52 protein-coding genes, 2 tRNA genes and 1 other RNA gene (1 of these 55 running past the window's edge) are annotated in these 57,223 nt (G+C 72.4%); 42 read left to right on the forward strand and 13 right to left on the reverse strand.

The window, feature by feature from the left end; translation table 11 throughout:
* The first annotated feature begins 166 nt into the window (after window positions 1-166).
* From IFT45_RS04315 to IFT45_RS04325, 3 genes are read left to right on the forward strand one after another with little or no spacing between them, the layout of a single operon-like run.
* Entirely contained in the window at window positions 167-616 is a 450-nt protein-coding gene (locus IFT45_RS04315; protein WP_056053010.1) for a MaoC family dehydratase N-terminal domain-containing protein, read from the forward strand.
* Window positions 613-1,044 carry a MaoC/PaaZ C-terminal domain-containing protein gene (locus tag IFT45_RS04320; protein WP_056053015.1) on the forward strand — a complete coding sequence of 144 codons (432 nt, stop codon included), beginning with the start codon at window positions 613-615 and terminating at the stop codon, window positions 1,042-1,044. The genes IFT45_RS04315 and IFT45_RS04320 overlap by 4 nt, the downstream gene beginning before the upstream one ends.
* On the forward strand, window positions 1,041-2,132 hold the full coding sequence (locus tag IFT45_RS04325) for a UDP-N-acetylmuramate dehydrogenase (RefSeq protein ID WP_371810873.1): 1,092 nt from the start codon (window positions 1,041-1,043) through the stop codon (window positions 2,130-2,132). Before IFT45_RS04320 ends, IFT45_RS04325 begins: the two co-directional genes overlap by 4 nt.
* Before the next feature lie 61 nt (window positions 2,133-2,193).
* Here the strand turns inward: IFT45_RS04325 and IFT45_RS04330 are convergent, their stop codons facing one another.
* The gene (locus IFT45_RS04330) at window positions 2,194-3,396 is read right to left on the reverse strand and encodes a pyridoxal phosphate-dependent aminotransferase (RefSeq protein WP_185231782.1); all 1,203 of its coding nucleotides are present in this window, start codon (window positions 3,394-3,396) and stop codon (window positions 2,194-2,196) included.
* A 156-nt stretch (window positions 3,397-3,552) separates the two neighbouring features.
* Between IFT45_RS04330 and IFT45_RS04335 the strand changes: the two genes are divergently transcribed.
* The 6 genes from IFT45_RS04335 (at window position 3,553) to IFT45_RS04360 (ending at window position 7,293) form a co-directional block, all read left to right on the forward strand.
* Window positions 3,553-3,625 (forward strand) — tRNA-Trp (locus IFT45_RS04335).
* 136 nt (window positions 3,626-3,761) lie between these two features.
* Window positions 3,762-4,043 (forward strand): preprotein translocase subunit SecE, encoded by a 282-nt coding sequence (gene secE / locus IFT45_RS04340; protein ID WP_056053021.1) that lies wholly within the window; start codon window positions 3,762-3,764, stop codon window positions 4,041-4,043.
* Window positions 4,044-4,129: 86 nt separating this feature from the next.
* Entirely contained in the window at window positions 4,130-5,218 is a 1,089-nt protein-coding gene (nusG, locus tag IFT45_RS04345) for a transcription termination/antitermination protein NusG (RefSeq protein ID WP_056053024.1), read from the forward strand.
* Between the two features lie 181 nt (window positions 5,219-5,399).
* A complete protein-coding gene (gene rplK / locus IFT45_RS04350; protein WP_056053026.1) occupies window positions 5,400-5,831 on the forward strand; it encodes a 50S ribosomal protein L11 in 432 nt (143 codons plus the stop codon).
* Window positions 5,832-5,931: 100 nt separating this feature from the next.
* Window positions 5,932-6,621: a 50S ribosomal protein L1 gene (rplA, locus tag IFT45_RS04355; RefSeq protein WP_043592944.1), complete on the forward strand. Its 690-nt coding sequence runs from the start codon at window positions 5,932-5,934 to the stop codon at window positions 6,619-6,621.
* A 135-nt stretch (window positions 6,622-6,756) separates the two neighbouring features.
* The gene (locus IFT45_RS04360; RefSeq protein WP_192126892.1) at window positions 6,757-7,293 is read left to right on the forward strand and encodes an N-acetyltransferase; all 537 of its coding nucleotides are present in this window, start codon (window positions 6,757-6,759) and stop codon (window positions 7,291-7,293) included.
* 32 nt (window positions 7,294-7,325) lie between these two features.
* Here IFT45_RS04360 and IFT45_RS04365 read toward each other — a convergent pair whose 3' ends face one another.
* The 3 genes from IFT45_RS04365 to IFT45_RS04375 form a co-directional block, all read right to left on the reverse strand.
* Window positions 7,326-8,291: an NADP-dependent oxidoreductase gene (locus IFT45_RS04365; protein WP_056053033.1), complete on the reverse strand. Its 966-nt coding sequence runs from the start codon at window positions 8,289-8,291 to the stop codon at window positions 7,326-7,328.
* 157 nt (window positions 8,292-8,448) lie between these two features.
* Window positions 8,449-9,153, reverse strand: a complete 705-nt coding sequence (locus tag IFT45_RS04370; protein WP_235491144.1) for a YqaJ viral recombinase family protein — start codon at window positions 9,151-9,153, stop codon at window positions 8,449-8,451.
* An 88-nt stretch (window positions 9,154-9,241) separates the two neighbouring features.
* A complete protein-coding gene (locus IFT45_RS04375; protein WP_185231784.1) occupies window positions 9,242-10,432 on the reverse strand; it encodes an ROK family transcriptional regulator in 1,191 nt (396 codons plus the stop codon).
* Between the two features lie 174 nt (window positions 10,433-10,606).
* On the opposite strand from IFT45_RS04375, the gene IFT45_RS04380 reads away from it, so the two are divergent.
* The 12 genes from IFT45_RS04380 (at window position 10,607) to rplL (ending at window position 22,995) form a co-directional block, all read left to right on the forward strand.
* Window positions 10,607-11,344 carry a sugar phosphate isomerase/epimerase gene (locus IFT45_RS04380; protein ID WP_255465284.1) on the forward strand — a complete coding sequence of 246 codons (738 nt, stop codon included), beginning with the start codon at window positions 10,607-10,609 and terminating at the stop codon, window positions 11,342-11,344.
* Window positions 11,341-12,495, forward strand: a complete 1,155-nt coding sequence (locus IFT45_RS04385; protein WP_056053041.1) for a Gfo/Idh/MocA family protein — start codon at window positions 11,341-11,343, stop codon at window positions 12,493-12,495. The genes IFT45_RS04380 and IFT45_RS04385 overlap by 4 nt, the downstream gene beginning before the upstream one ends.
* A 181-nt stretch (window positions 12,496-12,676) precedes the next feature.
* Window positions 12,677-14,008 carry an extracellular solute-binding protein gene (locus IFT45_RS04390; RefSeq protein WP_192126901.1) on the forward strand — a complete coding sequence of 444 codons (1,332 nt, stop codon included), beginning with the start codon at window positions 12,677-12,679 and terminating at the stop codon, window positions 14,006-14,008.
* A gap of 77 nt (window positions 14,009-14,085) precedes the next feature.
* Window positions 14,086-15,084: a carbohydrate ABC transporter permease gene (locus tag IFT45_RS04395; RefSeq protein ID WP_082514255.1), complete on the forward strand. Its 999-nt coding sequence runs from the start codon at window positions 14,086-14,088 to the stop codon at window positions 15,082-15,084.
* Window positions 15,077-15,916: a carbohydrate ABC transporter permease gene (locus tag IFT45_RS04400; protein WP_192126903.1), complete on the forward strand. Its 840-nt coding sequence runs from the start codon at window positions 15,077-15,079 to the stop codon at window positions 15,914-15,916. Before IFT45_RS04395 ends, IFT45_RS04400 begins: the two co-directional genes overlap by 8 nt.
* A gap of 59 nt (window positions 15,917-15,975) precedes the next feature.
* Window positions 15,976-17,082 carry a Gfo/Idh/MocA family protein gene (locus IFT45_RS04405; RefSeq protein WP_371810897.1) on the forward strand — a complete coding sequence of 369 codons (1,107 nt, stop codon included), beginning with the start codon at window positions 15,976-15,978 and terminating at the stop codon, window positions 17,080-17,082.
* A gap of 154 nt (window positions 17,083-17,236) precedes the next feature.
* Window positions 17,237-18,250, forward strand: a complete 1,014-nt coding sequence (locus IFT45_RS04410) for a sugar phosphate isomerase/epimerase (protein WP_056053051.1) — start codon at window positions 17,237-17,239, stop codon at window positions 18,248-18,250.
* Window positions 18,251-18,265: 15 nt separating this feature from the next.
* Window positions 18,266-19,231 (forward strand): PD40 domain-containing protein, encoded by a 966-nt coding sequence (locus tag IFT45_RS04415; RefSeq protein WP_192126904.1) that lies wholly within the window; start codon window positions 18,266-18,268, stop codon window positions 19,229-19,231.
* Window positions 19,232-19,376: 145 nt separating this feature from the next.
* Entirely contained in the window at window positions 19,377-20,135 is a 759-nt protein-coding gene (locus IFT45_RS04420; RefSeq protein WP_235491201.1) for a response regulator transcription factor, read from the forward strand.
* The gene (locus tag IFT45_RS04425) at window positions 20,132-21,790 is read left to right on the forward strand and encodes a sensor histidine kinase (protein ID WP_371810874.1); all 1,659 of its coding nucleotides are present in this window, start codon (window positions 20,132-20,134) and stop codon (window positions 21,788-21,790) included. The genes IFT45_RS04420 and IFT45_RS04425 overlap by 4 nt, the downstream gene beginning before the upstream one ends.
* Window positions 21,791-22,044: 254 nt before the next feature.
* The gene (gene rplJ / locus IFT45_RS04430) at window positions 22,045-22,560 is read left to right on the forward strand and encodes a 50S ribosomal protein L10 (RefSeq protein WP_056053061.1); all 516 of its coding nucleotides are present in this window, start codon (window positions 22,045-22,047) and stop codon (window positions 22,558-22,560) included.
* Window positions 22,561-22,611: 51 nt separating this feature from the next.
* Window positions 22,612-22,995 (forward strand): 50S ribosomal protein L7/L12, encoded by a 384-nt coding sequence (gene rplL, locus IFT45_RS04435; RefSeq protein ID WP_056053063.1) that lies wholly within the window; start codon window positions 22,612-22,614, stop codon window positions 22,993-22,995.
* Window positions 22,996-23,130: 135 nt separating this feature from the next.
* Here rplL and IFT45_RS04440 read toward each other — a convergent pair whose 3' ends face one another.
* Together IFT45_RS04440 and IFT45_RS17735 are read right to left on the reverse strand one after the other, a co-directional pair.
* On the reverse strand, window positions 23,131-24,582 hold the full coding sequence (locus IFT45_RS04440) for an amino acid permease (protein ID WP_192126906.1): 1,452 nt from the start codon (window positions 24,580-24,582) through the stop codon (window positions 23,131-23,133).
* Window positions 24,583-24,673: 91 nt separating this feature from the next.
* Window positions 24,674-26,272, reverse strand: a complete 1,599-nt coding sequence (locus IFT45_RS17735) for a LuxR C-terminal-related transcriptional regulator (RefSeq protein WP_056053068.1) — start codon at window positions 26,270-26,272, stop codon at window positions 24,674-24,676.
* Between the two features lie 228 nt (window positions 26,273-26,500).
* Between IFT45_RS17735 and IFT45_RS04450 the strand changes: the two genes are divergently transcribed.
* The gene (locus tag IFT45_RS04450; protein ID WP_056053070.1) at window positions 26,501-28,423 is read left to right on the forward strand and encodes an ABC transporter ATP-binding protein; all 1,923 of its coding nucleotides are present in this window, start codon (window positions 26,501-26,503) and stop codon (window positions 28,421-28,423) included.
* Here IFT45_RS04450 and IFT45_RS16990 read toward each other — a convergent pair.
* Complete coding sequence (locus tag IFT45_RS16990; protein ID WP_371810875.1) at window positions 28,420-29,160, reverse strand: DUF305 domain-containing protein; 741 nt, start codon at window positions 29,158-29,160, stop codon at window positions 28,420-28,422. The genes IFT45_RS04450 and IFT45_RS16990 overlap by 4 nt on opposite strands.
* A complete protein-coding gene (locus IFT45_RS04460; protein WP_056053075.1) occupies window positions 29,157-29,819 on the reverse strand; it encodes a DUF3105 domain-containing protein in 663 nt (220 codons plus the stop codon). The genes IFT45_RS16990 and IFT45_RS04460 overlap by 4 nt, the downstream gene beginning before the upstream one ends.
* A 397-nt stretch (window positions 29,820-30,216) precedes the next feature.
* On the opposite strand from IFT45_RS04460, the gene IFT45_RS04465 reads away from it, so the two are divergent.
* The 8 genes from IFT45_RS04465 (at window position 30,217) to IFT45_RS04500 (ending at window position 40,582) form a co-directional block, all read left to right on the forward strand.
* On the forward strand, window positions 30,217-31,581 hold the full coding sequence (locus IFT45_RS04465; protein ID WP_185231797.1) for a cystathionine beta-synthase: 1,365 nt from the start codon (window positions 30,217-30,219) through the stop codon (window positions 31,579-31,581).
* A 76-nt stretch (window positions 31,582-31,657) separates the two neighbouring features.
* Window positions 31,658-32,836: a cystathionine gamma-synthase gene (locus IFT45_RS04470; RefSeq protein ID WP_192045388.1), complete on the forward strand. Its 1,179-nt coding sequence runs from the start codon at window positions 31,658-31,660 to the stop codon at window positions 32,834-32,836.
* Between the two features lie 29 nt (window positions 32,837-32,865).
* A complete protein-coding gene (locus IFT45_RS04475; RefSeq protein WP_192126908.1) occupies window positions 32,866-34,251 on the forward strand; it encodes an MFS transporter in 1,386 nt (461 codons plus the stop codon).
* Window positions 34,252-34,363: 112 nt separating this feature from the next.
* Window positions 34,364-35,383: a LacI family DNA-binding transcriptional regulator gene (locus IFT45_RS04480; protein WP_255465289.1), complete on the forward strand. Its 1,020-nt coding sequence runs from the start codon at window positions 34,364-34,366 to the stop codon at window positions 35,381-35,383.
* A gap of 407 nt (window positions 35,384-35,790) precedes the next feature.
* Entirely contained in the window at window positions 35,791-37,314 is a 1,524-nt protein-coding gene (gene mmsA / locus IFT45_RS04485) for a multiple monosaccharide ABC transporter ATP-binding protein (RefSeq protein ID WP_056055678.1), read from the forward strand.
* The gene (gene mmsB, locus IFT45_RS04490) at window positions 37,311-38,684 is read left to right on the forward strand and encodes a multiple monosaccharide ABC transporter permease (protein ID WP_082514259.1); all 1,374 of its coding nucleotides are present in this window, start codon (window positions 37,311-37,313) and stop codon (window positions 38,682-38,684) included. Before mmsA ends, mmsB begins: the two co-directional genes overlap by 4 nt.
* A 107-nt stretch (window positions 38,685-38,791) precedes the next feature.
* The gene (locus tag IFT45_RS04495; RefSeq protein ID WP_167258530.1) at window positions 38,792-39,889 is read left to right on the forward strand and encodes a sugar-binding protein; all 1,098 of its coding nucleotides are present in this window, start codon (window positions 38,792-38,794) and stop codon (window positions 39,887-39,889) included.
* 99 nt (window positions 39,890-39,988) lie between these two features.
* Window positions 39,989-40,582: an MOSC domain-containing protein gene (locus IFT45_RS04500; RefSeq protein WP_371810876.1), complete on the forward strand. Its 594-nt coding sequence runs from the start codon at window positions 39,989-39,991 to the stop codon at window positions 40,580-40,582.
* A gap of 82 nt (window positions 40,583-40,664) precedes the next feature.
* Here IFT45_RS04500 and IFT45_RS04505 read toward each other — a convergent pair whose 3' ends face one another.
* A complete protein-coding gene (locus IFT45_RS04505; protein WP_056053096.1) occupies window positions 40,665-41,234 on the reverse strand; it encodes a TetR/AcrR family transcriptional regulator in 570 nt (189 codons plus the stop codon).
* 265 nt (window positions 41,235-41,499) lie between these two features.
* Between IFT45_RS04505 and IFT45_RS04510 the strand changes: the two genes are divergently transcribed.
* The 3 genes from IFT45_RS04510 to IFT45_RS04520 are packed head-to-tail and all read left to right on the forward strand — an operon-like array spanning window position 41,500 to window position 45,353.
* Window positions 41,500-42,729 (forward strand): multidrug effflux MFS transporter, encoded by a 1,230-nt coding sequence (locus IFT45_RS04510; protein WP_056053098.1) that lies wholly within the window; start codon window positions 41,500-41,502, stop codon window positions 42,727-42,729.
* Between the two features lie 27 nt (window positions 42,730-42,756).
* Complete coding sequence (locus IFT45_RS04515) at window positions 42,757-43,485, forward strand: phosphatase PAP2 family protein (RefSeq protein WP_192126911.1); 729 nt, start codon at window positions 42,757-42,759, stop codon at window positions 43,483-43,485.
* Window positions 43,482-45,353: a helicase HerA-like domain-containing protein gene (locus IFT45_RS04520; protein ID WP_192126913.1), complete on the forward strand. Its 1,872-nt coding sequence runs from the start codon at window positions 43,482-43,484 to the stop codon at window positions 45,351-45,353. Before IFT45_RS04515 ends, IFT45_RS04520 begins: the two co-directional genes overlap by 4 nt.
* A 16-nt stretch (window positions 45,354-45,369) precedes the next feature.
* On the opposite strand, the gene IFT45_RS04525 is transcribed toward IFT45_RS04520, so the two are convergent.
* Window positions 45,370-45,996: a hypothetical protein gene (locus IFT45_RS04525; RefSeq protein WP_056053109.1), complete on the reverse strand. Its 627-nt coding sequence runs from the start codon at window positions 45,994-45,996 to the stop codon at window positions 45,370-45,372.
* 205 nt (window positions 45,997-46,201) lie between these two features.
* Window positions 46,202-46,573 carry an RNA-binding S4 domain-containing protein gene (locus tag IFT45_RS04530; protein ID WP_167258540.1) on the reverse strand — a complete coding sequence of 124 codons (372 nt, stop codon included), beginning with the start codon at window positions 46,571-46,573 and terminating at the stop codon, window positions 46,202-46,204.
* A 102-nt stretch (window positions 46,574-46,675) separates the two neighbouring features.
* Between IFT45_RS04530 and IFT45_RS04535 the strand changes: the two genes are divergently transcribed.
* Window positions 46,676-46,760, forward strand: a tRNA-Ser gene (locus IFT45_RS04535).
* A gap of 182 nt (window positions 46,761-46,942) precedes the next feature.
* Here the strand turns inward: IFT45_RS04535 and IFT45_RS04540 are convergent.
* The gene (locus tag IFT45_RS04540) at window positions 46,943-47,458 is read right to left on the reverse strand and encodes a GNAT family N-acetyltransferase (protein WP_056053116.1); all 516 of its coding nucleotides are present in this window, start codon (window positions 47,456-47,458) and stop codon (window positions 46,943-46,945) included.
* A gap of 64 nt (window positions 47,459-47,522) precedes the next feature.
* Here IFT45_RS04540 and IFT45_RS04545 point away from each other — a divergent pair, with 64 nt between their 5' ends.
* From IFT45_RS04545 to IFT45_RS04570, 6 genes are all read left to right on the forward strand, one after another.
* Window positions 47,523-47,741 (forward strand): hypothetical protein, encoded by a 219-nt coding sequence (locus tag IFT45_RS04545; protein WP_056053120.1) that lies wholly within the window; start codon window positions 47,523-47,525, stop codon window positions 47,739-47,741.
* A gap of 91 nt (window positions 47,742-47,832) precedes the next feature.
* Window positions 47,833-49,269 carry an amino acid permease gene (locus IFT45_RS04550; protein ID WP_192126915.1) on the forward strand — a complete coding sequence of 479 codons (1,437 nt, stop codon included), beginning with the start codon at window positions 47,833-47,835 and terminating at the stop codon, window positions 49,267-49,269.
* Between the two features lie 190 nt (window positions 49,270-49,459).
* Window positions 49,460-50,068 (forward strand): hypothetical protein, encoded by a 609-nt coding sequence (locus IFT45_RS04555; RefSeq protein ID WP_192126917.1) that lies wholly within the window; start codon window positions 49,460-49,462, stop codon window positions 50,066-50,068.
* Window positions 50,069-50,079: 11 nt separating this feature from the next.
* The gene (locus tag IFT45_RS04560; protein WP_192126918.1) at window positions 50,080-50,949 is read left to right on the forward strand and encodes a DUF3037 domain-containing protein; all 870 of its coding nucleotides are present in this window, start codon (window positions 50,080-50,082) and stop codon (window positions 50,947-50,949) included.
* Window positions 50,950-51,051: 102 nt separating this feature from the next.
* Entirely contained in the window at window positions 51,052-53,250 is a 2,199-nt protein-coding gene (gene pta, locus IFT45_RS04565; RefSeq protein WP_192126920.1) for a phosphate acetyltransferase, read from the forward strand.
* Window positions 53,247-54,440, forward strand: coding sequence for an acetate kinase (locus tag IFT45_RS04570; protein ID WP_167258546.1), 1,194 nt, complete (start codon window positions 53,247-53,249; stop codon window positions 54,438-54,440). The genes pta and IFT45_RS04570 overlap by 4 nt, the downstream gene beginning before the upstream one ends.
* Window positions 54,441-54,545: 105 nt before the next feature.
* Here the strand turns inward: IFT45_RS04570 and IFT45_RS04575 are convergent, their stop codons facing one another.
* Entirely contained in the window at window positions 54,546-55,226 is a 681-nt protein-coding gene (locus tag IFT45_RS04575) for an SDR family oxidoreductase (RefSeq protein WP_192126922.1), read from the reverse strand.
* 54 nt (window positions 55,227-55,280) lie between these two features.
* Here IFT45_RS04575 and ffs point away from each other — a divergent pair.
* Window positions 55,281-55,377, forward strand: an RNA gene (gene ffs, locus IFT45_RS04580) — signal recognition particle sRNA small type.
* Window positions 55,378-55,978: 601 nt separating this feature from the next.
* Window positions 55,979-57,223, forward strand: partial view of a hypothetical protein gene (locus IFT45_RS04585; protein ID WP_192126924.1) — the beginning only. Its footprint extends 9,777 nt past the window's final position; only the first 1,245 of its 11,022 coding nucleotides appear in the window; it begins with the start codon at window positions 55,979-55,981; its stop codon lies off the right edge, out of view.

Genomic DNA, 57,223 nt, shown 5'->3' on the forward strand with positions numbered 1-57,223 from the left:
GATCGACGGGCGTGATGTCGGGATCGATGTTGGCGTCGCTCATGGGGAGAACGTACGCCGCCCCTCCGACAAAAGACCTGCGCCCTCCTGGGACGAAAGGCCTCCGCCCTCCCTGGACGAAGGGCCTCCGCCCGTCCCCGACGTCGCCCCTGGCTAGACTCGACGGGTGCCAGTGAACCCCGAGCTCCGAGGGCGGGTCTTCCCGTCCGCTCCGCCGTACCTCGTCGGCCGCGAGAAGGTGCGCGAGTTCGCGCGTGCCACCGCGTCCACGAGCCCGCTCTCGCTCGACGTCGAGGCGGCCCGCGCCGCCGGGCACGCCGACCTCGTGGCCCCGCCGACCTTCCCCGTCGTCGTGCAGGAGGCCACGCTCGCGCAGCTGCTGGCCGAGCCGGGCGCCGGCATCGACTTCTCCCGCGTGGTGCACGGCGAGCAGCGCTTCAGCTACTCGCGTCCGGTCGTCGCCGGCGACGAGCTCACGGCCACCCTCACGGTGACCGGCGTGAAGACCCTCGGCGGCAACGCGATGGTCACGGCCTCCTCCGAGATGGTCGACCAGACGGGCGCGCACGTCGTGACCGCCGTCTCCACCCTCGTCGTGCGCGGGGACGACGCGTGAGCGCCCTCGAGGTCGGCCTCGTCGTCGCCGAGAAGTCCTACGCGGTCTCGCGCGACTCCCTCGTCCGCTACGCCGGCGCCTCCGGCGACTTCAACCCCATCCACTACCGCGACGACGTCGCGGAGTCGGTCGGGCTGCCGGGCGTGCTCGCCCACGGCATGCTGACGATGGGCACCGCCGTCCAGCCCGTCGTCGAGTGGCTCGACGGCGCGGGCGACGACGCCGGCGTGCTGGGCTGGGTCAGCGACTACCAGGTGCGCTTCACGCGACCCGTCGTCGTCGACCCCGCCGACGGGGCGGAGATCACCGTCACGGCCACGGTCGGCGCGCTGGACGCCGAGGCCGGCACCGCGCGCATCGACCTCCGGGTGTCGTCCGCGGGCCAGACCGTGCTCGGCAAGGCCCAGGTCGTGGTGACGCTGGCGTGACCGCCCTCGCCGACCTGACCACGATGCGCGTCGGCGGCGAGCCGACCCGGCTCGTCGAGGCCGCCACGACCGACGAGCTGGTCGAGCTCGCCCGGGAGGTCACGGCCGACGGCGACGACTGGTTCGTGCTCGGCGGCGGCTCGAACACCCTGGCCGCCGACGAGGGCTTCGACGGCACCGTGCTCCGGGTCGCCACCCGAGGAGTCGAGCGCCTCGACGACGTCGACGGCCGCGTGCGCCTCCGCGTCGCGGCGGGCGAGCCGTGGGAGGACCTCGTCGCCCACACCGTCGACCAGGGCTGGTCGGGCTTCGAGGCCCTCAGCGGCATCCCGGGCTCGACGGGCGCCTCGCCGATCCAGAACATCGGGGCCTACGGCCAGGAGGTCGCCCAGACGCTCGTCTCGGTCGACTTCCTCGACGCCGAGACGGGCGAGTTCGTCCGCGTCCCGGCCGCGAACCTGGGGCTCGGCTACCGCACGAGCGTGTTCAAGCGCGGCCGACGCGGCGTCGTGACCGCGGTCGAGTTCGCCCTCGTCGACGACGGCGGCACCAGCGCCCAGGTCTCGTACCCGCAGCTGGCGACCGCGCTCGGCGTGGGGCTGGGCGACCGGGTGCCGGTCGCCGACGTGCGGGCGAGCGTGCTGGCCCTCCGCGCCTCCAAGGGCATGGTGCTCGACCCCGCCGACGCCGACGCGACCTCGTGCGGGTCGTTCTTCACGAACCCGATCGTTCCGCGTCAGGTCGCCGCGGCGCTGCCGTCGGCGGCGCCGCGCTGGCCCGTCGACCCGGAGCCGGAGGCGCAGGTCGTCCCCCTGGGCGACGCGCCCGCACCGCCGCCCCCTCCGTCGTCGGGCCTGGTGAAGCTCAGCGCCGCCTGGCTGATCGAGCAGGCCGGGATCGGCCGGGGGTTCCGGCTGCCGGGCTCCGGCGCGGCGATCTCGTCGAAGCACACGCTCGCCCTGACGAACCGGGGGAGCGCCACCGCGGCGGACGTCGCCGAGCTGGCGCGCTTCGTGCAGCAGCGCGTCTCGGCCGAGTTCGGGGTCGTGCTGCACCCCGAGCCCGTGCTGCTCGGCCTCTCGCTCTAGGTCGGCCCGGCCGAGACCTGCCCGGAGCAGGCCGACCCGGTGGGCCCCGGCCCCGGCCGACCTAGGAGAACAGGCGCTGGAGGCGCTGGACGCCCTCGAGGAGCTGGTCGTCGCCGAGGGCGTACGACAGGCGGAGGTAGCCGCTCGGGCCGAAGGCCTCGCCGGGCACCGTGGCCACGTCGGCGTGCTCGAGGATGAGGTCGGCGAGCTCGAGCGACGTCGTCGGGGTGCTGCCGGCCCACTCGCGGCCGAGGAGGCCCCGCACGTCGGGGTAGACGTAGAAGGCGCCCTGCGGCGTCGGGGTGACGATCCCGTCGACGGCGTTCAGCTCGCGGACGATCACGGCCCGGCGGGCGTCGAAGGCGAGGCGCATGGCCTCGACGTCGTCCTGCGGGCCCGTCAGGGCCGCGAGGGCAGCGCGCTGGGAGACGTTGGAGACGTTGGAGGTCAGGTGCGACTGGAGGTTCGACGCCCCGGCGATCACGTCGGCGGGCCCGACCATCCAGCCCACCCGCCAGCCGGTCATGGCGTAGGTCTTCGCGACGCCGTTGACGAGGATCGTCTGGTCGGCGACCTCGGGCACGGCGGCGGTGATCGAGACGGCCTCGACGCCGTCGTAGGTGAGGTCCTGGTAGATCTCGTCGCTGATGACCCAGACGCCGGCCTCGACGGCCCAGCGGCCGATGGCGGCCACCTCGTCGGGCGTGTACACCGACCCGGTGGGGTTGGAGGGGGAGCAGAACAGCAGGACCTTCGTCCGGCTCGTCCGCGCGGCCTCGAGCTGGTCGACCGTGACCTTGTACTGCTGGTCGGCGCCGGCGAAGACCTCGACGGTGACGCCGCCCGCGAGCTTCACGGCCTCGGGGTACGTCGTCCAGTACGGCGAGGGGAGGAGGACCTCGTCGCCCTCGTCGAGGAGCGCGGCGAAGGCCTGGTAGACGGCCTGCTTGCCGCCGTTGGTGACGACGACCTGGCTCGCCGTGACCGCCGTGCCGCTGTCGCGGAGGGTCTTCTCGACGATCGCCTCACGCAGCTCGGGGAGGCCGGCCCCGGCGGTGTAGCGGTGGTTGCGCGGGTCACGGGCGGCCGCGACCGCCGCCTCGACGATGTGGTCGGGGGTCGGGAAGTTGGGCTCGCCCGGGCCGTAGCTGATGATCGGCCGGCCCTCGGCCAGCAGGGCCTTGGCCTTGGCGTCGACCGCGAGCGTCGCGGACGGGGCGATGGAGGCGATGCGGGACGAGAGGCGGCGCGCTGGCGTGGTCACGGGGGTCAGCCTAGCTGCGGCGGCCCCGGAGGCGGCAGGGCCTCCGCCCGTCGGCTTTGCACCGCGGTCGGGGTTCGCCTACACTTGCCGAGGCGCCGACGAGCGCGGAGTTCCTGCGCGCCTCACGGTGTCGCCGGGCCCTGATCGTCAGCCCGAAGGGCGGTGGCTCAATTGGTAGAGCAGCGGTCTCCAAAACCGCAGGTTGCAGGTTCGAGTCCTGTCCGCCCTGCAGCCCGGCCGGGTCGTCGCGACCGACACTAGTCATAGCGGCGGCCCGGGACACCGGACGACCGTCCGGTCCCCGGACGACTGTCCGTCCATCGGACACCAGGCCCCGCGGGCCGAGCTCGGAAGGTACCCAGACAGTGGCGAGAAAAGACCTCGACGTCCCCAGTGAGGACGTCGTCGAGAAGGCGAAGAACGACGTCGCCGTCCGGCGCAGCCCCTTCGCGCGCATCGCGCTGTTCATCCGTCAGGTGATCGGTGAGCTGAAGAAGGTCGTCACCCCGACCCGCAGAGAACTCCTGAGCTACACGGGCGTCGTGCTCGTCTTCGTCGTCATCATGATGGCCCTGGTCACCGGCCTGGACTCCCTCTTCGGCCTCGCCGTCGGGTACGTCTTCGGCAACGGCCCGACCGGCAGCTGACACGACACCGCGCGGTCCCCTCGACCGCGCCGCGCGACCGCCGCGGCGGTCGCCAGCCCGACACCCCACGAACGGAAGAAGAACCCTTGCCTGAGAACGAGCGCGACGACATCGACCTGGCCCCCGCCGCCGAGCAGTCCTCGGAGGTCGGCGAGACCCAGGAGGGCGACGTCCTCGACGTCGACACCGACGGCGACGCGGGCTCGGCGGAGGAGAGCGCGATCTCGATCGTCGACGAGGGCGACGAGGGCACCGACGACTCGGGCGACCTCGACGAGCTGCTCGACACCCTGGCCGAGGCGTCCGACCCCGAGGCCGACGCCGTCGTCGACGACGCGCTCGACATCGACGACGCCGCCGAGGCGGAGGCCGCCGTCGAGGCGACCGACGACGAGGCCGACAGCGAGGCGGAGGAGCTGGCCGCCGAGGGCGACGCCAGCGGCGCGGACGCCGTCATCGCCGAGGCCGAGCAGTCCGTCCAGGACGCCGACGCCGAGGCCGCCTTCGACGACGTCGCCGTCGACGTCGAGTCGGAGGAGGTCGACGACGAGGCCGAGGTCGACCCGTACGAGGCGTTCCGCTACGACCTGCGCGGCAAGCCCGGCAAGTGGTACGTCATCCACAGCTACGCGGGCTTCGAGCGCCGCGTGAAGCAGAACATCGAGAACCGCATGGTCTCCATGACCATGGAGGACTACATCTACCAGGTCGAGGTCCCGATGGAGGACGTCGTCGAGATCAAGAACGGGCAGCGCAAGCTGGTCACCCGCGTGCGGATCCCCGGCTACGTGCTCGTCCGTATGGACCTCAACGAGGACTCCTGGTCGGTCGTCCGCCACACCCCCGGCGTCACCGGCTTCGTGGGCAACGCCCACAACCCGACGCCCCTCCGCTTCGAGGAGGCCTTCAACATGCTGAAGAGCCTCGTCCAGGTGCAGGAGGCGGCCCCGACCGCGAAGGGCGGCGCCAAGGGCAAGCAGACCCAGCGCGTCATCCCCGCCGAGGTCGACTTCGAGATCGGCGAGACGATCACGATCAAGGAGGGCTCGTTCGCGGGCCTCCCCGGCACGATCAACGAGATCAAGCCCGAGAGCGGCAAGCTCACCGTGCTCGTCTCGCTCTTCGAGCGCGAGACCCCGGTCGAGCTCAGCTTCGACCAGGTCACCAAGCTCTAGCACCACGTCGCCCGTCGGGGGTGTGATCCACGCCCTCGTCCAGTACGCTGTGTCGAGTGCCGGCCTCGTCCGCACCTCCCCCCCCCAGTCTTGACACCTCACCGGAGTCCGTCCCCACGGGCCACCGGGAGAGCCAGCGGCAGCCGCCGTCGGCTCGAACCCCAGAAGAAGGAAAAGAACAATGGCACCGAAAAAGAAGGTCACGGGTCTGATCAAGCTTCAGATCAACGCCGGCGCCGCGAACCCCGCCCCGCCCATCGGCCCGGCCCTGGGTCAGCACGGCGTGAACATCATGGAGTTCTGCAAGGCCTACAACGCCGCGACCGAGTCGCAGCGCGGCAACGTCGTGCCGGTCGAGATCACGGTCTACGAAGACCGCTCGTTCACGTTCGTCCTGAAGACCCCGCCCGCCGCCGAGCTCATCAAGAAGGCTGCCGGCGTCGCCAAGGGCTCCTCGACCCCGCACACCGCCAAGGTCGGCACGCTGACCATGGAGCAGGTCCGCGAGATCGCCACGACGAAGCAGGCCGACCTGAACGCCAACGACATCGACGCCGCGGCGAAGATCATCGCCGGCACCGCCCGCTCCATGGGCATCACGGTCGACGCCTAAGCAGCACCCCTCCGTGCAGGCGACCCGCCTGCACGACCCAGACACCAGTGGGAGAGCCGGCCAGGCTCGCTACCACGTCCCCAGTACGAAGAGGTCCAACATGGCTCAGAAGTCCAAGGCGTACCGCGCCGCTGCCGAGAAGATCGAGGCAGGCAAGTTCTACAGCACCAGCGAGGCCGTCGCGGTCGCCCGCGAGACCGGCTCGAAGAAGTTCGACTCGACCGTCGAGGTCGCGCTCAAGCTCGGCGTCGACCCCCGCAAGGCGGACCAGATGGTGCGCGGCACCGTCATCCTCCCGCACGGCACGGGCAAGACCGCCCGCGTCATCGTCTTCGCGACGGGTGCCGCCGCTGAGGCCGCCATCGCGGCCGGTGCCGACGAGGTCGGCGGCGACGAGCTCATCGAGAAGGTTGCCGGCGGCTACACGTCGTTCGACTCGGCCGTCTCGACGCCCGAGCTCATGGGCAAGGTCGGCCGTCTCGGAAAGGTGCTCGGCCCCCGCGGCCTCATGCCCAACCCGAAGACCGGCACCGTGACCCCGAACGTCGCGCAGGCCGTCAACGACATCAAGGGCGGAAAGATCGAGTTCCGTGTCGACAAGCACAGCAACGTGCACTTCGTCATCGGCAAGGCCGGCTTCTCGGAAGAGCAGCTGAACACCAACCTCGACGCCGCCCTCGAAGAGGTCGTCCGTCTCAAGCCGTCCTCCTCCAAGGGCCGCTACATCACCAAGGGCACGCTGTCGACGACCTTCGGTCCCGGCATCCCCCTCGACATCAACGTCTTCTAGGTCTCACCGACCCAGAGCGCAGCGTCGACCGAAGGCCGTCCCACTCTCGAGTGGGGCGGCCTTCGTCGTGCCCGTCGACATGTTCTGGGGCATGCCTGGTCAGGGCAGGAGGCGCGGGTGCGGCACCATGGGCAGATGACCGTCATCGTCCGCCCCGCCATGCCCGCCGACTCCGCCCTTCTCGCCGAGGTGGCGGCGGTGACCTTCCCCCTGGCCTGCCCGCCCGGCTCGTCGTTGACGGATATCGCGCGCGTCGTGACGACGACCCTGTCGGAGGACGCCTTCTCGCGGTACCTCGCGGACGACTCCCGAACGGTGCTGCTGGCCGTGGACCCGGCCACGACGGGCGCCCTGGGCTACAGCATGCTCGTGGCGGGCGACCCCCCCGACGCCGACGTCGCCGCGGCCGTGTCGTCCCGGCCGACGGTGGAGCTGAGCAAGTTCTACGTCATGCCCCAGGGGCACGGGACGGGCGCGGCGTCGACCCTGATGGCTGCGACCCTCGACGCGGCCGGCGCGACGGGCGCCTCCTCGGTGTGGCTCGGCGTCAACCAGCAGAACGACCGTGCGCTGCGCTTCTACGCCAAGCACGGCCTGGAGCGCGTCGGCACCCGCACCTTCGCCCTCGGCGACGACCCGCAGGCCGACTTCGTGCTTGAGCGTCGCCTCTAGGCTCCCGCGCATCGGCCCCGCCTGACGAGACGTCACTCGTCGGCGACGCGGAGGACGAGCTTGCCGCGCGTGTGGCAGCGCTCCAGCCGGGTGTGGGCGTCGGCCGCCTCGTCGAGGTCGTAGACGTCGTCGACGTAGACGCGCAGGTCGCCCGAGTCGAGCAGCCGGGCGATGACCGAGAGGGTCGCGGCGTCGGGGCTCACGGCGAAGCCGGTGGTCCGGACGCCGGCGGCCTCGGCCGCGACGGAGGCCCCGGCGAAGGAGGCGGTGGGGGCGTGCACGACGACGCCGCCGGGCCGCAGCACGCGCAGGCTGGCCTCGGCCACCGCGACGTCGTCCACGAGGGTGACCACGACGTCGACGTCGCGCACCGTCCGCTCGAGGTCGACGGCGTCGTAGTCGACGACCTCGGCGGCCCCGAGCTCGCGGAGCCAGCCCGCGTTCCGCTGCGAGCCGGTCGCGACGACGTGCGCCCCGAAGTAGGCGGCGATCTGGACGGCGAAGTGGCCCACGCCCCCGGCCCCCGCGTGCACGAGGATGCGCTGGCCCTCGTGGGCCTTGGCGACGTCGACCACCATGCCCCAGGCGGTGAGGGCGGCCAGCGGCACGCCCGCGGCCTCGACGTGCGAGAGCGTCGCGGGCTTCCGCGCGACGGACGACGACGGCACGCTGACGTACTCGGCGTAGCTGCCGCCGGCGCGGGGGAAGGGCGCCATGCCGTAGACGGCGTCGCCCACGTGGAGCGCGTGCGCCGCGTACGGCACCTCGACGACGACGCCGCTGAAGTCGTGCCCGAGCACGGCCGGGAACACCGGGACGCCGGCGCTGTCGCCCAGGCCGGCCCGCGCCTCCGCGTCCACCCGGTTGACCCCGGCGGCGAGCACCCGCACCAGCACCTCCGAGCCGACCCGCGTCGGCACGGGCACCTCCGCCGCGACGAGCTGCTCAGGCCCGCCCGTCCGCTCGATGACCATGGCCCGCATCGTCGTGTGCGTCATCGCACCCTCCCTGTCGTCGCGGAGCGCTCGGTGACGAGCAGGCTCCCTGCACGACCCATCAGACAGGGCGGATGGGTCGGTCGTGTTTCGGCCGCGTCACGGGGGCGGAAAACCTCGCCGCGGTCGAGGGGGAGGGCAGCGGGTCAGCGCGAGCGGATCAGCGCAGCGGGTCGTAGGGCGGCGGCTCGTAGGCCCGCACGCCCGGGGCGAACGGGTCGACGGGCGCCTGGCGCGCCAGGGTGTCGAGCACGGTGTCGGCGAGGCCCACGAGGCGGTGGATCTCGTCGTCGTCACGGTCGACCCACCGGCACATCGGCACGGCGTCGAGCGGCACGAAGTCGACGTGCTGCTCCCAGACGACGAGCGTGCGCTCCGCCCCGAGCACGTACTGCTGCCAGAACACCTGGCGGAGGTACGAGCGGGGGATGCTCGTCCACGCCTTCTTCGTCGTCTTGATCTCGCAGAGCTCCACCGCGCCGTCGGCCCGGACGGCCACGCCGTCGGGGGTGGCGAGGTGGCGCGGCCGGTCGGCGGCGTGGAAGAGCTTCGAGCTCGGGGCGATGCGGTGCTCCGCGAGCACCCAGCGCGCGATCTCGGGCTCCCGGGCCCGGCCGTGGTCGGTGTAGGCGTTGCCGCCGAAGCCGTTGCCGTAGAGCTTGTCGAGCACCACGGCCTGCACGGCCCGGGGGCTCGAGAGCCGCGCGACGTCGGTCGCGGTGATGCCCCGGCTCCGGGCCCGGAGCCACGCGATCCGGTCGCTCGAGTCGGCGAGCACGCGCTGCTCGTGGGCGGGCCGTGCCGGAGGCGCGGGCGGGGTCGGTTCGTCGTCCCACAGGGAGAGCATGGGCTGGACGATCGACATGCCTCCATGCTCTCACCGGAGAGGCGGCGGGCGCGACACCGCGCCTCCTCGTGTCTCGACGTCGTGCGACGCCGGCGGGGCCACCGGCCTAGACGGCGGCGGCCAGCTCGTCGATGGCGGCGGGGGAGAGCGCGTGGTGGATGGCGAGCATGCTCGCCCCGATGATCGCGGCGCGGTCGCCGGCCCGCGACTGCACGATGCTGAGGTGCTCGGTGGCGAGGGGCATCGAGCGCGAGTAGACGACCTCGCGGACCCCGGCGATGAGGTGCTCGCCGGCCTGGGCCATCGAGCCGCCGATGGCGATCACCGACGGGTTGATGAGGTTGACGCACGCCGTCAGCACCTCGCCGAGGTCGCGCCCGGCCTGGCGGACGGCCATGATCGCGTCGAGGTCGCCGGCGCGCACGAGGTCGATGACCTCCTTGCCGCCCGGCACGTCGCGGCCGGTGCGGCGCAGCGAGGCGGCGATGGCGGGGCCGGAGGCGACGGCCTCCAGGCAGCCGACGTTGCCGCAGTGGCAGGGGATGCCCGCGCCGCGGGGGATCTGCACGTGGCCGATGTCGCCGGCGATGCCCTGGGCGCCCCGCTGCAGGCGCCCGCTCGAGATGATGCCCGAGCCGATGCCCGTGGCGACCTTGACGAAGAGGAAGTGGTCGGTGCCGGCGAAGGCGTGGCTCCGCTCGCCGAGGGCCATGATGTTGACGTCGTTGTCGACGAGCACGGGCACGTCGAGGTGGCGCCGCACCCAGCCGGGCACGTCGAACCCGTCCCAGCCGGGCATGATCGGCGGGTTGACCGGGCGGCCGGTGCTGAACTGCACGGGGCCGGGCAGGCCGATGCCGACGCCGATCAGGTCGTCGCGGCTCCGGCCGAGGTCGGCGAGCAGGGCGTCCGCCTCGGCGACCATCGTCGTCAGCACGGCCTCCGGCCCGTCGGCGATGGCGAGCTCGACGTGGCGGCTGAGCAGCACCTCGCCCATCAGGTCGGTGAGGGCCGTCGTGAGGTGCCCGGCGCCGAAGTCGGCGCCCAGCACGACGCGGGCCGACGGGATCATCGCGACGCGCGACGGCGGGCGACCGCCGGTCGAGACGGCGTCGGCGAAGGGGCCGACGAGACCGAGGGCGCTCAGCGCGTCGAGCCGGAGCCCGACCGTCGACCGGGCGAGACCGGTCATGGCCGCGAGCTCGGCCCGGGTGCGAGGCCTGCCGTCGCGCAGCAGCTGGAAGAGCTCGCTGGCTCCCGTGCTGCCGAGGGCGGACGGCCGCGTCGTGTCGGACATGAAGGCAGTAAAGCACAGGCCCCGACGACGTTCGAGACAAGGGTGGCGATGATTCGTCGACTTTTGCTTGCGCTCCGACAGAAGTGGTCCTATCGTCGGTCTCGATCAGCGGTGATCGACCCCCGTCGGGGGGTGGACCACCCGCATCCACCTACTCGAAGAGGAGTCTCCCAGGTGACATCACCGATCTCGGTCCAGCTCTACACGGTGCGGGACGCCATCGCGGCCGACCTGCCCGGCACCCTCCGCCGCCTCGCCGACATCGGCTTCACGCAGGTCGAGCCCTGGGGCTTCGTCGAGCGCGTCGACGAGTACGCCGAGGCGCTGCCGGCGGCCGGGCTGACCGCGCCGAGCGCCCACGCCAAGCTCGTCGGCCAGGACCTCGAGCCGATCTTCGCCGCGGCCGTCCGCCTCGGCGTCGGCACGGTCATCGACCCGCACGTCGACGAGACCCGGTGGATCACCCGCGAGGACGTCGAGTCGGTCGCCGCCGACCTGGGGCGCATCGCCGAGCAGGCCGCCGAGCACGGGCTCACGGTCGGCTACCACAACCACGCCTTCGAGCTGGAGAACACCATCGACGGCACCCCCGCCCTCGAGGTCCTCGCCGCGGCCCTGCCCCCGACCGTCGTGCTCGAGATCGACACCTACTGGGTCGAGGTCGGCGGCGTCGGCGCGGCCGAGCTCCTCGCCCGCCTGGGCGACCAGGTCCAGTTCCTCCACGTGAAGGACGGCCCCCTGACGAAGGACGACTCCGAGCAGGTCGCCGTCGGCCGCGGCAGCATGCCCGTCCGCGACATCCTGCGCGCGGCGCCGCAGGCCCTCGCCGTCGTCGAGCTCGACGACCACGCGGGCGACGTCTTCACCGCCCTCACCGACAGCTTCGAGTACCTCCAGGGAGTCCGCGCATGACCGACACCACCACGGCCGACCGGGCCACCGCCTCCTCGTCCGGAGCCCCGCGCACGGGGCCGGTCGGCGTCGGCGTCGTCGGCGCCGGCGTGATCAGCGACCAGTACCTCGGCAACCTCACGCAGTTCCCCGACCTCCGGGTGCTGTTCATCGCCGACATCGACGAGGAGCGCGCCGCGGCCCAGGCCGAGAAGTGGGGCGTGCCCGGCAGCGGCTCGGTCGCCGAGCTGCTCGCCCACGACGACGTCGAGATCGTCGTCAACCTGACCATCCCGGCCGCCCACGTCGAGGTCGCCCTCGCCGCGGTCGCCGCCGGCAAGCACGTCTGGGGCGAGAAGCCCTACGCGCTCGACCGCGAGAGCGGGCAGCGACTGCTCGCGGCCGCCCAGGAGGCGGGGGTCCGGGTGGCCGTCGCCCCCGACACCTTCCTCGGCGCGGGCCTGCAGACGGCGCTCCGCGTCGTGCGCCAGGGCGACATCGGCGCCCCGCTGACCGGACTCGCGCTCTTCCAGGTGCCCGGCCCCGAGTCGTGGCACCCGAGCCCGGAGTTCCTCTTCGCGCACGGCGCCGGCCCGATGTTCGACGTCGGCCCGTACTACCTCACGACCCTCGTGCAGGTCTTCGGCCCCGTGGCGAAGGTCACCGCGACGTCGTCGAAGGCCCGCGAGACCCGCGTCATCGGCTCGGGCCCGAAGGCCGGAACGGAGTTCCCGGTGGAGGTGCCGACGCACGTCAGCGCCCTGCTCCAGTTCGAGAGCGGCGCCAGCGCGCAGGCCGTCTTCAGCTTCGACTCGAAGCTCGCCCGCGCCGGCTTCGTCGAGATCGCCGGGACGGAGGGCACCGCGGTGTTCCCCGACCCGAACATGTTCGACGGCGACACGCTGGTGCACACGGGCGGCGACGAGCCGACCGTCGTGCCGGCGTCGGGGTCGACCTTCACCCGGGGCACCGGCGTCGCCGAGCTCGCCCAGGCCATCCGCGGCGGCCGTCGCGAGCGGGTGCCCGGCGAGCTCGCGTTCCACGTGCTCGACGTCATGGTCTCGCTCGCCGAGTCGGCGGAGCGCGACGAGAGCGTCGTCGTGGCGTCGTCGCTCGAGCCGACGCCCGAGCTGCCCGAGGACTGGGACCCGTCGGTCGCCACCCTCAGCTAGTCGTCGACGGGCCGGCGTCGACGACGAGGCCGGCCCGTCGCGGGGGCACCCGCCCCCACCCCTCACCAGCCCACCACCGAGACAGCACCACCCGCAGCACAGCACCACCGCACCACCCCGAACACAGCACTTCCCCCACTCGATGAAGAGACCTCTCGAAGAAGAGACACCAGGAGAAGACATGAACACGAAGAAGTTCCGCTGGGTCGCCGCCCTCGCCGTCGGCGTCGTGGCAGCCGGGTCGATGACCGCCTGCTCCGCCGACGGCGGCAGCGACGGCGGCGACGAGACCATCACGTACTGGGCCAGCAACCAGGCACCGACCGTCGAGCGCGACGCCGAGGTGCTTCAGGAGTCGATCGACCGGTACACGGAGGAGACCGGGGTGAAGGTCGACCTCGAGGTCATCCCGTGGTCCGACCTCTACAACCGCATCCTCACCGCCGTCTCGAGCGGCGAGGGCCCCGACGTGCTCAACATCGGCAACACCTGGGCGGTGTCGCTGCAGTCCAGCGGCGCGTTCGTGCCCTGGGAGGGTGACGCCCTCGAGGCCATCGGCGGCCAGGACCGCTTCGTGCAGTCCAGCTTCGCGACCGGCGGTGCCGAGGGCCAGGCCCCGACCTCCGTGCCGCTCTACGGCCTCGCGTACTCGCTGTACTACAACACGGCCATGTTCGAGGCCGCCGGCATCACCGAGCCGCCCGCCACCTGGGACGAGTTCGTGGAGGACGCCAAGAAGCTGACGATCGACACCGACGGCGACGGGCAGATCGACCAGTGGGGCGTCACGATGGCGGGCTCGAGCATCTCGAACAACGCCCACCAGGCGTTCGTCCGCGGCCTGCAGAACGGCGGCGAGCTGTACAACGAGGACGGCGAGCCCGACTTCGGCAACGACGGCGTCGTCGCCGGCGTCAAGGAGTGGGTCGACCTGATGGCCGTCGACAAGGTCGTCTCGCCCTCCGACGCGGAGAGCGTCAACGGCTCCGACATGGCGGCGACCTTCGCCGACGGCCAGGCCGCGATGTTCTTCGACCAGGCCCCGACCGACAACCTCAAGAGCCGTGACTTCACCGACTACGCGGCCGCTCCGGTGCCGATGGAGTCCGCCGACGCCACCGGCCTCGAGGGCACGCAGAGCCACGTCGCCGGCATCAACATCAGCGTCTTCGAGAACAGCGGCAACAAGGACGCCGCGATCGACTTCGTGAAGCACCTGACGAGCGACGACGAGCAGAAGTACCTCAACGAGTCGTTCGGCGCACTGCCCGTCGTCACGGCGGCGTACGACGACCCGGCGTTCCAGTCGGAGGCCATCAAGCTGAAGCAGGTCACGCTCGCCGACCACGCCCAGCCGATGCCCCTCTACCCCTCTGAAGGACAGATGGAGACCCTCGTCGGCACGGCGATCAAGGACCTCCTCGCGTCTGCAGCCCAGGGCGAGTCGGTCAGCGAGGACGACGTCGAGTCGGCCCTCGAGGACGCGGCCAGCCAGATGAGCTCGGGTCAGTAGCCCGTCCCACCGCCGCGCGCCGGGGCGGCCGGTCACCACGACCGGCCGCCCCGGCACCCGCACCCGAGAGGACCCTCATGACCGTCAACCTGCTGCCGCCCGCCCCCGCCGAGGAGGCGACCCCGCCCGACCGACACCAGGCGGCGCCCCTCCAGCCCGCCCAGAAGCGCAAGGCGCACCGCTCGCCGCTCGCGTACTTCCTGGTCGCGCCCGCCGCCCTCGCCGAGCTGCTCGTCCACATCATCCCGATGGTGCTGGGCGTCTGGATCGCGTTCATCACGCTCAACCAGCTCAGCATCGCCAACTGGGTCAACGCGCCCTTCGTCGGCCTCCGCAACTTCGTCACGGCCCTCGACCCGAGCTCGCCGATCGCCGGCCAGCTCTACGGGGCCCTCGGCCGCACCCTGCTCTTCACCGTCATCGTCGTGGCCATCGCCTGGAGCATGGGCATGCTGGGAGCAGTGCTGCTCACCAGCTCGTTCAAGGGCCGCGGGATCCTCCGCACGCTCTTCCTCGTGCCCTACGCCCTGCCGTCCTACGTCGGGACGATCGCGTGGGCCTTCATGTTCAACCAGCGCGACGGGGCCATCAACCGGTTCCTGGTCGACGACCTGGGCATCCTCCAGGACCGCCCCTTCTGGCTGCTCGGCGGCAACTCGTTCTGGGCGATCGTCATCGTCACGGCCTGGCAGTTCTGGCCGTTCGCCTTCCTGATGCTCCTCGCCGCGCTGCAGAACATCCCGGGCGACGTCTACGAGGCCGCGAGCCTCGACGGCGCGAGCCTCTGGAAGCAGTTCACGCAGATCACGCTGCCCATGGTGAAGCCGGCCAACGCCGTGCTGCTGCTCATCATGAGCCTCTGGATCTTCAACCAGTTCAACGTGCCCTACGTGCTCTTCGGCCCGGCGTCGCCCGAGCAGGCGACGCTCATCTCGCCGCTGATCTACCAGCAGAGCTTCAACAACTGGAACTTCGGCCTCGGCGGCGCCATGAGCGTGATGCTCCTGATCGTCCTGCTGATCGCGTCGGCGTTCTACATCCGCATGGTTCTCCCGAAGGGACAGCACGATGATTGAGACCCGTGGCTTCAAGATCTTCCGGTTCTTCGGGCTGGCCTTCCTGTCGCTCGTCGTGGTCGTGCCGCTGTACGTGGTGCTGACGACGTCGATCAAGCCGCTCGCCGACGTCCAGGGGCTCTTCACCTGGATCCCGACGCGGGTCACGCTCGAGCCGTACGTGCAGATCTGGCAGACCGTGCCGCTGGCGTCGTACTTCAAGAACAGCCTCATCGTCACGGTCTCGGCGACGGTGCTCTCGGTGTCGATGGCGGTGCTGGCGGCCTACTCGCTGGCTCGCCTGCGCTTCCGCGGGCAGCGGAGCTTCAGCCTCGTGGTGCTGTCGACGCAGATGTTCCCCGGCATCCTGTTCCTGCTGCCGCTCTTCCTCATCTTCGTGCAGATCCAGCGCACGGTCGGGGTGCAGCTCACGGGCAGCTACCTCGGGCTGATCATCACCTACATGACGTTCAGCCTGCCGTTCTCGATCTGGATGCTGACGGGCTACTTCGCCTCCATCCCGAAGGAGCTCGAGGAGGCGTCGATGATCGACGGGACGGGCCGCCTCGGTGCGCTCTTCCGCGTCATCATCCCCGTCGCGAAGCCCGGCATCATCGCCGTCGCCGTCTACGCCTTCATCACGGCGTGGGGCGAGGTCCTCTTCGCCTCGGTGCTGACCAGCAAGGACACGCGGACCCTGTCGATCGGCCTCCGGGCGTACGCGTCGCAGCAGGACGTCTACTGGAACCAGCTGATGGCCGCGTCGGTGGTCGTCTCGCTGCCCGTGCTGATCGGCTTCATGCTCGTGCAGAAGCACCTGATCACGGGGCTCTCCTCGGGCGCGGTCAAGTGACCCGGCCGGGAGGCGCCGCCCCGGTCGTCACGGTCGGGGCGGCCCGCCCCGCCCCCGCCGTGGAGGCCGGAGGCGCCTCCCGGCCCGGGCGCGTCCGCGTCGGCATCGTGGGCGGCGGCTTCATGGCGCGCGTCCACGCCGCCGCCGCCCGCACCGCCGGCGCCGAGGTCGTGGCCCTCGCGTCGTCGACCCCGGAGAGCGCCGCCCGCGCGGCGGCCTCGCTCCGCGTCGCCCGGGCGCACGCGTCGGTCGCCGACCTCGTCGACGACCCCGCCGTCGACGTCGTGCACGTCTGCTCGCCGAACGCCAGCCACGCCCCGGTCGCGCTCGCCGCGCTCCGGGCCGGCAAGCACGTCGTCTGCGAGAAGCCCCTCGCGACGACGAGTCAGGAGGGGGAGGCGCTGGTCGCCGCCGCCTCCGCCGCGGGCCGCGTCGCCGCGGTGCCCTTCGTCTACCGCTACCACCCGATGGTCCGGGAGGCGCGGGCCCGCATCGCCCGGGGAGACACCGGCCGGGTGCTCAGCGTCCGGGGGAGCTACCTGCAGGACTGGCTGCTCGAGAGCGACGACGTCGACTGGCGCGTCGACTCGGCCGCCGGGGGCCCGTCGCGGGCCTTCGCCGACATCGGCAGCCACCTCGTCGACCTCCTCGAGTTCGTGCTCGGCGACGCCGGCCGCCTCGTGCGCCTGTCGTCGACGACCACGACCGTGCACCGCGAACGCGGCGGCAGGCCCGTCGACACCGAGGACGAGGCCGCCGTCGTCTTCGAGACCGTCGGGGGAGCCATCGGCACCCTCTTCGTGTCGCAGGTCGCGCCGGGGCGCAAGAACCGCCTCCTCATCGACGTCGCGGGCACGGTCGAGAGCCTCGAGTTCTCGCAGGAGGAGCCCGAGACATTGTGGGTCGGCCGGCGGCGCGGCACCGAGGTGCTGGCCCGCGACGCGGCGGCCCTGTCGCCCGACGCCGCGCGCCTGTCGATCGTGCCGGCGGGCCACCCGCTCGGCTACGTGGACGCCTTCGCGGCGTTCGTCGCGGACGTCTACGACGCGGTCGACGGCGGCGCGCCCGAGGGGCTGCCGACCTTCGACGACGGCCTCCGGGCGATCCGCGTCACCGAGGGCGTCCTGGCCGCCGCGGCCGGGCGTCGCTGGGTCGACGTGCCCTGACGGGGCCCCGCCCCCTGCCATGCTGGCGGGGACGCCGGGTCGGCACCCCCGCCTCCGCCCGCCCTGCACGACCCCGCCTCCGCACCACCCGCACCACCCGCACCACCCGCACCGCCGCACCGCCGCACCGCCCGCCCCGCCCGGAGAGGACCCCATGAGCGAGAGCTCCCGCCCCGTCACCCTGTTCACCGGCCAGTGGGCCGACCTGCCCCTCGAGGAGGTCGCGGCGCTCGCCGCGGGCTGGGGCTACGACGGCCTCGAGATCGCGGCCTCGGGCGACCACCTCGACCTCGAGCGGGCCGACCAGGACGACGCCTACCTCCGCTCGCGCCTCGACGTGCTCGACCGCCACGGCCTGCGCGTGTGGGCGATCTCGAACCACCTCACGGGCCAGGCGGTCTGCGACGACCCGATCGACTTCCGCCACCAGGCGATCCTGCGGCCGTCGACCTGGGGCGACGGCGACCCGGAGGGCGTGCGGCAGCGCGCCGCGGAGGACATGAAGCGGGCGGCCCGCGTCGCCCGCAAGATGGGCGTCGACACCGTCGTCGGCTTCACCGGGTCGGCGATCTGGCCGTACGTCGCGATGTTCCCGCCCGTGCCCGCCAGCGTCATCGACGCCGGCTACGAGGACTTCGCCACGCGCTGGAACCCCATCCTCGACGTGTTCGACGCCGAGGGGGTGCGGTTCGCGCACGAGGTGCACCCGAGCGAGATCGCCTACGACCACTGGACGAGCGTGCGCACGCTCGAGGCCATCGAGCACCGCGAGGCGTTCGGCTTCAACTGGGACCCGTCGCACATGCTCTGGCAGGGCGTCGACGTCGTCGGCTTCATCACCGACTTCGCGTCGCGGATCTACCACGTGGACTGCAAGGACACGCGCGTGCGCCCCGCGTCGGGCCGCTCGGGCGTGCTCGGCTCCCACCTGCCGTGGGGCGACCCGCGCCGCGGCTGGGACTTCGTGTCGACCGGGCACGGCGACGTGCACTGGGAGGACGCCTTCCGCGCCCTCGACGCCGTCGGCTACGACGGCCCCATCTCGATCGAGTGGGAGGACGCCGGCATGGACCGCCTGCACGGCGCCCCGGAGGCCCTGGCCCACGTGCGCTCGCTGCTCTGGCCACGGCCCGCCGCCTCCTTCGACTCCGCGTTCTCGAACCAGTAGCAGGGAGACCGACCCGTGCCCCGACTCCTCCTCCCCGGCCAGACCAGCCGCCTCCTCGTCGTCGACGCCGTCACCGGCGAGGCCGAGGTCGCCTTCCGCAGCGGGCGCGTGCTCGTCGAGGCCCCGAACTGGAGCCCCGACGGCCGCTGGCTCGTCGTCAACGGCGACGGCCTGCTCTGGCGCCTGCCGGCCGACGCCCGCGACGCCGACGAGACCGACCTCGTGCCCGTGCCGCTCGGCGACGTGCCCGAGATCAACAACGACCACGTGATCGCGCCCGACCAGCGGACCGTCGTGGTGAGCGCGCGCGACGGGCACCTGTACGAGGTGCCGTGGGACGGGGTGGAGCCGGGCGGGAGCGCCCGTCGGGTGACGCGCGACCACCCTCCGGGCCGGAACCACAAGAACTACCTGCACGGCGTCTCGCCCGACGGCACGCAGCTCAGCGTGGTCGTCGGCGCCCTGCCGGCGCCGGTCGACGACCCGGACGGCGAGGAGGCGCGGGCCGGCTGGCGGACGGACGTCGCCCTGGTCTCCGTGGCCGACGGCACCGCGACCGCCGTCACCGCCGACGAGCACCCCGACGACGGCCCCGAGTTCTCGCCCGACGGCCGGTGGCTGTGGTGGAACTCGGAGCGCGCCTCCGGCGGCGTCGCCGGGCACGCCCAGCTGTTCCGGGCCGCGGCCGACGGCGGCGACCTCGTGCAGGTGACCGACGACGAGCGGGTGAACTGGTTCCCCCACCCCTCGCCGGACGGCCGCACGCTGCTCTGGCTGGCGTACGAGCCGGGCACCACCGGGCACCCGGCCGACCGCGACGTGGAGCTGCGGACGATGCCGCTCGGCGACGACGGGCTGCCCGTGCCGGGCTCCGAGCCGCGCACCCTGCGGGCACTGCAGGGCGGCCAGGGCACGGTCAACGTGCCGTGCTGGGCGCCAGACTCGCGGCGCTTCGCCTGCGCGGACTACCCGCGGGGGTGAGCGGAGGGGCCACGACCGTGGGCCACGCGTCGGTGCATCCCGGACGCGACCCCGGTGCGACCCCGGTGGGCCGCCGATGAGAGCCCTGTGAGGAGTGCACGGCTCACGCATGGCGCCACCACAGCCGCCTCATAGGAATCCCTCGATACTGGGGAAGGTGACCACTTCGACCCCCGCCACCGCAGCCGCCCCGAGACTCACCCGGGCCGACGGATCGCCCCTCCGCGTCCTCGTCGTCGACGACGAGGCCAGCCTCACCGACCTGCTCTCGATGGCGCTCCGCTACGAGGGGTACGACGTGAAGGCGGCCGCCGACGGCCAGGGCGCGCTCGCCCTCGCCCGCGAGTTCCAGCCCGACGCCATCGTGCTCGACTGGATGCTGCCCGACATCGACGGCATCCAGGTGCTCGGCCGGCTCCGTCAGGGCGGCGACGACACCCCCATCCTCTTCCTCACGGCGAAGGACAGCGTCGAGGACCGCGTCTCGGGCCTCACCGCGGGCGGCGACGACTACGTCACGAAGCCCTTCTCCCTCGAGGAGGTCGTCGCCCGGCTGCGCGGCCTGATCCGCCGATCCGCCTCCGCGATCAGCGAGCACGGCGACTCGCGGATCGTCGTGGGCGACCTCGTCCTCGACGAGGAGAGCTACGAGGTGTCGCGCGCCGGCCGCGAGGTCGAGCTCACCGCCACCGAGTTCGAGCTGCTGCGCTTCCTGATGCGCAACCCGCGTCGCGTGCTGAGCAAGGCGCAGATCCTCGACCGGGTCTGGAGCTACGACTTCGGCGGCAAGTCGAGCGTCGTCGAGATCTACATCTCGTACCTGCGCAAGAAGATCGACGCGGGCGAGGAGCCCATGATCCACACCGTGCGCGGCGTCGGCTACGTCATCAAGCCCACGTCGTGAGCGACGCGCTGCCCGCCCGGGTCGGCGGGCGGCTACGGGGGGCCCTCGGCCGGGTCCCCGCCCCCGGGGCCCCGCTGACGCTCCGCAACCGGCTGATCCTGAGCATCGTCGCGCTCGTCGTTCTGCTCACGGTCGTGATCGGCGCGGTGAGCGTGGTGGCGCTGCGCGGGTCGCTGATGAACCAGCTCGACGCCGACCTGTCGCAGGCCGTGCAGCGTGCGGTCGCCGGGTCGGGCCCGGGCACGGGCGGCCGCCCGACGGTCTCGCCCGACTACGAGGACCTCAGTGGGCCCCGTCAGGCTCCCGGCACCTTCACCGCCCTCCTCCAGGGCGACAGCGTCGTCCAGGTGCACATCGACGACGACGGCCAGGTCACCACGCAGACGAGCACCTCCGACGACACGGCGGTGCAGCGCGTGGCGCAGTCGGCCGTGCCGGTCACCGCCGACCTCGGCGGCGACCTCGGCAGCTACCGCCTGCAGGCCGTGCCCGTGCAGATCCGGACGAGCTCCGCCTCCGTCAGCACGGTCGTCGCGGCGACCCTGGTGGTGGGCCTGCCGACCGACACCGTGTCGCGCACGGTCACCAGCCTCGTCACGATCATCGCCCTGGTCACGCTCGTCGGGCTCGCCCTCGCGGTCGTCATCGCCTACGGCGTCGTCCGGTACGCCCTCCGCCCGCTCGAGCGGATGACCGACACGGCCCTCCGCGTCGCCGAGCTGCCGCTCGACCGCGGCGAGGTCGCCCTCGCCGAGCGCGTCGCCGAGCCCGACGCCGACGTCCGCACCGAGGTCGGCCGTGTCGGCGCGGCCTTCAACCGCATGCTCGGCCACGTGGCCGGAGCGCTGGAGGCGCGTCAGCAGAGCGAGAACAAGGTGCGGCAGTTCGTCGCCGACGCCTCGCACGAGCTCCGCACCCCGCTCGCGTCGGTGCGCGGCTACGCCGAGCTCACCCGACGCATGGGCACCGACCTGCCGCCGGACGTCGTCTACGCGATGGGCCGGATCGAGTCGGAGGCCGTCCGCATGACCTCGCTCGTCGAGGACCTCCTCCTGCTCGCACGCCTCGACGAGGGCCGCGACCTGGTGGTCGGCGACGTCGACCTGACCCGCGTCGTGCTCGACGCCGTCAACGACGCCCACGTCGCCAGCGACTCGCACCCCGTCGACGTCGACCTGCCCGACCGGCCGGTCGTCGTGCCGGGCGACGCCATGCGCCTCCACCAGATCGTCGCGAACCTGCTGACCAACGCCCGCACCCACACCCCCGACGGCACGAGGGTGCACGTCGCGCTCGGCGTCGACCCGTCGGGCAGCCAGGCGCTCGTCACGGTGGCCGACGAGGGCCCCGGCATCGAGCCGAGCGTGCTGCCGGTGCTCTTCGAGCGGTTCGCGCGCGCCGACAGCTCGCGGTCGCGCACGGCCGGGTCGACCGGGCTCGGCCTCGCCATCGTCGAGGCGGTCGTGCACGCCCACGGCGGGCACGTCTCGGTCGAGAGCAGCCCCGCGGGCGCCGTCTTCACGGTGCGCCTGCCGCTCGAGGGGCCGGCGGAGCCCGACGCGGCGGCGACGTCGCGGGCGGCGGGGCCGATGACCGGGTCCGCGCCGGGGCAGGGGCAGGGGCAGGGCGAGGAGGCCCGACTTGCGCGAGCGTGAGTCGTGCGTCTACTCTGTACCCAGCCCAAGACCGCCGGTTGTCATCGCCTGCGCTCAGCCTCGCTGAGACAGACGGAGACCGAAGGTTCTCGAGAGAGAGCGACCAGCGCAGGTGTGTGAAGTCGTTCCTCTTCTCGAAGAGACTCAGCTCCGTGCGCCCGCGCCGGAGCTTTTTTCTTTGCCCCGGCACCGATCTCGGTGTCGTGGGCCTCGAGGTCCCGGGGGCTGCCGGCACACCCACGTTTAGGAGAGCCATGGCGAACAAGGAAGCATCGGTCGCCGAGCTCACGGAGAACTTCCGTGACTCGACCGCCGTCCTGCTCACCGAGTACCGCGGTCTCACTGTCGCTGAGCTCAAGGAGCTCCGCAAGTCCATCAGTGCAGACGCGACGTACGCCGTGGTGAAGAACACGCTCAGCAAGATCGCGGCCAACAACGCCGGAATCAGCTCGTTCGACGACGAACTCGTCGGGCCTTCTGCGATCGCCTTCGTGCACGGTGACCCTGTCACCGTCGCCAAGAGCCTGCGTGACTTCGCCAAGGCACACCCCGCTCTGATCGTGAAGAACGGTTACTTCGACGGTAACCCTCTCTCGGCAGACGAGGTCAACAAGCTCGCCGATCTCGAGTCGCGGGAGGTGCTGCTGGGCAAGCTGGCCGGCGCCTTCAAGGCTTCGCTCTTCGGTGCTGCTTACCTGTTCCAGGCTCCGCTCTCGCAGGCCGTCCGCACGGTCGAGGCGCTGCGCGCGAAGCAGGACGCCGACAGCTAACAGCTGTCGTCGCAACCACCACCACTTCAAGAACACAACAAGGAGAACACCATGGCGAAGCTCACGCAGGACGAACTGATCGAGGCCTTCAAGGAGCTCACGCTCATCGAGCTCAGCGAGTTCGTGAAGAAGTTCGAAGAGGTCTTCGAGGTCACCGCTGCGGCCCCCGTCGCCGCCGCCGGTGCCGCCGGCCCCGCCGCCGCTGCCGAAGAGGTCGAGGAGAAGGACTCCTTCGACGTCGTCCTCGACTCGGTCGGCGACAAGAAGATCCAGGTCATCAAGGAGGTCCGCGCGCTCACGAGCCTCGGCCTCGGCGAGGCCAAGGCCGTCGTCGACGGTGCGCCCAGCACCGTCCTCGAGGGCGCCAACAAGGAGACCGCCGAGAAGGCGAAGGCTCAGCTCGAGGCTGCCGGCGCCACCGTCACCCTCAAGTAGTCGGCGGGGCCCACGGCCCCACCGCTCCTGCACCACAGCAGAAGGCGTCGCCCCTCGGGGCGGCGCCTTCCGCCGTTCCCGGGGGCGACTGCGACGGCACCCGGGGCCGTCTCGCGGGCCGGGCAGCCGGGAGGGCTAGGAGGCGCGGCCCACGACGGAGTGCCGACGCCCGTACCCGAGGTACACCGCGGTGCCCACGACCATCCAGAGCGCGAAGGCCACCCAGGTGATCCAGCCGAGCGTCACCATGAGCAGCACGCACGCGGCGAACCCGAGCACCGGCACGACCGGGTACAGCGGCACGCGGAACGTGCGGTCGAGCTCGGGCCGGTTGCGCCGCAGCCAGACGACCGACACGTTGACCAGCGCGAACGCGAAGAGCGTGCCGATGCTCGTGGCGTCGGCCAGCGCGCCGAGCGGCACGAGGGCCGCGGTGAGGGCGACCGCCCCGCCGACGATCAGCGTGCCCGCCACGGGCGTGCGCGTGCGCGGCGAGACGCGGCCCAGCACGCGCGGCACGAGTCCGTCACGGGCCATGGCCACGAAGATGCGGGTCTGGCCGTAGAGCACCGTCAGCACGACGCTGGCGATGGCGGCCACGGCCGTCACGGCGAACAGGAAGGCCACCCACGGCTGGCCCGTGATGTCGGCCACGATCGTCACGAGGGTCGCCTCGCCGTCGGTGAACTCCGTCCACGGCCGTGCGCCGATCGCCGCGACCGCCACGAGCACGTAGAGCACGGTGATGATCACGATCGAGGCGATGATGGCCCGGGGCAGGTCGCGCCGGGCGTCACGGGCCTCCTCGCCCGCCGTCGAGGCCGCGTCGAAGCCGATGTAGGAGAAGAACAGGCGGGAGGCGGCGGCCGAGACCCCCGCCGCGCCCATCGGGGCCAGGGGCTCGAAGTTGCCCGAGCGGAACGCCGAGAAGGCCACGACGACGAAGAAGACCAGCAGCCCGACCTTGACGACGACGAGGACGGTGTTGACCCAGGCCCCCTCGCGGGCGCCGGGCAGCAGCACGACGGTGGCGAGCAGCACGAGCACGGCCGCGGGCAGGTTGAGCAGGCCGCCGGCCCCGGGCGGGTCGGCGAGGGCGGCCGGCAGGGCGAGGCCGACCACGTCGAGTGCCTCGTTCACGTACTGGCCGGCCCCGACGGCCACCGCGGCGACCGACACCGCGTACTCGAGCACGAGGCACCAGCCGCAGACCCAGGCCAGGCCCTCACCGAGCGTCGCGTAGGCGTAGCTGTAGCTCGACCCGGAGACGGGCACGCTGCCGGCCATCTCGGCGTACGAGAGGGCGGAGAGCAGCGCCGCGACGCCGGCGAGCACGAAGGCCATCCAGACGGCGGGGCCGGCCAGGGGCACGGCGGTGCCGAGCACCACGAGGATCCCCGTGCCGAGCGTCGCGCCGATGCTGATCGCGGTCAGGTGCCAGACGCCGAGGGTGCGTCGGAGCGCCGGCTGGCCCGAGGCCTCCTGGTCGTCGGCGAACGACTCCAGGGGCTTCCGGCGGCGCAGCTGGACGCCCAGCGAGGGGCGGACGGAGGGCGCGGGGGAGGAGGGGGCGACGTCGTCAGGCACCCGCGAGAGGTTACCGCACGGCCGGCCCGCGACTCCCGCGCCCGGTCACGGCCCGGCCGGTCCCGCTCGGGCCGACCCGCGCCTCCCGCGGTCAGTCCGCCTCGACGTCCAGCCCGAGCTGTCGGACCCGTGCCATCGCCTCCCGGCGCGACGTGGCCTGCAGCTTGCGGTAGATGCTCCGCACGTGGCTCTTCACCGTGTTGACGGAGATGTAGAGCTGGTTGCCGATCTGGCCGAGGGTCTGGCCGGTGGCCAGGTGCCGGACGATCACGAGCTCGCGGTCGCTGAGCGGCTCGGCCAGCTCGTCGACCGCGTCGCCCGTGGCGCCGCGCAGGCGGTCGAGGGCCCCCTGGATGACGTCGGGCTGGTCGCGCTGCGCCGCCCGCGACGCGAGGTGGTCGAGCGTCTGCACGGGCAGGGTCGCGAACGGCCAGAGCGAGCCCATGCGCGCGACGGAGAGCAGGGCGCGGTCGAAGGCGATGTCGGCCCGGCCGCCGTCGCCGGTCAGCGCGTGCGCCGCCGCGGCGATGGCGTGCACGTGGCCCATCGTCCGCTCGGTGTGCAGGTCGCCGAGGGCGAGACAGCCCTCGAGGGCGTCGAGCGCCGCCTCGGGCTCGCCCGCCTGGAGGTGCACGAGGGCCAGCACGCGGCTCGGGCAGAGCACGTGGCGGTCGCTCGGCGCGAGCGGGGCGGCGAGGCGACGGGCCTCCTGCGGCTGGCCGAGCGCGCGCATCGTCTCGGCGCGCAGGGCGGCCACGGACGACGGCACGACGGGGTGGCCCGTGAAGCCCTGGGTCAGGCGCGTGATCCGCCCGAGGTGGTCGAGCAGCTCGATGTACCGCTGCTCGACGAGGCAGACGTGGGCCTCGGCGAGCCAGCCCAGCGCCTCCCAGTCGCTCCCGCGCGACGACTCGCGCACGGCGGCGACGATCTGCTCGACCTCCGCGAGGGGCCGGTCGCGCTCGAGGGCCACGTGCAGCCGGGTGATCTGCGCGAGCGCGCCGAACGAGCTGACCAGGAGGTCGGTCCCGGCGGCGAGCTGCTCCGCGTGGGCGACGTGCTCGTCGGCGACGGCGAAGTCGCCGAGCAGCATCGCGACGTAGGCGAGGGCGGAGAGGCACTCGACGCGCTCGGCGGTGCTCAGGTGCTCCTCGCCGAGGCCGGCGGCGAGGCCCAGGGCGAAGAGGGCCTGGTCGTACTCGCCGTAGTGGACGCGGATCAGCCCGAGCTGGAGGCTGAACGAGGCGCTGAGGCCGATGCGGGCGCTGATCGCCTGCGCGAGGTCGGTCTCGATCATCGTGCGGGCGATCTCGAGGTGCTCGTGCGCGACGACGAAGTTGCCGAGGGTGCGCAGCGTGGCCGCGAGGTGGACGTGGTAGCCCGCCCGGACGTCGAGGCCCAGGGTCGGGTCGGCGTCGATGGCCTTGGCCACGCCGCGGAACCACGGCAGCGCGGCGCTGGCCGAGCGCGAGCCGACGGAGCGGTGGCTGGCCGCGAGGGCGAGCAGGATGCGCGGCCGGGAGCGCCACTCCTCCTCGGGGAAGGAGCGCACGGCCTCGCGGAGGCGGGCGCCCTGCACGGGCGCGATGCGGCTCCAGCCGTCCTCGATGGCATCGAGGGACGCCCGGTGGTCGGTGAGCTGCAGCTCAGCGCTCGGGGGTGCGACGGACGTGTCGTCAGGCGTGTTCACGGGTCCTACCTCTGCCACATCGGGTAGTTCTCCGTCGGGTACGGAGAATGCGGCCACGGGGTGCGGTGAACCACCCCGGAGCCCATCCTAAACTGAGTGTTCTTCCTGGTCACTGCGAAAACGTCGGCCGACCCGAACTGGGGTGGGCAGAAAGGTCGTTCGTCGGCGTGGCGAGGCCCCGGGAGGCGGTGGTCCGGCGGTGTCGTCGGCACGGCGTACCGTGACGGCATGAGCAGGACGAACTCGGTCGCCGCGGGCGGCGTCCGCGGCGGCGGCCGCATCTCGAGCGGCGACGCGCAGGCGCAGAAGGCCGCGAACGCCGCGGCGCCGCGCATCCCCGACCTCTTCCGGCGCATCCGGGGCCTGTTCGACCCGTACCGCCGGGCCCTCGTCGTCACGGTCGTCCTCGTGCTCATCGGGGCCGCGATCAGCGTGCTGCCCCCGCTGCTGACGAAGCAGGCGTTCGACCTCGGGCTCTTCCCCGCGGGCGGCCCCGACGTCCCCGTGCTGCTGGAGCTCGTGGGCGCCATGGTGCTGCTCTGGGTGCTGAGCGCCGGCATCGGCGTGTGGCAGACCTGGCTCACCGCGACGGTCGGCAACCAGGTGATGGGAGCCCTCCGCATCCGGCTCTTCGGGCACCTTCAGCGGATGGAGCTGGCGTTCTTCACGCGCACGAAGACGGGCGTCATCCAGTCCCGGCTGCAGAACGACGTCGGCGGCGTGGCCAACGTCCTCAGCAACACGATCTCGAGCGTGCTCGGCAACACCGTCACGGTGATCGCGGCGTTCGTCTCGATGCTCGTGCTGAGCTGGCAGATGACGGTCGTGACCGTCATCCTCCTGCCGCTCCTCGTCGTCGCCCAGCGTCGGGTGGGCCAGGTGCGCGCGCGGATCGCCACGAAGACGCAGGAGTCCCTCTCCGACATGACCGCCATCACGCAGGAGGCGCTCAGCGTCAGCGGCATCCTGCTCGCGAAGAGCTTCAACCAGCAGCAGGCCGAGGTCGAGCGCTACTCGGCCGAGAACCGCACCCAGATCGGCCTCCAGGTGCGGCAGCAGATGAGCGGCCAGTGGTTCTTCGCCGTGGTCCAGATCTTCCTGTCGGTCATCCCCGCGCTGATCTACCTGGTGGCCGCCTGGCTCATCCTCCGCGACGTGCCCGTGACCGCCGGCACGATCGTCGCCTTCACCACCGTGCAGGCGCGCCTGACCTTCCCGCTGATGGGGCTGCTCCGCGTGGCCCTCGACCTCCAGACCTCGGGGGCGCTCTTCGCCCGCATCTTCGAGTACCTCGACCTGCAGCCGGCCATCACCGAGACGGGCACGCCGCGGCGCGTCGACCGCTCGGCCCTCGGCCGCGTCGAGTTCGACGACGTCGTGTTCAGCTACCCCGACGCCGAGCCGGGCCAGAAGACCCTCCGCGGGGTCAGCTTCGACATCGAGCCGGGGCAGTTCGCGGCCTTCGTCGGGCCGAGCGGGGCGGGCAAGACGACGGTGTCGTACCTCATCCCGCGGTTCTACGAGGCGTCGTCGGGGGCGGTGCGCTTCGCGGGCACCGACGTGCGCGAGCTCGACCAGGAGGACCTCGTGGCGAACATCGGCATCGTCAGCCAGGAGACGTACCTCTTCCACGCGACGATCGGCGACAACCTCCGCTACGCCCGCCCCGACGCCACCGACGAGCAGCTCGTCGCGGCCGCGCGGCAGGCGAACATCCACGAGACGATCGTGTCGTTCCCCGAGGGCTACGACACGGTCGTGGGCGAGCGCGGCTACCGCCTCTCCGGCGGCGAGAAGCAGCGCATCGCCATCGCGCGCGTCCTCCTCAAGGACCCGGCCGTGCTGGTGCTCGACGAGGCGACGAGCGCGCTCGACACGGTGAGCGAGCGCGTGGTGCAGCAGGCGCTCGACGCCGCCGCCCGGGGTCGCACGACGATCGCCATCGCCCACCGGCTCTCCACCGTGCGCGCGGCGGACGTCATTTTCGTCGTGGCGGCCGGCGAGGTCGTCGAGCGCGGCACGCACGACGAGCTGGTGCAGCGAGGCGGGGTCTACGCCGACCTCTACGGCCAGCAGGTCGCCTCGGTCGAGGCAGGGGCGGGCTCCGTCCCCGCCGGCGCAGCCGGGGGCGCGGCGGCGGGGGAGGCCTAGGCGCGCGCTGCGAGCATCTGCTCCATCGCGTCGATGTCGCTCTCCTGGGTCATGATCATGCCCCGGGCGAAGTCGCCGACCTGACGGTCGTCGCTCCGGGCCAGCACGGCCTCGGCCATCTTGATGCCGCCCCGGTGGTGGGCGATCATCAGGGTCAGGAAGAGGCGCTCGGCGTCGACGCCGTCGGCCGCGCGCAGCTCGGCCATCTGCTCGGGGGTCGCGAGGCCGGGCATGGGGTCGCCCGGGGTGTGCGACGGCGCCGACGACCCGTCGGTCGGCGCTGCGCCGGCCGTGTGGTCGTGGTCGCCGTAGCTGCCGTCGAGGGTGGGCCGGGTCATCCACGTCATCGTGGGCTCCGTCGGCGCCTGCGAGTCGCCCCAGAGCTCGAGCCACGCGTACATCTGCCCGGCCTGCTGCGACTGCGCGGTCGCGATGTCGTAGGCGATGGTCCGCACGTCGTCCGCGTCGCTCCGGTCACGGACGGCCATGGCCATCTCGACCGCCTGCTCGTGGTGCACCTGCATGTCGCGCGAGAAGCCCGCCTCCACGCTGCGCTCGCCGGGCACGACCGGCGCCGGGGCGCTCAGGCGGCCGACGGCGACGCCGGCCACGAGCACGATCGCGAGGGCGAGCACCGCCGCGACCACGAGACGGAGCCGACGGGCCCCGGAGTCGCGGGGCGCGCCTCCCTGACCGGTCGCGTCGGAGCGCGTGGTGCCGTCGCCCGCGTCGGTCACGAGACCCGGCCGGGCCCGTCGACGCCTCCGCTGCACGCGGCACCGGGCTCGGGGGCGGCGCTGGACTTCCAGTACTTGGTGACGAAGTCGGCGACGGCCGGGTCGGCCGGGTCGTCGAAGGCGAGCTGGGCGCCCCAGGCGCTCACGTACATCGGGCTGTCCATGCCCTCGTACGGCGAGACCACGGAGTAGGTCGAGGGCGCCAGGTCGGTGACGGCGGCGATCTGGTCGTCCGTCACCTGTGCCGGGTCGTAGGTGAACCAGATCGCGCCGTGCTCCAGGTCGTGCACCGCGTTCTCGTTCGGCACCTGCTCGGTGTAGACGCCGCAGTTCATCCAGACGCCCGCGTGGTCGCCGCCGGCCGGCGGGGTCATCTCGTAGTCGACGGAGCCCGTGACGTGGTTCGCCGTCAGGTCGTCCCAGGTCTGCACGCCGGCGACGGTGATGTCGTCCGGGTCTTGCCGGGGCTGGCCGCTCGTCACGACGAAGGTGACGAGCAGGGCGACGGCCGCGGCGCCCGCGACGGCCGCGATCGAGATGCCCACGACCCGGTTGCGCTTCTGGACGGCCTGCTGGCGCTTCAGCGCCGCGACCTTCTCCTGGCGGCGGGCGTCGCGCTGCTGCTTGACGCTGGGCTTGTTCTTGTCGGTGCTGGCCACGGTGCTGGTCCTCTGCGATGGGGGATCGGTGGTCGGGGGCGGTCCTCGTCGTGCGACGCCGGACGAGCTCGCCGCTCCGGCGCACGCTCGTCTCCGCGAGACCAGTCTGCGTGACGGAGGCCGGGAGCACGAGGGCCCCGGCGCGGCCGGGGCCGCGGACGGTCGTGGATGCGTCACCGACATTCTCCCCAGGCCCGTCTGGGAAGAGCGTCCACAGGGCGCGTGTCGGCGAGGCCCGTCCCCGCCGCCCGTCGTCCACCGTCACACGTCGGAGGGCCGCCGGTAGACTCGGGGGGCGGGTGAACCTCCCGCCCCCGACCCTCACCACAGGCCCCGCCCCGTGCGGCGGCCACCGATCCGCGAGCCCCACGACGGCGGCGGAGAACCCGGAGACGCCGTGAAGTACGCCGAGACCGTCCTCGACCTGGTGGGCGACACCCCGCTCGTCAAGCTGAACAAGGTGACCGAGGGCATCACGGCCACGGTGCTGGTCAAGGTCGAGTACCTCAACCCGGGCGGCTCCTCGAAGGACAGGATCGCGACGCGCATCGTCGACGCTGCCGAGCGCGACGGCCTGCTGAAGCCCGGCGGCACGATCGTCGAGCCGACGAGCGGCAACACCGGCGTCGGCCTCGCCCTCGTGGCGCAGCAGCGCGGCTACCGCTGCGTGTTCGTGCTGCCCGACAAGGTCGGCGACGACAAGCGCAACGTGCTCAAGGCCTACGGCGCCGAGATCGTCGTGACGCCGACGGCCGTCGAGCCCACCAGCCCCGAGTCGTACTACAGCGTCTCCGACCGGCTCGTCCGCGAGATCCCCGGTGCCTTCAAGCCGAACCAGTACGCCAACCCGGCCGGGCCGCAGAGCCACTACGAGACGACGGGCCCCGAGATCTGGCGCGACACCGAGGGGCGCGTGACCCACTTCGTCGCCGGCGTGGGCACGGGCGGCACCATCAGCGGAACCGGCCGGTACCTGAAAGAGGTCAGCGGCGGCGCCGTCCAGATCATCGGCGCCGACCCTGAGGGCAGCGTCTACAGCGGCGGGACGGGCCGGCCGTACCTCGTGGAGGGCGTCGGCGAGGACTTCTGGCCCTCGGCCTACGACCCCAGCGTCGTCGACCGGATCATCGCCGCCTCCGACGCCCGCTCGTTCGAGCTCACGCGTCGGCTGGCCCGCGAGGAGGGCCTGCTCGTCGGCGGTTCGTCGGGCCTCGCCGTGGCGGCGGCCCTCGACGTCGCCCGCGACCTCGGACCCGACGACGTCGTCGTCGTGCTGCTGCCCGACGGCGGCCGCGGCTACCTCGGCAAGATCTTCAACGACTCCTGGATGCGCGCCTACGGCTTCAGCGAGAGCGTCGACGGGCGCACCGTGCGCGACGTCCTCGCCGCGAAGGAGAGCGAGCTGCCCGACCTGGTGCACGCGCACCCCACCGACACCGTCCGCGACGTGGTCGGCATCATGTCGCGCTGGGGCGTCTCGCAGATGCCCGTCCTCACGGCCGAGCCTCCCGTCGTCATCGGCGAGGTCGTCGGCGCCGTCGAGGAGAAGGCGCTGCTCGAGCACGTCTTCACCGGGGCGGTCAGCATGGACGACACGCTCGACGGCGTCGTCGGGGCCGCCCTGCCGCTGATCGGCGTCAACGAGTCGCTGGCCGGGCTCCGGGCGTCGCTCGAGACCGCCGACGCCCTGCTCGTCACCGACGACGGCGCCCCCGTGGGCGTCGTCACCCGCCACGACGTGCTGGCCTTCCTCTCCGCGTAGGCCGCCGGCCCGGCCCGCCCCGGGCTCCGGCACCCCGCTCCCTCACCGACCTCCTGCTCACCCCGAAAGGCGCCCCATGAGCGACACCAGCTACGACCTCGGCTCCGCCGGCTTCTCCACCCGGGCAATCCACGCCGGCCAGCCCTTCGACCCCAGCACCGGCGCGGTCGTGCCGCCCATCTACCAGTCGTCGACCTTCGTGCAGGACGGCATCGGCGGGTTCCGCGGCGGCTACGAGTACGCGCGGTCGGCGAACCCGACCCGCGACTCCCTGCAGGAGCTCCTGGCCGCCCTCGAGGGCGGCACCGCGGCCTTCAGCTTCGCCTCCGGTCTGGCGGCCGAGGACGCGCTGCTCCGGTCGGTGCTGAAGCCCGGGTCGCGCATCGTGATGGGCAACGACGTCTACGGCGGGACCCACCGCCTGGTGAACCGGGTCTGGACCCCGTGGGGCGTCACGCTCGAGACGGCCGAGATGACCGACCTCGACGCCGTGCGCGCCGCCGTCCGCCCCGGCGAGACGGCCGTGCTCTGGGTCGAGACCCCCAGCAACCCGCTGATGAAGATCAGCGACATCGCGGCCCTCGCCGAGATCGGCCACGCGGCCGGCGCGCTCGTGGTGGTCGACAACACCTTCGCCTCGCCCTACCTCCAGCAGCCCCTCGCGCTGGGCGCCGACGTGGTCGTGCACTCGACGACGAAGTACATCGGCGGGCACTCCGACGTGGTCGGCGGTGCGCTCGTCGTGAAGGACGAGGCCCTGGCCGAGGCGATCGGCTTCATCCAGTTCGGGGCCGGCGCGGTCTCGGCGCCGATGGAGGCGTGGCTCACGGTGCGCGGCATCAAGACCCTCGGCGTGCGCGTCGACCGCCACTCGTCGAACGGGCTGGCCCTCGCCCAGGCCCTCGAGGCGCACCCGGCGATCGACCGCGTCTACTACCCGGGCCTCGAGTCGCACCCCGGCCACGAGCTGGCGGCCCGCCAGATGACGGCCTTCGGCGGCATGATCTCGGTGTCGCTCGCCGCGGGCCCCGCGGCGGCCCGTCGCTTCGCGGAGTCGACGGAGCTCTTCCAGCTCGCCGAGTCGCTCGGCGGCGTCGAGTCGCTCATCGGCTACCCGACCGAGATGACCCACGCCTCCGTGCGCGGCACCGAGCTCGAGGTCCCCGACACCGTGGTGCGCCTCTCGGTCGGCATCGAGGACGTCGCCGACCTGCTCGCCGACGTCGAGCAGGCGCTCGACCGCAGCGCCTCCTGAGCACCGCGGCACCGGCCTAGGCTGGCCGCATGAGCACCGTCGCCCCCTCCGCCGAGCGCGAGGGCGGCGTCCTCTCGCGGCGGTACCTGCTGGCGACCCTCGGCATGGTGGCGCTGATCGGCATCGCGGCCTTCGAGTCGCTGGCGGTCACGACGGTGATGCCGGTCATCGCCCGCGAGCTCGACGGCGAGCAGCTGTACTCGCTCGCCTTCGCCGCCCCGTTGGCGACGGGAGTGGTCGGCATGGTGGTGGCCGGCAACTGGGCCGACCGCAGCGGGCCCCGGGTGGTGATCGTCGCCTCCGTGCTGGCCTTCGGGGTCGGCCTGGCGATCGTCGGCACGGCGCCCGACATGGTCGTGCTGCTCGCCGGGCGGCTCGTCCAGGGGCTGGGCTCGGGCGCCGTCATCGTCGGCCTCTACGTGATGGTCTCGCGGCTCTACCCGCCGGCGCTCCACCCGTCGATCTTCGCGGGGTTCGCCGCGGCCTGGGTCGTGCCCGGGCTCGTCGGGCCGGTCGTCGCGGGCACCGTGGCGGAGACCGTCGGCTGGCACTGGGTGTTCCTCGGCGCGCTCGTGCTCGCGGTGCCCGCCTTCCTCATGATCCTGCCGAGCCTCCGTCGGGTCGGCCCGCCGGTCGTCGCCCCGGGAGAGCCCCGCGTCGCGTGGAGCGTCGGCCGCATCGCGTGGTCGGGGGGAGCGGCGCTCGCCGTGCTGGCGCTCAACCTCCTCAGCGAGCTGCCCCTGGGGGCGGCCGCCGCGGTGGTCGTCGTGGCGGTCGTCGTGCTCGGCGTCGCGCTGCGGCCGCTGCTGCCCCGGGGCACGCTCCGGGCGGCCCCGGGCGTCCCCACCCTCGTGCTCCTCCGCGGCCTCGTGGGCGCCGCCTTCCTCGGCAGCGACGTCTACCTGCCCTACATGCTCTCGTCCGAGTACGGCTTCTCCGCCTCCGCATCGGGCATCACCCTGACGCTCGGCGCCGTGGCCTGGGCCGGCGCGAGCTGGGCGCAGGGGCGCCTGGGCGCCCGGGTGCCGCAGCTGCTCGGCATCCGGATCGGCGTCGCGCTGGTCGTGGTCGGGGTGCTCTCGGCCGTGGCCTCGCCGCTCCTGCACCTCACGCCCGCCGTGGTCATCGTCGGGTGGTCGCTCGCGGGGGCGGGCATGGGGTTCATGTACCCCCGCTTCTCGGTCCTCGTGCTGCGGGGCTCGGGCGACGACGAGAAGGGCTTCAACAGCTCGGCGCTCACGATCGCCGACTCGTCGGGCTCCGCCGTGGCGCTCGCCGTCACCGGGGCGGCGTTCGTGCAGCTCGGCGGGGCCGCCGAGCCGATCGCGTTCGTGGCGTGCTTCGCCGTCGCGCTCGCGGTGGCCCTGCTCGCCTTCGCGGTGACCGGGCGGGCCGTGCCGCGCGACGTGACCTGACCGGCCGCGGGCACCGCGCCTCCCCGGCCCGCGGTCGTCGTCGTCGGAGCAGCGCTGCATAATGGTCTCCGCGCGATGTGTACGGTCACATCGCCATCAGCGATGGAGCGACGTGAAACCTGAGGTCGACAAGGTGCGCGCTCCCAACATCCGCGACGTCGCGGCACTGGCGGGGGTCTCGTACCAGACCGTCTCGAGGGTGCTGAACGACAGCCCGAGCATCCGGCCGGCCACGCGGCAGCGCGTCCTCGACGTCATCGAGCAGATCGGCTACCGCCCGAACCAGGCGGCCAGGGCCCTCGTCACGAGCCGCTCCCGGGCGATCGGCGTCCTCACGCTGCAGAACGTCCACTTCGGCCCGCAGACCATGGTGAACGCCATCGAGCTCGAGGCGCGCGCGGCCGGCTACCGGCTCAGCATCGCGAGCACGACGCGCGCCGACGACGACGTCCGGGCCAGCGTCGACCTGCTGACCAACCAGGCGGTGGAGGCGATCATCGTCATCGCCCCCCAGCGCAAGTTCTTCGACGTGCTCGACCAGCTCGACCTCGGCGTGCCGATCGTCGCCCTCGACAGCACGCGCCGCACCACGGCCCACAGCCTCTCGGTCGACCAGCACGCCGGGGCCCGCCTGGCCACCCGGCACCTCATCGACCTCGGCCACAAGCACATCGTCCACGTCGCCGGCCCGCAGGACTGGATCGAGGCCGACGAGCGCATGCAGGGGTTCCTCTACGAGATGGGCGAGGCCGAGCTCTCGATCGAGCCGCCCATCCTCGGTGACCTCACCGCCGACTTCGGCTACCTCGCGGGCAAGGAGCTGCTGCGCCGCCGTGACTTCACGGCGGTCTTCTCGGCGAACGACCTCATGGCCGTCGGGCTGCTGCACGCGTTCCGCGAGGCCAGCGTCGACGTGCCGCGGGAGGTCAGCGTCGTGGGCTTCGACGACTCCCCGACGGCGGCGCACCTCTGGCCGCCGCTGACGACCGTGCGGCAGGACTTCGAGCTGATCGGGCGACGGGCCGTCGAGCTCGTCGTCTCCGAGCTCGAGGGCGGCACGGTCGTCGACCGCACGCTGGTCGCGCCCGAGCTGATCGTGCGCGGCTCCACGGCCCGCCCGTGGTTCCTCTGAGGGCACCGCGTCGACGCTCCGCCCCGACCGCCGACCTCGCCCGCCCGTGGCGGTCGTGACAGCGTTGTCGGCCGACGGTGACGGACCGGGGGGAGTCGCGCCCCGCCTCCCTCGGACCGGCGCGGATAACGGAACGGCAACGGCATTTGACAGCGGCCATGAGCGGGTCTAGCTTTGCTCCAGTCGCGGTGTGAACGGTCACATCCGGTGTCACAGGAGCCAGGTCGTCCGACCTGGTCGTCAGGCCCGGACAGCGACGAGTCAGGACGAGCCCGCCGCACCCGAGAGGGGCGGTCGGCCGACGAAGAGGTCGAACGTGGAGGTCAGTGTGCCCAGTGCACCGAACACGATGAGCGGGATCCCCGGGGGTGCCGGCCGTGGCCGTTGACTCTCCCGTCATCCTCGAGATGCGCTCCATCACCAAGGAGTTCCCGGGCGTCAAAGCGCTCGACGACGTGTCGATGCAGGTGCGTGCCGGTGAGGTCCACGCGATCTGCGGCGAGAACGGCGCCGGCAAGTCGACGCTGATGAAGGTGCTGTCGGGCGTCTACCCGTACGGCAGCTACAGCGGCGACATCGTCTACCAGGGCGACGTCATGCGCTTCCGCGACATCCGCTCCAGCGAGTCGCAGGGCATCGTCATCATCCACCAGGAGCTGGCGCTCATCCCCGAGCTCTCGATCACCGAGAACATCTTCCTCGGCAACGAGCCGACGAAGTTCGGCGGAGCCATCGACTGGCGCGCGGCGAAGACCCGTGCCGTCGACCTGCTGGCCCGCGTGGGCCTCGGCGACGACCCCGACACGGCGATCAAGAACCTCGGCGTCGGCAAGCAGCAGCTCGTCGAGATCGCCAAGGCGCTGAACAAGAACGTGAAGCTGCTCATCCTCGACGAGCCCACCGCGGCGCTCAACGAGGCCGACTCGCAGCACCTGCTCGACCTGATCCGCGGGCTCAAGGGCCGCGGCATCTCGTCGATCATGATCAGCCACAAGCTCAACGAGATCGAGGCGATCGCCGACTCGATCACGATCATCCGCGACGGCAAGACGATCGAGACGCTCGACGTCAAGGCCGACGGCGTCAACGAGGACCGCATCATCCGCGGCATGGTCGGCCGCAACCTCGCGAGCCGCTTCCCCGACCGCACCCCGAAGATCGGCGAGGTCTTCTTCGAGGTCAAGGACTGGTGGGTCCGCCACCCGCAGACCGCCGAGCGCTTCGTGTGCAAGGGCTCGAACATCTCCGTGCGCCGCGGCGAGATCGTCGGCCTGGCGGGCCTCATGGGCGCCGGTCGCACCGAGCTCGCGATGAGCATCTTCGGCCGCTCGTACGGCCAGTTCGTCTCCGGCCAGATCATCAAGGACGGCGAGACGGTCCAGATCAAGAACGTCTCCGACGCCATCGACAACGGCCTCGCCTACGTCTCGGAGGACCGCAAGGTGCTCGGGCTGAACCTGCTCGACGACATCAAGCGCTCCACGGTCGCCGCGAAGCTCTCCAAGATCTCGAAGGCCTCCGTCGTCAACACGTACGAGGAGCACTCGATCGCGGAGGAGTACCGCAAGAGCCTGCGCGTCAAGACGCCCACGGTCGACGAGGGCGTGGCCAAGCTCTCCGGCGGCAACCAGCAGAAGGTCGTGCTGGCGAAGTGGATGTTCACCGACCCCGACCTGCTCATCCTCGACGAGCCGACCCGCGGCATCGACGTGGGCGCGAAGTTCGAGATCTACAACATCATCAACCAGCTCGCGGCACAGGGGAAGGGCGTCATCGTCATCTCCTCCGAGCTGCCCGAGCTGCTGGGGCTCTCCGACCGGATCTACACGATCTTCGAGGGCACCGTCACCAACGAGATGGACGCGTCCGAGGCCGATGCCGAGACGCTCATGAGAAGCATGACTTCGAAGAAGAGGGAGAACGCCGCATGAGTGGCATCAAAGACCTGAAGAAGGTGTTCGGCGGCAACCAGTCGAACGCTCGCCAGTTCGGCATGATCGCGACGCTCGTCGTGGCCATCCTGATCTTCCAGTTCCTCACCGGCGGGCTCACGCTCGACCCGACCAACCTGATCGCCCTGGTCAGCCAGTACTCGTACATCCTCATCCTCGCCATCGGCATGGTGATGGTCATCGTGGCCGGCCACATCGACCTCTCGGTCGGCTCGGTCGCCGCCTTCAGCGGCATCATGGTCGCCACGTCGATGACGAGCTGGAACTTCCCGTGGCCCGTCGCCATCGTGTTCGGCCTCGTCGTCGGCGCCGTGATCGGCGCCTGGCAGGGCTTCTGGGTCGCCTACGTCGGCGTGCCCGCGTTCATCGTGACCCTGGCCGGCATGCTCCTCTTCCGCGGTGCGAACCAGTTCGTCGGCAACGCCGACACGCTGCCCGTCCCCGAGGGCTTCACCGTCATCGGCGCCGGGTACCTGCCCGAGTTCGGCCCGAACACGGGCTACAACAACGCCACGCTGCTGCTCGGCCTGGTGCTCGCGCTCGTCGTGGTCTACCGCGAGTTCCGCCTCCGCCGCGTCCAGCGCGCCATGGGCTCCGAGATGGCGCCCCTCTGGGTCAGCGTCCTCAAGCTCGTCGTGCTCGTCGGCATCATCGCCTACGCCGCGACCCTCTTCGGCGGCGGCCGCGTCGGCACCTCCTTCCCGATCTCGGGCATCATCCTCGGCGTGCTCGTCCTGGTCTACGGCTTCGTGACGCAGAACACGATCTTCGGCCGCCACATCTACGCGGTCGGCGGCAACTCGCACGCCGCCGAGCTCTCCGGCGTCAAGGCGAAGCGCATCAACTTCTTCGTCATGATGAACATGTCGGTGCTCGCTTCGCTGGCCGGCATGATCTACGTCGCCCGGGCCGGTGCCTCCGGCCCCCAGGACGGCCTGAACTGGGAGCTCGACGCGATCGCCTCGGTCTTCATCGGCGGCGCCGCCGTCGCCGGCGGCATCGGCACCGTGACCGGCTCGATCGTCGGTGGCTTCGTCATCGCCGTCCTGAACAACGGCCTCCAGCTCATGGGCGTCGGCTCCGACAAGGTGCAGATGATCAAGGGCCTCGTGCTGCTGATCGCCGTGGCCGTCGACGTCTACAACAAGAGCCAGGGCCGCCCGTCGATCACGGGCTTCCTCACCCGGGGCCTCCGCCGCGACAAGAACGGCGTCGCCGCTCCCGCCGACGGCGCCCTGGCGAGCAACCAGTCCGGCGTCGGCACGAGCCCGGAGAGCACCACGCCGGCCCTGCAGCCGAACGGCGACCTGAGCGACGTGCAGCGCCCGAAGGCCTCGACCCCCAACTAGACCCACCCGCGGGCCGACCACCGACGGTCGGCTCCGCCTCCCCGGGCGGTCGTCACCACGACCGCCCCCGCACCACCAAGTGATCCCTACGAGAAAGTAGACACAGCATGCGCAAAATCGCGCTGGCGACCATGGCGGTCGCCGCAGCAACGACGCTGATCCTGAGCGGCTGCTCCAACTCCGCCCGCACCGACGCCGGTTCCGGCGACGCGGCGTCCGGCTTCGAGCAGGGCTCGACCATCGGCGTGGCGCTGCCCGCGAAGACCAGCGAGAACTGGGTCCTCGCCGGCGACCTCTTCACCGAGGGCCTCACCGAGGCGGGCTTCAAGCCCGACGTGCAGTACGCGGCCGCCTCCGGCACCGTCGCGAACCAGCAGGAGGAGATCCAGTCCATGGTCACCAAGGGCGCGAAGGTGATCATCATCGGCGCGGCCGACGGTGCCCAGCTCGGCACCCAGGTCAAGGCCGCCCACGACGCCGGCGCCGTGGTCATCGCCTACGACCGCCTCATCCTCAACACCGAAGACGTCGACTACTACGTCGCGTACGACAACTTCAAGGTCGGCGAGCTCCAGGGCCAGGCCCTGCTCGACGGCATGGCCGCCAAGAAGGCGGAGGGCCCGTACAACGTCGAGCTCTTCTCCGGCTCGTCCGACGACGCCAACTCGAAGGTCTTCTTCGACGGCGCCATGAGCGTCCTGCAGCCGAAGATCGACGACGGCACCGTCGTCGTCGCCTCGGGCCAGACCGACATCAAGCAGACCGCGACCGACGGCTGGAAGGCCGAGAACGCCCAGCGTCGCATGGACTCGCTGCTCACCAGCACCTACGGCTCCACCGAGCTCGACGGCGTCCTGAGCCCCAACGACACCCTCGCCCGCGCCATCATCACCTCGGTGAAGCAGGCCGGCAAGACGGTCCCCGTCGTCACGGGTCAGGACTCCGAGGTCGAGTCGGTCAAGTCGATCATGGCCGGCGAGCAGTACAGCACCATCAACAAGGACACGCGCAACCTGGTCAAGCAGGCCATCGCGATGGTCTCCTCGCTGTCCGAGGGCGACACCGCCGAGACGAACGACGACGAGTCGTACGACAACGGCAGCAAGATCGTCCCGGCCTACCTCCTGCCCCCGCAGATCGTCACGAAGGACAACGCGGCCGAGGCCTACGCCAACGACCCGACCCTCGAGCCGCTGACGAAGTAGTCCCACCCGCAGCACAGCAGCACAGCAGCACAGCAGCGAGAGCCGATCGCCCCTCCGGGCGGTCGGCTCTCGTCGTCCCGGCCCCGGTACGGTGGTGCCGTGACCGGAGGCGCAGGGCAGGGCGGAGGCCCCGAGGAGGCGCGGGGCGGCGAGGCCGGCCCGCCCCGGTCGGTGCCCGTCACGGTCGAGCTGCTGCTCGCGTCGCCCCGCTCCCGCTACGTGGGGCGGCCCGCCGACGGCGCGGAGCCCGCCCTCGGGCCGGAGACGCCGAGCTCCGTCGAGGTCCGGGCCGGGCTGGGCATCGTCGGCGACCGCTACTTCGGCCGGGCCGCCCACCGCGGCGCTCAGGTGACCGTGTTCGCGGCGGAGTCCCTCGAGACGGTGGCGCGCCTCCTCGGGGTCGACGGGCCGCTCGACGCGGCGGCCACCCGGCGGAACGTCGTGCTGCGCGGCCTCGACGTCGACGCGCTGCGCGGCACGACGTTCAGCGTCGACTCGGGGGAGGGGCCGGTTCTGCTGCGCGCGACCCGCGCGGCGAACCCGTGCGCGTGGATGGACCACGAGCTCGCGCCGGGCGCCTTCCGCGCGATGCGGGGCCGCGGGGGCGTGCGCTGCGAGCCGCTCAGCGACGGCGTGCTGCGGCTCGGCCCGGCCGTCGTGAAGCTCGGGCTCGCCGACGACACGGGTCGGTGACGGCCCGGCTCAGCGACGGCTCGGCTCAGCGACGCCGGGCTCCGCGCTGACCCGCAGCGACGGAGCGTCGGTCAGCTCGGGGTCACTGCCACCAGCTGGGCACCATCGCCACGATGGTGTCGAGCAGGGTCTTGCGGCTGGTGCGCTTGCCGCCGAGCCAGGCCTCGACCGCGCCGACCAGGGCGTGGGCGAAGAACCCGGCCGCGATGTGCACCGAGAGGCCCTCGGGCAGGGCGCCCTCGGGCAGGCGCGAGATGTGCTGCAGCGACGAGGTCTCGAAGTGGCCGGCGAGGGCCTGGTGGATCGACGCGTCGAGGGGGTCGGGCAGCGCGAGGCGGTACATCTCGCGGTAGCGCACGACGTGGTCGACGACCTTCTCGACCCCGCGGCGGGTGATCTCCGCGCCGTCGGCGTCGGGCGCGGCGTCGCGGGCCGCGGCGTCGGCCGCCCGGATCGCGTCGAGCTCGGGGGTGATCACCGCGGTCAGCAGCGCGCCGGGGGAGGTGGCGTGGCTGTAGAACGTCGCCCGGTTGATGCCGGCGGCGCGGGTGACGTCGGCCACGGTGATGGTCGACACGGGCTGCTTCGACGCGAGGTCGACGATGGCCGTGTGCAGGGCCTTCGTGGTCTGCACGATGCGGGCGTCCACCATGGTGACCTCCAGTCGGTACGGGTGCTGGGGCCGAGCTTAGGGGGTCGCCGACGGTCGTCGCGCTAGCCGACATCGGGTGTCGGTCAGGGCTGTCGGAGCCCGCCCGCTCGCCGGTAGTCTCGACGAGGCGGCCCCGCGTCGACGGGCCGACCGCCGCCTCCCCCTCCCTCCTCACCGCCGGGAGCCCACGCCGTCCGCTCGAAACGATTCGAGCCCGGCGGGCCCGGCCGCCCGTCCCCTCCCTCCTCGACCACGAAGGCACCGCGTGACCACCGTCCTCCACCCCGGCGACGCCCTGACCCGCCGTCAGCGTCTCGTCTACGTGATCGTGCTCGGCGCGCTGACCGCGCTCGGCCCGTTCACCATCGACCTCTACCTGCCGGCGTTCCCGGCGCTCGAGGACGACCTGGGGGTGTCGACCGGGCTCGTCCAGCTCACTCTGACCGCGACGACGATCGGCTTCGGCGTCGGGCAGCTGCTCGTCGGCCCGTGGAGCGACAAGGTGGGCCGGCGGGCGCCGCTCATCGCCGCGACCGCCCTGCACGTGCTGGCGAGCATCGGCGCCGCCGCCGCGCCCGACATCGTCTGGCTCGGCGTCTTCCGGGTGCTGCAGGGCATGGGCGCCGCGGCCGGCGGCGTCGTCGCCCTCGCCATGGTGCGCGACCTGTTCGGCGGCCTGCCGCTCGTCCGGATGCTCTCGCGCCTCGCGCTCGTCAACGGCCTCGCGCCCATCCTGGCGCCGGTCATCGGCTCGCAGCTGCTCGCCTTCACGAGCTGGCGCGGCGTCTTCGTCTTCCTCGTCGCGTACGGCGCCCTCGTCATCGTCGCGGCGATGTTCCTCATCGTCGAGACCCTGCCGAAGGAGCGCCGCCACGAGCCCGGGCACTCGAGCCTCGGCCAGCGCTACCGGGTGCTCTTCGGCGACCGGGTCTTCGTCGGCGTCGCCCTGATCGGCGCGATGGTCTTCTCCGGGCTCTTCACCTACCTCTCGGCGTCGTCGTTCCTCTTCCAGGAGGTCTACGGCCTCGACGCGCAGCAGTACGGCTACCTCTTCGCCGTGAACTCGCTCGGCATCGTCGCGGGCGTCCAGATCAGCTCGCGCCTGGCACGGCGGTACGGTCCGCAGTGGATCCTCGCGGCGGCCACCGCCGTCCTGCTCGTCAGCGCGACCACCATCGTCGTGCTCGACTCGTTGCAGGTGGGCCTCCTCGGCATCCTCGTGCCGCTCTGGTTCTTCATCGCGGCCTGCGGGTTCACCTTCCCCCAGGTGCAGGTGCTCGGCCTGGCGAACCACGGCAAGGAGGCCGGCACGGCCGCCTCCCTCCTCGGCGCCCTCAACTTCGGCCTCGCGGGGCTCATCTCCCCGGTCGTCGGGTTCCTCGGCATCGGCTCCGCCGTGCCGATGGGCAGCGTGATGATCTGCACCTCCGTGGTGGCGATCGCCGCGCTGTGGCTGCTGGTGCGCCCTCGGACGGTGCCGGCCCTCGGGCACTGACCCGCGACTCCCCGGTACGTTCTGGGGATGACGACCGACCCGCTCTCGCCGAAGCCGCCGACCCCCGCCGAGGAACGGGTCGCCCGCCGCGTGCAGCGCCGGTGGTGGGTGGTGAGCGCCCTCGGCGCCATCGGGGTCGTGCTGCTGCTCGGCGTCGTCATCACGGCCCGGGCCGGCAGCCTCGGCATCGACGAGGAGTTCATGGGCGAGCTCGTCGAGCACCGCAGCCCGTTCTGGCAGGCGCCGGCTCTCGTCTTCAACGTGATCGGCGCCGGCGTGATCGGCGTCTTCGTCGTGCCGCTCGGGGTGGCGGCCGTGCTGCTGCTCCGGCGCCGGCCGTGGGCGGCCCTGTACTGGATCGCGTCGTGCGCCCTCAGCGCGGGCGTCGTGCAGGTGATCAAGCACACCTTCGGGCGGGCGCGGCCGGAGGAGATCCTCGTGGTGAGCGACTACGGCTCGTTCCCGTCGGGGCACACCGCCAACGCCGCGACGCTCGCCGTCGTGCTCGGGGTGATCCTGCGCCGCGCGTGGGTCTGGATCGCCGGCGTCGTCTACACCGTGGCGATGCTGCTGAGCCGCACGTACCTCGGGGCGCACTGGCTCACCGACACGGTCGGCGGCCTGCTGATCGGTGCAGGCGTGGCGGTCGTGCTCTGGGCGCCGGTGGCGCATCGGCTGCTCGCCGAGCAGGAGCGCGTGCGGGGCCTCGGCTGGGCCTGGCAGCACCGCGACGAGCGTGCCGCGGTGACCTCGTGAGCGACGAGCTGGCCCGGGCCCGCGCGGAGGCCGAGGCCGCGGAGGCCGTCGCCGCCGCCGCCCGCGCCGCGGCGGACGCCGCCGTGGCCCGCGCCCGCGTGCTGGCGCTCGAGGCGGAGGCGGCCGGCAGCGCGGGGTCCGACGGCCCGCCCGCCCTGCCCGCCCCGGCCGCCCCGGCCAGCCCGGACAGCCCGGCCGTCCCGCCCGCCCCGCCCGCCGACGTGCAGGCCCCGGCGGCGGGCCCGCTCAGCGAGGCCGCCGTCGACGAGGTCCGCCGCGGCTACGCGTCGACCGGCCCCGTGCTCGAGATCGGCGCCCTCGTCAACGGCGAGGCCCGGCCCGACGTGCCCGTGCGGGTGCCCGTCGGCATGCTGACGCGGCACGGCCTCGTGGCCGGAGCCACCGGCACCGGCAAGACGCGCACGCTGCAGGTGCTCGCCGAGCAGCTCTCGGCCGCGGGCGTCCCGGTGTTCGCCGCCGACGTGAAGGGCGACCTCTCCGGCATCGCCCGCCCCGGCGCCCCGAGCGACGCGCTCCTCGACCGGACGCGGGGCATCGGGCAGGACTGGTCGCCCGAGGCCGCCCCGACCGAGTTCTTCGCGCTCGGCGGCGTCGGCACGGGCGTGCCCGTGCGGGCCACCGTCAGCGGCTTCGGGCCCCTCCTGCTCAGCAAGGTGCTCGGCCTCAACGACACGCAGGAGTCGAGCCTCGGCCTCGTCTTCCACTGGGCCGCCCGCGCCGGGCTGCCCCTCGTCGACCTCGCCGACCTGCGGAGCGTGCTCACCCACCTGGCCAGCCCCGCGGGCAAGGCCGAGCTGGCCGACCTCGGCGGCCTCAGCACCGCGACCGTCGGCGTCGTGCTCCGCGAGCTCGTCGCGTTCGCCGACCAGGGCGCCGACCAGTTCTTCGGCGAGCCCGAGATCGACACCGCGGAGTTCCTCCGCGTCGCCGCCGACGGCCGCGGCGTGGTCAGCCTGCTCGAGGTGCCCGGCGTGCAGGACCGACCGGTGCTCTACTCCACCTTCCTCATGTGGCTGCTCGCCGACCTCTACAACGACCTGCCCGAGGTGGGCGACGTCGCGCTGCCGAAGCTCGTCTTCTTCTTCGACGAGGCCCACCTGCTGTTCCGCGACGCGTCGCGGGACTTCCTCGCGCAGGTGACGCAGACGGTACGGCTGATCCGCTCGAAGGGCGTCGGGATCGTCTTCGTCACGCAGACCCCGAAGGACGTGCCCGGCGACGTCCTCGCGCAGCTCGGCTCGCGCATCCAGCACCAGCTGCGCGCCTTCACGCCCGACGACGCCAAGGCCCTCCGCGCGACCGTCTCGACGTACCCGACGAGCGACTACGACCTCGCCGAGGTGCTGACCAGCCTCGCCACGGGGGAGGCGGTCGTGACGGTGATGAGCGAGCGCGGCGCCCCCAGCCCGGTCGCCTGGACCCGCCTGCGCGCCCCGCGCGGCTCGATGGCGCCGACCCCCGCCGACGAGATGGCGGCCGACGTCGCGGCCTCGCCGCTGACCGCCGTCTACGGCACCGCCGTCGACCGAGACTCCGCCCGCGAGATGCTCGCGCGGAAGCTCGACGCGGCGGCCGCGGCCGACCGCTCCCGCGAGGAGCGCGAGGCCGCGCAGGCGGCGACGCAGGCCGAGTACGACCGTCAGCAACGCGAGTTCGAGCGGGCGGAGGCGACCGCGTCGCGGCGGGAGCGGCGCACGGGCTCGACCCGCGCCTCCGGCGGCTCTCGCACCTCGCGCTCCCGCAGCGACGACGGCGGGCTGCTCGACGACGTGCTCGGCTCGTCGGCCGGCCGCGCGGTCGTCCGCGAGGTGGTGAAGGGGATCTTCGGCACCCTCCGGCGCCGCTGACGCGCCCGGCCGCCGGTCAGGAGCCGGAGAGCACGCCCCACAGCACCGTGAGGCCGCCGGCCGCGAGGGCGAAGACGACCACGACGGCGAGGGCGGCGAGCACGGGCCGGCCCTCGTACCACGAGCGGCTGCCCGGGTACTGGCGGTACAGCTCGCTGAACGAGAGCGGCTTCGGCACCGTCGTGGTGGGCGAGCCGAGGGTCTCGGCGACGAGCGCGATGGCCTCCTCCGACCAGTACGTGCCGCGCATGCGGAAGAGCGGGGCGCCGCCGGCGTCGGTCGCGAAGAGCTGGGGCACCGTGTCGGCCGAGTCGGAGCGGTAGGTGCGCACCACGACCACCGCCGCGATCCGCTCGCGGCGCAGCCGGACGAACCCGGGCAGCCAGCCGCGCTTGATGAACTCGTCGGCCGTGACCCCGACGAACGAGACGCTGTACCGCCAGTAGCAGACCAGCCCGACGACGACCGCGACGTCGGCCGCCCAGATCACCGCCGGCCAGTGGGCCGTGCCGCGGGTCAGCCAGAGCAGGGCGAGCACGACGGGCACGAGGCCGAAGACGGCCGTGAGCACGGCCGTGCGGGCGACGGAGGCGCGCGGCAGCGCGTACGCCTCGAAGTCGTCGCGTGCGACGCCAGCCCTCATCCCGTCCCCCTGTGCGGCACGACGACGCCCCCGCCCGCGGAGGAGGACCGCCACCCCTGACAGTCCTTCGTGCAGCTCCGAGCCTACGGGATCGGCCCCCTCTCGACCGCACCGGGCGGTGCGGTCACGGCACCCCAGACCGGGCAGCCCGCGAACGGGGGGAGTCGCGGGTCGAGCCCCCACAGCACCCGCCCCGGGCCCCGGCTCAGCGGTCGCGGAGGCGCTCCAGCTCGCGCCGCTCGCGCTTGGTCGGCCGCCCCGCCCCGCGCTCGCGCACCGGCACCGCGGCGACCTCCTCGCGCGGCGGGGGAGGCGGCGTGAGGTCGGTGACGGCCAGGGCCGCGACCGGTGCGCCGACCCGCTTCACGAGGCACTGGCGGACGACGAGGACCCGCTCGAGCCCCGCGAGGCGCACCCGCACCTCGTCGCCCGGCCGGACGGCCTGGGCGGCCTTGACCCGCTCGCCGTTGACGCGCACGTGCCCCGCCCGGCACGCGGTCGTCGCGGCCGACCGGGTCTTGACCACGCGCACGGCCCACAGCCAGGCGTCGACGCGACAGGAGGCGGGGGAGTCCATCCGACGATGCTACGCGCGGACGACGCCCGGACCGTCCGCAGCACCCCTCCGCGTCCGCTACCATTGACGAGGTCGTGCGCCGGTCTCACCGTGCTCACCTCAGGAGGATTCGCCTAGTGGCCTATGGCGCACGCTTGGAAAGCGTGTTGGGTGCAAGCCCTCAGGGGTTCGAATCCCCTATCCTCCGCGACTGAATGGCCTTCCCGTACGGGAGGGCCATTCGTCGCTCTGTGCTGGTCTGGCGCCTCTCGGCGCTGGTGCGGGCGGCTTCGCCGCCGCACCGGAGGGCGCTGGGCGGCTTCGCCGCCGCACCGGAGGGCGCTGGGCGGCTTCGCCGCCTCCGCGATCGGTCGGGGGCAGGCGGGCGGGTCAGGGGGCGGGGTCGGCGGGGGCGTCGTCGAGGCGGAGGGTCATGTAGCGGAGGTCGAGCCATCGGCCGAACTTCGTGCCGACCTCGCGCAGCAGGCCCGCGTCCTCGAAGCCGAGCGAGCGGTGCAGCCGCGCCGAGCCCTCGTTGCCCGCCTCGACGAGCGCGACCATCACGTGGTGGCCGGCCTCCCTCGACGACGCGATCAGCGACTCCATCAGTGCCCGCCCGGTGCCCCGGCCCTGGTGGCCCTCCCGCACGTACACGCTGTTCTCGACGGTGTGGCGGTAGCCCGGCTTCGCGTGGAACGGCCCGACGCTGCCGTAGCCGACGACGAGGTCGCCCTCGACCGCGACGATCGCGCTGCGCCCGGGCTCGCTGTGCGCCGCCAGCCAGTCGCGCCGGCCCTGCAGGTCGGGCGGCACCTCCGTGAAGATGGCGGTCGAGCGGGCCACGGCGTGGGCGTGGATCTCGAGCACGCCCGGCAGGTCGGCCTCGGTCGCGGTGCGGATCAGCATGCGACGAGCTTAGGAGGCGCGGTGCGGCCGGTCACGTCACCCGCGTCACGCGTAGGTTCGGCTCATGAGCGACGACACCTACACCGCATCCTTCATCGGCGAAGACGGCGCCGAGGTCTCCTCCGAGCAGCTCGCCTACATCGACGGCCTCCCGCAGAAGAGCGTCATGCGGCCCGGCGCCGACGACGGCGAGGACCTCAACTGGGAGCTCGACACCGACACCACCAGCGACGACGGCTTCGTCTACCGCTCGATGGGCGTCGCGCAGCACGACTACTCCTGAGCCCCCGGGCTCGGTAGGGTCGGTCGCGGGGCGGCACCCCGCTCCACAGGACCGACCGCGCACGACGGCGTGCGCGCAGGAGGAGATCGCCATGGCCCCGAAGGACGCGTCACGGTCCGTGCTCCGCAAGAAGCCCGTGCTCGAGATCGAGGACGAGACGAGCGGCACGGGCCTCTTCAAGAGCCTCGGGCTCTGGCAGCTGACCGCGATCGGCGTCGGCGGCATCATCGGGGTCGGCATCTTCTCGCTCGCCGGCCTCGTGGCCCACGGCGACGACGCGAACCCCGGCGTCGGGCCGGCCGTGTTGTTCTCGTTCCTCATCGCGGGCCTGGCCAGCGCCGCCGCCGCCCTCTCGTACGCCGAGTTCGCCGGCATGGTGCCCCGCGCCGGCTCGGCCTACACGTACGGCTACGTCGCCCTCGGCGAGATCGTCGGCTGGTTCATCGGGTGGGACCTCCTGCTCGAGTACGTCGCCATCGTCGCGGTCGTGGCGATCGGCATCTCCGGCTACTTCGACGCCTTCCTCTCCGGTCTCGGGCTCGACCTCCCGGCGTCGATCGCCTCGACGCCCGACGCGGGGGAGGGCGGCGTCGTCAACCTCCCCGCCATCGTCGTCTGCCTGCTCGTCACGTTCATCCTGAGCCGGGGCTCGAAGGCCTTCGGCCGCTTCGAGATCGTCGCCGTCGGCATCAAGGTGCTGCTCGTGCTCTTCATCATCGGGCTCGGACTCTTCCACCTGAACGCCGAGAACTTCTCCCCGTTCGTGCCCAACGGGTTCGGCCCCGTCTTCACCGGTGCCGCCACCGTGTTCTTCGCGGTCTTCGGCTACGACGCGATGAGCACCGCCGCGGAGGAGAGCGTCGACGGCAAGAAGCACATGCCGAAGGCCATCGTGCTCTCGCTGATCATCGCGATGATCCTCTACGTCGCCGCGACGCTCGTGCTCACCGGCATGCAGGACTGGCGCGAGATCGACCCCGAGGCCGGCTTCGCCTCGGCCTTCACGAGCGTCGGCCTGCCCGTGGTCGCCACGATCATCTCCGTCTTCGCCGTGATCTCGATCCTCACCGTGATGCTCACCTTCCTGCTCGGCGTGACGCGCGTCTGGTTCTCGATGAGCCGGGACGGCCTCCTGCCCGGCTGGTTCGCGCGCACCGACCGCAAGGGCGTGCCGCAGCGGGTCACCTGGATCGCCGGCGTCGCCTCCGCCCTGCTCGCCGGCGTCTTCCCGATCCGGGCCGTCGCCGACCTCACGAACATCGGCATCCTCGCCGCGTTCGTCGTCGTCTGCGTCGCCGTCATCGTCTTCCGGTACCGCAAGCCGGAGGCGCCCCGCACCTTCCGTCTCCCGCTCATGCCGTTCGTGCCCGCGTTCGGCGTGCTCGCCAGCGGCTTCCTCATCGCCCAGCTGCACTGGGAGACCTGGCTGCGCTTCGGCGTCTGGCTCGTCGTCGGCCTCGTCGTCTACTTCGGCTACGGCCGCCGTCACTCGCTGATGAACCCCGACAGCCCGCGCCTGCCCCGCTGACGGATGGCATATCGGTAGGGTCGTCCGCATGACGTCGCCGCAGCCTGTTCTCGGTCCCCTGCCCCGAGTCCGCCTGGTGGCGCCGCTACGTCGGACGGAGTCCGGGTCGGGGACTTTCCTCGCGCTCGCGTCCGATGGTCGCCAATACTGGGTCAAGTCGCCGGAGAACCCACAGGGCAATCGCACCCTCGTGACGGAGATCGTGGTCCAGGGCGTGGGCGCTCTCCTAGGGGCACCGGTGGTGCCGACGGCCCTGGTGGACATCCCGCCCCGCATGACCTATTCCTACACGCGACAGAACCGGCTCCACGGGGGACTCGGTCACGGATCGTTGAACGTCTCGACGGTCATCCAGAGCGACGCGTGGTCCGACTTCTCGTCACATGACGACAACAGGAACCGTCAGGCGCGCCTCCTGGCCCTCTGGGACCTCTGCATGGGAGGGGACCCGCAGTGGCTCTACGACGTCCTCGACGACTACAGCGTCTGGAGCTTCGACCACGGATTCTGGCTGGGGGGAGAGGGAGACTGGGACGAGGGATCGCTGACGCGCACGGCGACGTCACGGTGGGACGACGAACTCTCCGCCGGCATCGCCTCGGCAGCCGGTCTCAGGGTCGCAGCGGAGGCCGTCTCGTCCCTCACGCGCGATGACCTCCGCGGGGTCGTCGCGCGGGTTCCCGTAGAGTGGGGAGCCACCTCGCGCGAGCTCGTGACCCTCGTCGATGTCCTGTACCTGCGTGCCGACGGCGTGGCGTCTCGACTGCTCGAGGCTGCTGAGAGAACGAACTTCGACTGAGGGGCGGGCACGTGATCTACCACTGCTGGGCCGTGCAGTTCGTCCCCGATCCCGCGCGAGGTGAGCACACCAACATCGGTCTGGTCATCGGGGGGGAGAACCTCGACTGGGCGGTTCGCTACGACCCTCGGTTCGTCCGTTCCCACGGCGACCTCAGCAGCGACCTCCGCGAGCTTGCGGCCTGGGGGCGGTCCTTCGTCCGTGTGGTCGACGGACACACGAGGCCTTTCCTCGACGAGCCCGCTGGCGTCTCGCCAGGGCTGGTGGAGCACATGAGGCGACGGCAGTCCAACCTCGTCCAGTTCGGGGAGCCGACGCCTGTGGACGCCGAGAGCGCCGAGGCGGCCGTGCATCTCTTGTATCCCGTGCTCGTCGAACGTCCGCGATCCCGACGTCGGACGACCTACTCACGGCGGACGCTGCGGTCGAGGGTGAGAGAGGTCATGACCAAGACCGACGGTTTCGTCACGGGTCGGGACCTCTTCGTCACGCCGAGGCTGTCGATCGGACGTCAGCACGGCGAACTCGACCTGCTGCGGATCGAACGTGGACAGCCCGTCCTGACCAACGTGTGGGCCTTCAACGTCGTAGATCTATCCGCGCTCACACGAGACCTCCAGTCCTGGAGCTACCTGGTGGGGCTCCTCCGGACGGACGGCGCCACGGCCGAGGTGCCCGGAGCAGGCGTGCGCGTCATACCCGCCTCTGTCGGCGTCGAGGTGGTCTTCGACCCTCCCCGTGACCAGGACAGCCAGCACTCCGAGCGGTGGGACATCTACGAAGCCGCCAGAGAGGCGTGGCAGCGCAACGACGTCAGCGTGCGCTCCATCGACGAGTACCGGAGCCAGACGACGGACGAGCGACAGGGAGTGCGGCCTTGACGTCCGAGACCTGCCCGACACCCGGGCAGGGCATCACGACGGCGCCGCCCCTCACCCCGCCTCACCGGCGGCTCGGAGCCGGCCGGTCGTAGGCTGAGGGCCGTGTCGACCCGCATCTACATCACGTCCGCAGAAGGCCACACCGGCAAGTCGACGATCGCGCTCGGCGTGCTCGACACGCTCGGTCACGAGGTGGGCCGGGTGGGGGTGTTCCGCCCCGTCGCGCGCTCCACCGACGAACGCGACTACGTGCTCGAGCTGCTGCTCGCCCACGACAGCGTCGACCTCGCCTACGACGAGTGCGTCGGCGTCACCTACGACGACGTGCACCGTGACCCCGACGCCGCGCTCGCGACCATCGTCAGCCGCTTCGCCGCGGTCGAGCGCCAGTGCGACGCCGTCGTCGTGATCGGCTCCGACTACACCGACGTCGGCAGCCCCACCGAGCTCTCGTTCAACGCGCGGGTCGCGGCCAACCTCGGCGCTCCGGTGCTGCTCGTGCTCGGCGGCCGCACCGCCGACGGCACCGCGGCCCGCACCGGCATCGACATGCGCCAGGTCGCCGAGGTCACCACCGCCGAGCTCCGCAGCGAGCACGCCAGCCTCCTCGCCGTGGTCGCGAACCGGGTCGACCCCGAGCGCCTCGACGAGGTCGTCGGAGGCATCGGCTCGGCCCTCGAGACCGCACCCGGCGGCCGGGTGCCCGTCTGGGCGCTGCCGGAGGACCGCCTCCTCGTGGCTCCGACCGTCCGCGCCGTCCTGGCGGCCACCGGCGCGACGCTCGTCCGCGGCGACGACGCCCTGCTCGACCGCGAGGCGGTCGGCGTGGTCGTGGCGGCCATGTCGATGGAGAACGTCCTGCCCCGCCTCACCGAGGGCGCCGTCGTCGTCGTACCGGGCGACCGGTCCGACGTGCTCGTCGCCACGGTGCTCGCCCACGCGTCGGAGACCTTCCCCTCGCTCGCCGGGATCGTGCTCAACGGCGGCTTCGACCTCGCCCCGCAGGTCGACCTGCTGCTCGAGGGCCTCGGCAGCTCGCTCCCGGTCGCCCGCAACGACCTGGGCACGTACGACACCGCGCTCGCGATCACGCAGACCCGCGGCCGCCTCGCCGCCGACTCGCCGCGCAAGTACGACCTCGCCCTCGCCCTCTTCGAGCGACACGTCGACGCTGCCGAGCTGCTCCGCCTGCTCCAGGTGAGCCCGTCGGGCGTCGTCACGCCGCTCATGTTCGAGTACCAGCTGCTCGAGCGTGCCCGCGGCGCCGCGAAGCACATCGTGCTGCCCGAGGGCGACGACGACCGCATCCTCCGCGCCGCGTCGTCGCTGCTGCAGCGGAACGTCGCGAAGCTCACGCTGCTCGGCGACGAGACCGCGATCCGCGCCCGCGGGGCCGAGCTCGGCCTCGACCTCGCCGAGGCGCGGGTGCTCGACCCGTTCGACCCGAGCCTCCAGGTGCAGTTCGCGACGGAGTACGCACGGCTGCGCGCCCACAAGGGCATCTCCGCCGCGATGGCGATGGACACCGTCACCGACGTCTCGTACTTCGGCACGATGATGGTGAAGCTCGGGCTGGCCGACGGCATGGTCTCCGGCGCGGCGCACACCACGGCCCACACCATCCGGCCCGCCTTCGAGGTCATCAAGACGCTGCCCGACGTCGGCGTCGTGTCGAGCGTCTTCCTCATGGCGCTCGCCGACCGGGTGCTGGTCTACGGCGACTGCGCCGTCATCCCCGACCCGACGGCCGAGCAGCTGGCCGACATCGCCATCTCGTCGGCGCAGACGGCCGAGCAGTTCGGCATCGAGCCGCGCGTGGCGATGCTCAGCTACAGCACCGGCGACAGCGGCTCGGGCGCCGACGTCGAGAAGGTCCGCACCGCGACCGCCCTCGTGCGCGAGCGCCGCCCCGACCTCCTCGTCGAGGGCCCGATCCAGTACGACGCGGCCGCCGACCCGACGGTCGCCGCCGCGAAGATGCCCGACTCCGACGTCGCCGGCCGGGCGACGGTGTTCATCTTCCCCGACCTCAACACGGGCAACAACACCTACAAGGCGGTGCAGCGGAGCGCCGGAGCGGTCGCGATCGGCCCGATCCTCCAGGGGCTCCGCAAGCCGATCAACGACCTCTCGCGCGGCGCCCTCGTCAGCGACATCGTCAACACGGTCGCGATCACCGCCATCCAGGCCGGGACCCCCGCCGCGGAGGCGCGGGTCACCGCCGACCCCGCGGTCGCGGCCCTGCCCGCCCCCGTCACCACCGCCTCCACCCCCGCCCCCGCAGAAGGGAACACCCCGTGAGCGCAGTCCTCGTCGTCAACTCCGGATCGTCGTCGTTCAAGTACCAGCTGATCGAGCTCGACGGCGAGGCCACCCTCGCGAGCGGCCTGGTCGAGCGCATCGGCGAGGCCACCGGGTCGACGAAGCACCGCAACCACCTGACGGGGGAGGAGACGAGCAGCGACTCCGCCCCCGTCGCCGACCACGCCGCCGGCTTCGCCGCGATGCTCGACGCCTTCCGCGACCACGGCCCGTCGTTCGACGAGCACCCGCCCGTGGCGGTCGGCCACCGCGTCGTGCACGGCGGCGAGGAGTTCGACCGGGCCACCGTCGTCACCGACGAGGTCGAGGCTGCGATCGACCGCCTCTCGGCGCTCGCGCCCCTCCACAACCCCGCGAACCTGCAGGGCATCCGCGCCGCGAAGGAGGCCTTCGCCGACGTGCCGCACGTCGCCGTCTTCGACACCGCCTTCCACCAGACCCTCGCGCCCGCCGCGTACACCTACGCGATCGACGCCGAGCTGGCGTCGAAGCACCACGTGCGCCGCTACGGCTTCCACGGCACGTCGCACAAGTACGTCTCCGAGGCCACGGCGGCGTTCCTCGGGCGGCCGCTCGCCGAGCTCAAGATCATCGTGCTGCACCTCGGCAACGGGGCGTCGGTCGCAGCGATCGACGGGGGCCGCTCGGTCGAGACGAGCATGGGCATGACCCCGCTGGAGGGCCTCGTGATGGGCACCCGCTCGGGCGACATCGACCCGGCCGCGGTCTTCCACCTGCACCGCGAGGCCGGACTCGGCTTCGACGAGCTCGAGACCCTGCTCAACAAGCAGAGCGGCCTGCTGGGCCTGACCGGCAGCGGCGACATGCGCGACGTGCAGGACAGCGCGTCGCGCGGAGACGCCGTCTCTGAGGCGGCGCTCGCCGTCTACCGACACCGGATCCGGCACTACGTCGGCGCCTACGTCGCCCAGCTGGGCGGGCTCGACGCCGTCGTGTTCACCGCCGGCGTGGGCGAGAACAACGCCCTGCTGCGACGACGCACGCTGGCCGGCCTCGACTTCTTCGGCATCCGCGTCGACGACGACCGCAACGAGCTGTCCTCCCGCGAGGCGCGGCTCATCTCGCCCGAGGGCGCCGCCGTCTCGGTGCTCGTCGTGCCGACGAACGAGGAGCTCGAGATCGCACGTCAGGCCGCGGCGCTCAGCTGACCGACCCGACGACGAGAGGGACCAGGGAGGCGCGGGTCGCGCCTCCCTGGTCCCTCTCGTCGTGCAGGGGGCCGGCCTCCCGTCGTGGGGGAGGCGTGGGCCGGGTCAGTACTTGATCGTGGCGAGCGCGTCGGAGACGGGCGTCTCGCCGGAGACGAGCTCGAACTGCGTCTTCACGGCCGTGCCCTCGAGGATCGCCGTGGCGATGACCTCGGCCACGTCGGCCCGGGGCACGGTGCCGCGCTCGACCGTCGTACCGACCGCGACCTGGCCGGTGCCGGCGTCGTCGGTGAGGCCGCCGGGGCGCACGATGGTCCAGTCGAGGCCGTCACGGGCGCGGAGGTCGGCGTCGGCCTCGCTCTTCGCGCGCATGTACACCTGGTACACGGCGTCGTCGTCCTCGGCGGGCAGCTGGGCCTTCTCCGGGTCGAAGTCGTCGGTGCCGATGGCCGAGACCATCACGTAGCGCGGGACGCCCGCGGCCTCGGCGGCGTCGGCCAGCAGGACGGCCCCGTCACGGTCGATGGTGAGCTTGCGCTCGGCCCCGCTTCCGCCTCCGCCACCCGCGGCGAACACGACGGCGTCGGCCCCGTCGAGGTGACCGGCGAGGGTCTGCACGTCGGTCTGCTCGAGGTCGAGCACGAGGGCACGGGCCCCCGCCGCCTCGAGGTCGGCCGTGTGGTCGGGGTTGCGGACGATGCCGACGGGGTCGTGCCCGGCGTCGGCGAGGCGGCGTTCGAGGAGCTGGGCGATCTTGCCGTGCCCTCCGGCGATGACGATTCTCATGCCCCCATCGAACGCCCCGTGTCGCCGGAGCCGCTCAGGAGCCGCTAAACTTCTCGAGGCTCCCCACGTGGCGTCATCCAGGCCAACTCCCCCAGGGCGGAAACGCAGCAAGGGCAACCTGGCTCTGGCGGGTGCGTGGGGAGTCCTTGCTTTTTCTCGCGCCGCCGCCCCTGCGGCGCGACGTGCGCGGTGCGGGGGCGCGACGGGATCGGCGGGTCGCGATCCCGAGGGGGGCGCCGCCGCCCCTGCGGCGCGACGGGTGCGGTGCGGGGGACATCGTCGGGCCCGGAGCGAACGGGACGGCCGACGAGCGCAGGGCAGACGGCTCGGTCGGGGGACACGTGCCCCCCGGGATGGGGGCAGCGGAGGGATGTTCAGCTTCGTGCCGTCTGCATAGGATGACGTCACGACGAGACCCACCACCTCGTCGGCACGGCTCACCACCGTGCCGGTCCGCCCCTCACCAGGGCGGTCCGCCGACCGTGCGGCACCGCAGCCGCCCGACCGTCAGGATCAGGACGATGAGCCCCTCACCACGGCACGTCAGCAGCACCCGCAGGCGAACGACCCCGCGCACCCCGCGCTAGGCCGCTCGCCTCTTCGTCGTGCCCGCAGGGGCTCATCGGCGACGGCCCGGACACCCGGACACCCGAACACCCGAACCACAACTGAAGACACGCACCGCCTCCCGTCTCACCAGCGGGAGGTCCGGATCAGGCGGCGGGTCAGTCCCGCCAGGAAGAGGCACGCACATGCGACGTCATGTGGCGGAGCGCAGCACCCGCGAGCGCACCCTCAGCAAGGCCCTCGGGCTCAGGATCGCGGCGACCGCGGCCATCGCGGCCGTCGTCGGCGCCCTCGCGGTCGTCCCGGCGCAGGCCGCGACGACCGACGTCAGCGAGGCCGAGGCCTCGCTGCTGAGCGGCTCGGGCATCGTCGGCCTCGACAGCATCGTGCAGCTCCAGGGCGCCTACTCCGCCACCGGTGCGGCCGGCTCCGGCGGGGTGGTGAACAGGGGCCTCTCGGTCGAGGCGCTCAACGCCCTCCAGGTGGGCCTCGGCCCGGTCGACCTCCTCGGCCCCAACGGCATCCTCAAGCTCGGCGTCGCCGGGCAGTACGCGAGCACGACGCCGACCGGCGCCTACGCGAGCGCCGGGGCCGTCGGCGCGAACGGGGCCATCGCCGTCGGCAGCGGCGCTCCCGGCACCGGGGCGACCCTGAACCTGACGCCCCTGCTCGGTCGTGTGCCGGCCGCGAGCGGCGTCGTCAGCGACGTCACCCTCGGCCTCGGCGCGCTCTCGTCGTCGATCACCGAGACGCGCACCGCCGCTGGCTCCGACGTCAGCACCGCCTACCAGGTCGCGGGCGCCCGCTACACGATGACGAGCCCCGCGGTCTCCGCGCTCACCGGGCAGCTGCAGGCCAGCCTCCGCGGCGTCAGCACGGGCATCAACGGAACCACGAGCGGCACCGGGCTGGCCGGTGCGACCACCGGGGTGGTGGCCCCGTTGACCTCGGCCCTCAGCACCCTCGGGCTCGGGGGAGCTGTCAGCCTCGACGGCACGGCCGTGACCGCCACCGCGACCGTCGACCTCGACTCCACCGTCGCCGCCGAGCTCGCGAAGCCGCTGACCTCCGGCCCCGTGACGATCACCCCGAGCACCGGCCAGGTGGTCATCGACGTGGGTGCGCTGAACAACCTCGGTCCGAACAGCGAGCTGCTGACGACCCAGCGGGTCACGGCCATCACGAACGGCATCGCCGACATCCTGGACGTCCAGCTGCCGACCAACCTCACGTCGGCCGTCGACCGGGCCGTCAAGGCCACCGCCGTCCGCGTCGGCCTGACCACCGACGTCCTGCTGAAGACCGGGATCCTGCCCCCCGTGCGCGTCGCGGGCCTGACCGCGACCGTCGACACGACCATCGGCCAGCTCCTCGCCGGCACGACCCCCGCCTCCGCGGTCTCGGTCACGGGCACCGGCGCCCTCGACACC

The sequence above is a fragment of the Frigoribacterium sp. CFBP 13707 genome (assembly GCF_014842245.1).
GTDB classification, from domain to species: Bacteria; Actinomycetota; Actinomycetes; order Actinomycetales; family Microbacteriaceae; genus Frigoribacterium; species Frigoribacterium endophyticum.

Coding starts and splice junctions, on each gene's coding strand:
- rplA (WP_043592944.1), top strand. CDS start 5,932: ATGGCTCAGAAGTCCAAGGCGTACCGCGCCGCTGCCGAGAAGATCGAG.
- IFT45_RS04525 (WP_056053109.1), bottom strand. CDS start 45,996: ATGAGGGCTGGCGTCGCACGCGACGACTTCGAGGCGTACGCGCTGCCG.
- IFT45_RS04575 (WP_192126922.1), bottom strand. CDS start 55,226: ATGAGAATCGTCATCGCCGGAGGGCACGGCAAGATCGCCCAGCTCCTC.
- IFT45_RS04385 (WP_056053041.1), top strand. CDS start 11,341: ATGACCGACACCACCACGGCCGACCGGGCCACCGCCTCCTCGTCCGGA.
- IFT45_RS04475 (WP_192126908.1), top strand. CDS start 32,866: ATGAGCACCGTCGCCCCCTCCGCCGAGCGCGAGGGCGGCGTCCTCTCG.
- mmsA (WP_056055678.1), top strand. CDS start 35,791: ATGCGCTCCATCACCAAGGAGTTCCCGGGCGTCAAAGCGCTCGACGAC.
- rplL (WP_056053063.1), top strand. CDS start 22,612: ATGGCGAAGCTCACGCAGGACGAACTGATCGAGGCCTTCAAGGAGCTC.
- IFT45_RS04375 (WP_185231784.1), bottom strand. CDS start 10,432: ATGTCCGACACGACGCGGCCGTCCGCCCTCGGCAGCACGGGAGCCAGC.
- IFT45_RS04545 (WP_056053120.1), top strand. CDS start 47,523: ATGAGCGACGACACCTACACCGCATCCTTCATCGGCGAAGACGGCGCC.
- IFT45_RS04365 (WP_056053033.1), bottom strand. CDS start 8,291: ATGACGCACACGACGATGCGGGCCATGGTCATCGAGCGGACGGGCGGG.
- IFT45_RS04450 (WP_056053070.1), top strand. CDS start 26,501: ATGAGCAGGACGAACTCGGTCGCCGCGGGCGGCGTCCGCGGCGGCGGC.
- IFT45_RS04515 (WP_192126911.1), top strand. CDS start 42,757: ATGACGACCGACCCGCTCTCGCCGAAGCCGCCGACCCCCGCCGAGGAA.
- IFT45_RS04410 (WP_056053051.1), top strand. CDS start 17,237: ATGAGCGAGAGCTCCCGCCCCGTCACCCTGTTCACCGGCCAGTGGGCC.
- IFT45_RS04530 (WP_167258540.1), bottom strand. CDS start 46,573: ATGGACTCCCCCGCCTCCTGTCGCGTCGACGCCTGGCTGTGGGCCGTG.
- IFT45_RS04495 (WP_167258530.1), top strand. CDS start 38,792: ATGCGCAAAATCGCGCTGGCGACCATGGCGGTCGCCGCAGCAACGACG.
- rplJ (WP_056053061.1), top strand. CDS start 22,045: ATGGCGAACAAGGAAGCATCGGTCGCCGAGCTCACGGAGAACTTCCGT.
- IFT45_RS04550 (WP_192126915.1), top strand. CDS start 47,833: ATGGCCCCGAAGGACGCGTCACGGTCCGTGCTCCGCAAGAAGCCCGTG.
- IFT45_RS04400 (WP_192126903.1), top strand. CDS start 15,077: ATGATTGAGACCCGTGGCTTCAAGATCTTCCGGTTCTTCGGGCTGGCC.
- IFT45_RS04395 (WP_082514255.1), top strand. CDS start 14,086: ATGACCGTCAACCTGCTGCCGCCCGCCCCCGCCGAGGAGGCGACCCCG.
- IFT45_RS04390 (WP_192126901.1), top strand. CDS start 12,677: ATGAACACGAAGAAGTTCCGCTGGGTCGCCGCCCTCGCCGTCGGCGTC.
- rplK (WP_056053026.1), top strand. CDS start 5,400: ATGGCACCGAAAAAGAAGGTCACGGGTCTGATCAAGCTTCAGATCAAC.
- mmsB (WP_082514259.1), top strand. CDS start 37,311: ATGAGTGGCATCAAAGACCTGAAGAAGGTGTTCGGCGGCAACCAGTCG.
- IFT45_RS04540 (WP_056053116.1), bottom strand. CDS start 47,458: ATGCTGATCCGCACCGCGACCGAGGCCGACCTGCCGGGCGTGCTCGAG.
- IFT45_RS04470 (WP_192045388.1), top strand. CDS start 31,658: ATGAGCGACACCAGCTACGACCTCGGCTCCGCCGGCTTCTCCACCCGG.
- IFT45_RS04370 (WP_235491144.1), bottom strand. CDS start 9,153: ATGTCGATCGTCCAGCCCATGCTCTCCCTGTGGGACGACGAACCGACC.
- IFT45_RS04360 (WP_192126892.1), top strand. CDS start 6,757: ATGACCGTCATCGTCCGCCCCGCCATGCCCGCCGACTCCGCCCTTCTC.
- IFT45_RS04505 (WP_056053096.1), bottom strand. CDS start 41,234: ATGGTGGACGCCCGCATCGTGCAGACCACGAAGGCCCTGCACACGGCC.